This is a genomic window from Pseudomonas sp. 22515, assembly GCF_052044625.1.
Taxonomy (GTDB): Bacteria; Pseudomonadota; Gammaproteobacteria; order Pseudomonadales; family Pseudomonadaceae; genus Aquipseudomonas; species Aquipseudomonas alloputida.
Map to the genome: position 1 here is coordinate 1 of NZ_JBQENN010000024.1, position 57,671 is coordinate 57,671.

The window sequence follows — 57,671 nt, forward strand, 5'->3', positions numbered from 1 at the left end:
GGGCTTTGCCCGTGTTCGCGGGCAAGCCCGCTCCCACAGGCGCCAGCTTTTAGAAATTGAGCAAGACAGTTGCTCCCACATTTGTTTCTGGCCAGTCATGCCTGTGCCATTGGCGCGCGTCCCCCTGGGTGCACGACGCGATATCGAAGGGGGACAAGCAAGGGACCGTGCGCCAATGAATCAGGATTGATTGGCCCGAAACAAATGTGGGAGCGGCCTTGCGTCGCGATGCGCCGCGCGGGCGGCGCTCGATCTCACGAGTGCCACTAGAACAACGACATACACCCACAAACCTAAAGGTTATCTCTCATTACAGACCAAGGGGTAAAAACCACCCCCGCGAATGCAGTACAATCGCCCCCTTTTTCTTGGCAACGAGTCGAAGCCAATGATCGAACCCAAGCGCGTCCTGCGCGCCCTAGCCGAACACTGGGCCCTGATCGAGCCGCTGTGCGAGCGTTTCGACCAGGGCACCCTGAGCCTGGTCGAACTGCGCCAGCATGTGGCCCGCCAGCAGCTCGAAAGCACCCCGCAGGACATCACCCAGCTACTCGACGTGTGGATCCGCCTGGATATCCTGGTCCCGGTGGCCAAGAGCCCGAACCGTTTCGAGCTCAACGCGCAGATCCACGACTTCCTCGCCTACCTGCGCCGCGAACACCGGCTGGGCCTGTGCCTGGAGATCGAAGCCTACTTGCGCCACCTGGAGCGCCTGGCCGGGCACATCCAGGATGCCTTCGACAACCGCGACAGCGACGACCTGGCACGCCAGCTGCGCCTGCTCGACATGCGTGTGCGCGATGTGCTGAAAAAGCTCGACAACGACGAGCAGGCACTGGTGGCCGTGGCCGAACGGGCCAAGACCAGCAACCGCCAGATTCCGCTGCGCCAGCGTTATGCCGAAGTGCTGGCCACCTGGGACGAATACGTCGAGCCGATGATCCAGCTGGTCAACGCCGACGGCGCCTTCGAGCAGGGTGTACGCAAGGTCGAGACCGTGCTGCTGAAACTGCTGGGCGAACAGGCGCGCCTGGGCCACCTGGTCGACGACGACATGCTGCTGCGCACCCACGCGCGCATTCTGGAAATGCAGACCAGCGCCCAGTTGACCCTGCGCCACGCCCGCGAACTGCTGCTGCCGCTGCGCGAAGAAGCCCGCCGCCACAACGCCGTGACCCGCGGCGCCGCACTGGCCCTGTCGGTGATCCGGCGCAAGGGCATCGATGCCGTGCCGCAGGCGGCCATGCCGATGTTCACCCGCCCGCAAAGCACCTTCCTTGGCAGTGCCAGCCAGGTCGAGGCCTACGTTTACGCACTGGCCCGCTTCGAGCCCAAACCGGCGCGCTTCCCCAAAGCCCACAAGACCCAGTCCGGCGCCCTGCCCCGTGCCCCGCGCACGGTCAAGGAAATGGCCGAACGCTGCGAACAGGCCCTGCCACTGCCCGACTTGATGGTCTGGCTGCTGGAGCAGGAGCCCGAAGGCGCCACCGACGAGCTGCTGTACTGGTTCTCGCGCCTGTCGCGGGAAAAGCGCTTCAAGCGCGAACGCCTCGACCGCCGCGAATACACCACTCAGGAACATTTGGTCAGCCTGCATTCGTTCGCCCTGACCTCCAGCCGCGAAGACGCCCCTAGCGCGCCTACCGAACCCAACGCGAGCCCAGCCCATGCATCTTGATCTTTCCGAACTGTCCCAGCTCGCGCCGATCTTCCGCGAGCTGTTCAAAGGCTTCCACGTCAGCCGGCGCGACCCTGAGCTGTACGCCCAGCTGTCGAACTTCCAGGACCAGTACCGCACCCTGTTCAAGGCCTTGGGCTTCGAACTGGTGTGCGATACCCGTGGTTTCTACTACTTCGTACCGGACATGACCGCCGCGCAGGTCAACAAGACCGCGCAGCGCCTGTCGCTGTTCACCTTCATCCTGGTCGAGCACCTTGCTGACCAGGGCCGCGACCCGATGGCCGTGCTCGATGGCGGCAGCATCGGTCGCGACGAACTGCCCTCGCTGCTGGACAAGTACCGCGACCTGTTCCTGCAGGCCGAAGTGCAGACCGTGGACGAGCTGGAAGAAAAAATCCTGCGGCGCATGACCCAGCTCGGCTTCGCCCATGAGGAAGGCGGCATCTACCGCTTCCTGCCGCCCATGCACCGCTTCCTCGATGTGTGCCTGTCGGTGCAGCAGGACCGCGACCTGGCCGCCACCCTGCACAGCGCCCTGCCGCTGCCGACCCCGGTACTGGTCGAGGAAGAAAGCGCCGAAGAACTCAACCGTACCGACGACCCGCTCGACCTCACGCCTTTCCAGGGCGAGGAAAGCGAAGAGGACGCCTTGGCCCGGGCCATCCGCGAAGAGCAACAGGAGATTGACGCATGAGCCAGGAACGCTACGGCATCCGCCGCTTCGCATTGCTCAACACCGCCGGCTACAGCCTTGGCCTGTTCCCGCTGGAGCACCCGCTGTCGGTATACGGCGCCAACAACCTGGGTAAATCGGCTTCGATCAATGCCCTGCAGTTCCCGATCCTGGCACGTATGTCGGACATGAGTTTCGGCAAGTACAGCCTTGAGCAATCGCGCCGCTTCTACTTCGCCAGCGACACGTCGTACATTCTTTGCGAACTGAGCCTGCCCCACGGCACGCACGTGATTGGTGTGGTAGGGCGCGGCCCGGGTGGCGGTTTCGGCCACCAGTTCTTCGCCTACAAGGGCGAACTGGACCTGGCCCACTACCAGAAGAACGACACCTGCCTGCGTCAGAAAGAGCTGTTCACCAACCTTGAACGCCTGGGGATCAAGGCTTACGAACTGAAGCCGGACGAACTGCGCCGGCTGCTGGTGGGCGGACACACTTCGGTGCCGCTGGACCTGACCATGATCCCGCTGCGCTCCACCAGCGAGCAAAGCCTGAAAACCTTCCGCGCGCTGTTCATCAACCTGCTGCACATGCGTGAGATCACCGCCGCCAAGCTCAAGCAGCTGTTCCTCGACGCCTTCGAGCACAGCCTGCGCTCGGGCAGCGTCGACTACATCGCTGCGTGCGAGGAAGCCTTCCGCGACGTACGCCGCATGGAGCAGGACTACAACGCCCTGGTGGCTGCCGGCCCGTTGGTCGAGGCCCTGGCCGGTGGCGTGGCCCAGCGCGACATCCTGCGTGGCAAGCTGCACCGCATTTCGCCTGTGCTCGACACCCTGCTGGGCACTTGGCAGGAATACGCCATGGCGCGCAAGGAAGAGCTGGTCATCCAGTCCGAGCACTACCGTGGCGAGCAGGACCGCCTGCAGAACGACCAGCGTGGCGGCACCCAGGAGCTGATGCGCCTGGAGCGTGAAATTACCGGTATCCAGCGCTGGCTAGGCGAGCTGTCGGTGCTCAAGCACCGCTTTGCGCTGGTCGATGACGTCAAGGTACTGGAGCAGCAACTGCTGGCAGCCAAAGACGCCCACGACGAGCTGGCCGGCGCCCTGGCCCAGTCACGGCAGTTCAGTGCCGAAGACCTCGACGAGCGCGTACGCGACCTGGAAAAACGCCTGAAGCAGGTCAAGCAGCAGCTGGACCACGCTGACAACAACAGCTATGCCCGCCTGCGCGAAGAGTTCTCGCAGCAGGACGTCGACCGCCTGATGCGCCTGTTCAACGGCGCGCTGTTCAGCCTGCCGCTGGGCGACCGCGGCATCGAGCTGGACGACAGTGACCTGTGGGTAAAATCGCTGGAAGCGGTACTGGACGGCTTCAAGGGCGAGCGCTTCGAGGCCCCGGGCCTGGCCATCGACCTGACCCACATCGACCCACCGGCCCTGCAGGCCCTGGCCGACCGCGCCGCCCTGCGCGACCAGAAAGAGCGCCTGGAAAAAGAACTCAAGCAGCTCAAGACCCAGCAGGCCGTGGCCGCCGACCGCTCCGCGTCCAAAGCGCAGACCGAAACCCTGTACCAGGAAGTGCTGGACGCGCAGAAGGCGTTGGAAGACTTCCGCCGTAGCCAAACCCTCACCGCCGAAGAGCCCGAGAAGCTGGAACAGCTCTCGCAGCTGGAAGCGGCCCAGGACGAACTCAAGCGCTCCAGCGACGCCTTCACCGAGCGCGTCCAGCAGCTGTCAGCCAAGTTGCAACTGGTCGGCCGTCAGCTCGGCGACCTCGAGTCCAAGCAGCGCACGTTGGAAGACGCCTTGCGCCGTCGCCAGCTGCTGCCGGCCGACCTGCCCTACGGCACGCCATACATGGAAGCCATCGACGACTCGATGGACAACCTGCTGCCGCTGCTCAATGACTACCAGGACAGCTGGCAAGGCCTGCAGCGTGTGGACAACCAGATCGAGGCGCTGTACGCCCAGGTGCGCCTGAAAGGCGTTGCCAAGTTTGACAGCGAAGACGACATGGAACGCCGCCTGCAACTGCTGGTGAACGCCTACGCGCACCGTACCGACGAAGCCCTGACCTTGGCCAAGGCACGCCGCGCTGCGGTCACCGACATCGCCCGAACCCTGCGCAACATCCGCAGCGACTACGACAGCCTTGAGCACCAGCTGGCCCTGTTCAACCGCGAGATCAACAAGCGCCAGGTGTCCAACCTGGAAAGCTTCCGTGTGGTACTGGCGCCGAACAAGGAAGCGCTCAAGCACATCGACCAGATTATCCACAGTGCCGGCCAGTACGAAGAAGGCGAAACCCTGTCGGTCTTCGACCTGACCCAGAGTGCAGACCAGGACAACAAAAACGAAGAGGCCAAGGAGTACCTGGCACGGCTGGTGGCGGCCAACCACAACCAGCTGGGCCTGAAGGACCTGTTCGAACTGGCGTTCGAGATCACCAAGGTCAATGGCCAGCCGATCATCCACGCCGACATCGACGGTGCGGCGTCCAACGGCACCACCATGACCATCAAGGCGCTGACCAACATGTACCTGTTGCTGCACCTGATGGACCGTGACCTGGCTGGGCGCATTCGCCTGCCGTACTACCTGGACGAAGCGGCAGACATCGACGAACGCAACCAGGCGGCACTGCTGGAAACCAGCCAGCAACTGGGCTTCGTACCGATCCTGGCGAGTGTGAAACCACAGGTCTCGGCGCACGTTGCGATCGACCTGGAAGGTGGCAGCGGGCCGAACGGCATCTACATCGACGAGGCGGACTGGAAGTTCATCAGCCGGCTGGATGAAGTGAAGGCGGTTGTGCGTGAGGATCAGGCCGAGGAGCTGGCCTGAGATAGCCGGGGCCGCGTTGCGGCCCATTCGCAGGTAAACCCGCTCCTACGGCGGCCTGTGTCCAATCACCGAGGCGTACGACGGCCTGTGTCCAACCACCGAGCGTATGTAGGCGCGGGTTTACCCGCGAATACGGTGGCGGCGGCAACGGTGAACGGCGGGTGGAAATTGGCCAGCAGGCCCGGCCCTTTCGCGGGTGAACCCGCTCCTACGGCGGCCTGCGCCCAACCACCGATGCGTACGACGGCCTGTGTCCAACCACCGAGCGTATGTAGGCGCGGGCTATCAATGAGCCCAAGGCAGGATCGGAATGGCAGTCACCGCATTCTGCGGGCTGCCTTCGATCATGCGGTCGCTGTACACCAGGTACACCAGCGTGTTGCGCTTCTTGTCGAGAAAGCGCACCACCTGCATGGTCTTGAACACCAGCGAGGTGCGCTCCTTGAACACTTCCTCGCCATCTTTGAGCTCACCCTTGAAGTTGATCGGCCCGACCTGACGACAGGCAATCGATGCCTCCGCCCGGTCCTCGGCCAGCCCCAAGCCCCCCTTCACGCCGCCAGTCTTGGCACGTGACAGGTAGCACGTCACGCCCTCAACCTTAGGGTCATCGAACGCCTCGACCACAATGCGGTCGTTCGGCCCGAGGAACTTGAACACGGTGGACACCTGGCCGACCTCTTCGGCGCCAGCCAACAACGGCAGCACGCACGCAGCCACCGCGATTACGCTCTTCAGCAGGCTCATACCAGCACCAGGTTGTCGCGGTGTACAAGTTCCGGCTCGGCGCTGTAGCCAAGGATCGACTCGATGGCTTCGGACGACTGACCAATGATCTTCTGCGCCTCCAGGGCGCTGTAGTTGGCCAGGCCGCGAGCCACTTCAACACCGTCCGGGCCGACGCACACCACCATCTCGCCACGACGGAAGCTGCCCTGCACAGTCTTCACGCCAACCGGCAGCAAGCTCTTGTTGGCCTGACGCAGCGCTTGCACGGCACCAGCATCCAGCACCAGGGTGCCACGGGTTTGCAGGTGACCGGCCAACCACTGCTTGCGCGCCGCGAGCATGCCGCGCTCAGGGGACAGCAAGGTGCCCAGGCGCTCGCCCGCCTTCAGACGGTCCAGCACACGCTCGATGCGGCCACCGATAATGATGGTGTGGGCACCGGAACGGGCAGCCAGGCGCGCCGCACGCAGCTTGGTCTGCATGCCGCCACGGCCCAGGGCACCACCGGTACCACCGGCCACGGCATCCAGCGAGGGATCGTCGGCACGGGCTTCGTAGATCAACTGCGCCTCGGGGTTGTTGCGCGGGTCGGCATCGAACATACCATCGCGGTCGGTGAGGATCACCAGCAGGTCGGCCTCGACCAGGTTGGCCACCAGCGCCGCCAGGGTGTCGTTGTCGCCAAAGCGGATCTCGTCGGTGACCACGGTGTCGTTTTCGTTGATCACCGGCACCACACCCAGATCGACCAAGGTGCGCAGGGTGCTGCGGGCATTCAGGTAACGCTTGCGGTCGGACAGGTCGTCATGGGTCAGCAGGATCTGCGCGGTGTGCTTCCCGTGCTCCCCGAAGCTCGACTCCCAGGCCTGCACCAGGCGCATCTGGCCGAGCGAGGCAGCCGCCTGCAGCTCGTTCATCGCACTCGGTCGCTTGGTCCAGCCCAGCTGGCTCATGCCGGCAGCCACGGCCCCGGAGGAGACCAGTACCAACTCCACGCCTGCCTCACGCAGCGCGACCATCTGCTCGACCCAAACGGCCATTGCACCGCGGTCGAGGCCCTTGCCATCGGCGGTCAGCAGAGCACTGCCAATCTTAACGACCCAGCGCTTGGCGCCCGTCACCTTGCTTCGCATCTTCTTCCAACCTATGTCGAATCTGTAGATACCGTGGATACAAAAACGCCGCTCCAGAGAGCGGCGTTTAGTGTACTGCAACCGATCAGTCGCGCACGTAAATGATTTCCGGACCGTCTTCGTCGTCCTCGAAATCATCGTCCCAACCGTCATCGTCGCCAATGTCGTGCACGCTCTTGACGCCGGTACGGCGCAGGGTACGGGCGTCGTCCAGGGCCTGCAGCTGGGCACGGGCTTCGTCTTCGATACGCTGGTCGAGGTCGGCCAGCTCTTCGGCGTAGGCCGGGTCGTTGGCCAGGCGGTCGGCGCGGTCTTCGAGGTAGCGCATCAGGTCGTGGCTGAGCTTGTCGGTGCCCTGCTTGGAAATAGCCGAGATCACGTAGACCGGGCCTTCCCACTCCAGACGATCGATCACTTCCTGCACACGCTCGTCACGCTCGTCGTCCATGACCATATCGGCCTTGTTCAGCACCAGCCAGCGCTCACGCTCGGCCAGCGACGGGCTGAAGCGGGTCAGCTCGTTGACGATGACTTCGGCGGCATCGGCCGGGCTGCTTTCGTCCAGCGGCGCGATGTCCACCAGGTGCAGCAGCACGCGAGTACGCGCCAGGTGCTTGAGGAAGCGAATACCCAGACCGGCACCTTCAGAGGCGCCTTCGATCAGGCCGGGGATGTCGGCGATGACGAAGCTCTTCCAGCGGTCGACGCTGACCACGCCCAGGTTTGGCACCAGGGTAGTGAACGGGTAGTCGGCGACTTTCGGCTTGGCGGCCGAGACCGAACGGATGAAGGTACTCTTGCCAGCGTTCGGCAAGCCCAGCAGGCCGACGTCGGCCAACACCTTCATTTCCATCTTCAGGTCACGCTGCTCACCCGGTTTGCCTGGGGTGGTCTGGCGCGGTGCACGGTTGGTGCTCGACTTGAAACGGGTGTTGCCCAGCCCGTGCCAGCCACCTTGCGCGACCATCAGCTTCTGGCCGGGGGTAACCAGGTCACCGATCACTTCCTGTGTGGAAGCATCGATCACGGTGGTGCCGACCGGCACGCGCAGGAACAGGTCTTCACCCTTCTTGCCGGTGCAGTCGGTGCTACCGCCGTTGGAGCCACGCTGGGCTTCATGGTGACGGGTGTAGCGGTAGTCGACCAGGGTGTTCAGGTTTTCGTCGGCAATCATGTACACCGAGCCACCGTCACCGCCGTCACCGCCGTTAGGGCCGCCGTTCTCGATGAACTTCTCGCGACGGAAGCTCATGCAACCGTTGCCACCGTCACCGGCCTTGACCCGAATGGATACTTCGTCAACAAACTTCATTAAAACCGCCTCTCGTCGGTAGACGAGCTGAATGACTCAAAAACATGAGGCTCTTGCAAAAATGAGCGCGGCGGCCCCGTACGACCGTAGAAACCAACGCCGGCAACCCAGACAAACAGCTTTGCAAGAGGCTCACCACAAACGAAAAAGCCCCGTCGCATGACGGGGCTTCTGGAGCGACGTCGCGATTAAGCGGCGACGATGCTCACGTAACGGCGCATGAACTCGCCTTTCTTCTCGAACTTGATCACGCCTTCGATCTTGGCGAACAAGGTGTGGTCCTTGCCCATGCCAACGCCGTAGCCAGCGTGGAATTCGGTACCGCGCTGACGGACGATGATGTTGCCTGGCTTGATAACCTGGCCGCCATACATCTTCACGCCAAGGCGTTTAGATTCTGAGTCGCGACCGTTACGAGTACTACCACCAGCCTTCTTGTGAGCCATGGTTCAATTCTCCAAATAAATTCAGGGGATCTAGGGGATTAAGCCTGGATGCCGGTGATTTTGATCTCGGTGAACCACTGGCGGTGGCCCATACGCTTCATGTGGTGCTTACGACGACGGAACTTGATGATGCGAACCTTGTCGTGGCGGCCTTGCGAAACGACTTCGGCCACTACTTTAGCGCCAGCAACAACTGGAGCACCGATGGTGACTTCTTCACCGTTGGCGACCAGCAGAACGCGATCGAAGGTCACGGATTCGCCAGTGGCGACTTCCAGTTTTTCGATCTTGAGGAATTCACCTTCAGCGACTTTGTACTGCTTGCCGCCGGTAACGATTACTGCGTAAGACATGGTATTTCTCCGATAATCCTGCTCACCCAGCGCTTTATATGATGAGTATTGGCTGGCATGGCTGCACAGGGCTGGAACGGCCCGGCGCAATTGCGTAAGGCAGGTGCTGCCCAGGAAGTTAGGGTGCGCGATTGTACGCAACCGCGGTTTTGCTTGCAAGTGCCGCCCCCGGCCAGCGGGCACCGCGCCTTGACACACCGGGACCTGCGACCTAGCATGCCGCGCAACCTCACTGGAGCAGCCGATGCAACCCCAAACCTTCTACCGCGCGGTGGCTGATGATTTCAGCGCCGTCGACGAGATCATCAAGAAGCAGCTGACCTCGCGCGTGCCGCTGGTATCGAAGATCGGCGACTATATCACGTCCGCCGGTGGCAAGCGCCTGCGTCCCCTGCTGGTACTGCTGTGTGGCAAGGCCCTGGGCCGCGAAGGCGACGACCTGCGCCTGCTGGCCGCCACCATCGAGTTCCTGCACACCGCCACCCTGCTGCACGACGACGTGGTCGACATGTCCGGCATGCGCCGTGGCCGCTCTACCGCCAATGCCCTGTGGGGCAACGCGCCGAGCGTGCTGGTGGGCGACTTCCTTTATTCGCGCTCGTTCGAAATGATGGTCGAACTGGGCTCGATGCCGGTCATGCAGATTCTGTCCAAGGCCACCCGGGTGATTGCCGAAGGTGAAGTGCTGCAACTGTCGCGCGTACGCGACGCCAGCACCACCGAGGAAGTCTACATGGAGGTCATTCGCGGCAAGACGGCGATGCTGTTCGAAGCGTCTACCCACAGTGCTGCGGCACTGGCCCAGGCCACCGACGAGCAGCGCGAAGCCCTGCGTACCTTTGGCGACCATCTGGGCGTGGCCTTCCAACTGGTCGACGACCTGCTGGACTACAAGGGTGACTCGCAGACCCTGGGCAAGAACGTCGGTGACGACCTGGCCGAGGGCAAACCTACCCTGCCACTGATCTACACCATGCGCGAAGGCACTGCCGAGCAGGCGGCGCTGGTACGCCAGGCGATCCAGAAGGGCGGCCTGGAAGATCTGGAACAGATTCGCGTCGCGGTCGAAGAGTCGGGCGCGCTGCAGTACACCGCCGAGCTGGCGCGCGATTACGTGAAGCGTGCCATCGCCTGCCTCGAAGTGCTGCCTGCCAGTGAATACCGGGATGCGCTGGTTGAACTGAGCGAGTTTGCGGTCGCGCGTACGCACTGACAGACCGAGTCGCCTTCATTCGCGGGCAAGCCCGCTCCTACACCATTTGTGGGAGCCGGCTTGCCCGCGATGCTTTTTGTCCGGACATAATCACTTCCGGGAAATTACCTTTTACAATGTGGGCTTTTAACCGCCCGTCTGTTTGTTTGAGGAACCGAAGTGAGCACTCTGCCACCCTGCCCAAAATGCAACTCCGAATACACCTATGAGGATGGCACTCAGCTGATCTGCCCTGAATGCGCCCACGAGTGGTCGGCCGGCGGCGATGCCGAGGCGGCCAGTGACGAGGTGGTGAAAAAGGATTCGGTCGGCAACATCCTGCAAGACGGTGACACCGTCACCGTGATCAAGGACCTCAAGGTCAAGGGTTCGTCCCTGGTGGTCAAGGTTGGCACCAAGGTCAAGAACATCCGCCTGTGCGACGGCGACCACGACATCGACTGCAAAATCGACGGCATCGGTGCCATGAAACTGAAGTCCGAGTTCGTCCGCAAAGTCTGATTACACAAAAATCCGGCAATTGGCGCTTGCCATTTACGTAATAAGAATTATTCTCATTGGAATTGCTGTCCAAGGAGAATTGCCATGACTTATCTGATCGACGCCTGGCTGGAACGCCCTCACCCCTACCTGCGCATTCTTCATCGGGAAACCGGCGAAGTGTGCGCGGTGCTTGAAGAAGAAGCCCTCGACGAACTGCGTGACCAGGGTGACCTGGACATGAGCGGGCTGAATTCGAGTGAGCCGGGGGTGCTCAAGGAACTGGTACGGAATCTGTTTCTGTTCTGCTATGCGCGGGCATTGCGCCCTGGGGGGACAGACTGGAATTGAGGCCGGCAGGGCCGGCCTCTAGGGCATTACAGAACGTCGAGCAGCTCGACGTCGAACACCAGTACGCTGTGCGGCGGGATGCTGCCAACGCCTTGGGCGCCGTAAGCCAGCTCGCTTGGCACGTACAGGCGCCATTTGCTGCCAGCGTTCATCAGCTGCAGGGCTTCGGTCCAGCCAGCGATCACGCCGCCGACCGGGAATTCAGCCGGCTGGCCACGCTCGTAGGAGCTGTCGAACACGGTGCCGTCGATCAGGGTGCCGTGGTAGTGCGTACGCACGTTGTCTTCGCGGGTCGGCTTGGCGCCTTCGCCAGCGGTCAGCACTTCGAACTGCAGGCCCGAAGCCAGCGTGGTGATGCCTTCACGCTTGGCGTTCTCGACCAGGAACTCCTTGCCAGCAGCAGCGGCGGCTTCGGCCTTGGCTGCAGCTTCGGCTTGCATCACCTCACGGATGACCTTGAAGCTGGCCGACAGGTCGGCTTCGCTGACGCGGCTGTCGGCACCGTTGAAGGCGTCGGTCAGGCCGGCCAGGATGGCTTCCAGGCTAACGCCTGGTGGCGGGTTGTCGCGCAGCTGGCCGCCCAGCTGACGGCCGATACCGTAGCTGACGCGCGTTTCGTCGGTAGACAGGTTGAGTTCGGACATTGTCGTGCTCCACTGCAGGGCGCAATGCAGCCGCGCCCTTGATAAAAAGGGCGAGCAGCCTAGCACACTGGGGCGCTGCGAGCAGCTACCAGGCCGAACGCTGGGAAATCGGCACCTTCAGGTCTTCTTCCGGGTGCGTACCCATGCCGCACATTTCGTCCTGCACCGACCAGTGCACCAGGTTCATCGAGACCATGGGGATGGTTAGCAGCAACTTGCGCGCATCCTCCACCGAGTGCACGCGCAAGCGTTCACCGCGGGTATCGGACAGGGGGTGAGCATGGCCTTTGACCCGGGCCTCGAGCAGGTAGTCACCGCCCTCGATGGCGATCAGGTTCAGTTCTTCGACATGGCCAGCCCTGGCCTCGGTATTGAGCTGATGCAGGTTCATGAGAGCACCTCGCAATAGGAACCACGCATGAGAGCTCATTTTTTGTACAGGAAGGGAGAATGCGCAAGGCATGACTGACGCCACTCGTCAGTTGAGCCTCGATCTCTGTGGGAGCGGGCGTGCCCGCGAAGCAGGCCACGCGGTGGCTGGCACCGGCTTTGCCGGTGTTCGCGGGCATGCCCGCCCCCCCAGGAATTGCAGTGAGGCCTGGCGGGACTCAGTGCTTGGTCAGCTTGTCCAGGTAGCCCATGCAGAACGCCGAGACCACGAAGGTCATGTGGATGATCACGTACCACATCAGGTAATCGGTGGAGATGTTCTGCGCATCCATGAACACCCGCAGCAGGTGAATGGACGAAATCGCCACGATCGACGCGGCAACCTTCATCTTCAGCGACGAGGAGTCCATCTTGCCCAGCCAGTTGAGCTTTTCCTTGCTTTCATCGATGTCCAGCTGCGAGACGAAGTTCTCGTAACCGGAAATCATCACCATCACCAGCAGGCCACCGACCAGCGACATGTCAATCAGCGACAGGATCACCAGGATCAGGTCGGCTTCGCTGAGGGCAAAGACGTTGGGCAGGACGTGGACCACTTCCTGGAAGAATTTCAGCGCCAGGGCCAGCAGGCCGAGGGACAAGCCGAAGTAGATCGGTGCGAGCAGCCAGCGCGAGGCATACATCGCGTTTTCGAGGATACGTTCCATGAAGTTCAGGACTCATCAGGTGACTAAAAAAGCGACGGCGAGTATAGCCAGCCACCTGTTACAGCAAAAGCCCGGGGGCTGTTCCGCAGCCTGATCGCGACACAAGGCCACACTCCCACAGCAAGGCGATGCTGTACCNTGTGTCGCGATGGGCCGCAAAGCGGCCCCGGCATTCTTCAGGTCTCAGGATGAAACTGGTAATCCCCCAGATTGCGACACCGCTCACCATTGATCCGCCGCAACTGCGCCTGCAAATGCAAACACCAGATCTGCGGGTCCTCGGCCACCTGGTACCCATGCAGGGTCAGGCTGTCGACAATGGCATTGAGCACCGATTCGGCCACCAGTGGCCCATGGAACGGGCCCTGCGCCTTGATCGCGGAGGGTTGTTCACCGGCCATGCCGGCGGCGAACAGCAACGTCCACATGCCGTTGTCACCGGCCAGCGGGCGGATGCTGCATTCGATACGGGTCACCAGGCCCAGGCACTGGCGTGTGAGGCTGAGGTTGCGCATGGCCGCGTCCCCTCCAATGAGCCTTGTTCAGCCCGAAACCCTCAGGCTGTTTCCATCCTGAACGCTGTACCGTCCTTAAGTTCCAGCATAGAGGAACAGTACAGAAAGATGGAAAACTGGCGCTGAACGGTAGCACATCGCCGCCAGCGCCGGTTTATTGACTCAGGCCGGCTTGGCCTGGGCAATCACCTCTTCCAGGCGTTCCTTTTCTGCCTTCTCGATGTCTTCCTCGCTGATCATCTCGGCAATTTCACGCAGGCGTTCCACCACCCGAGCATTGACGCTGCCCTCGGTGAACAGCCCCTTGTCGTCGAGTACCCCGGCCTCCTCGCCCACCAGCAGGCTCAGCGCCTCATCAGCCTGGCTGACCGCGTAGACGTGGAACATGCCGTTCTCCACCGCCTGCAACACGCGCTCGTCAAGCATCAGGGTGGCGACGTTGGCACGCGGAATGATCACCCCCTGCTCGCCGGTCAGGCCACGCGCCTCGCAGAGGCGGAAGAAGCCCTCGATCTTCTCGTTCACCCCACCCACCGCCTGCACTTCACCGAACTGGTTGATGGAACCTGTGATGGCGAAGCACTGCTTGAGCGGCGTGCGCGACAAGGCCGAGATCAGCGTGCAGGCTTCGCCCAGCGAGGCGCTGTCGCCGTCCACGTAGCCGTAGGACTGCTCCAGGGCGATGCTCGCGGAGATCGCCAGCGGGAACTCCTGGGCATAGCGGCTGCCCAGGTAACCGGTGAGGATCATCACCCCTTTGGAGTGGATCGGCTGGCCAAGGTTGACCTCACGCTCGATATCGACAATACCGCTGCCGCCGGGGTAGACGGTGGCCGAAATACGCGCGGGCATGCCGAACGCCGAGTCACCCACTTCCAGCACGGTCAGGCCGTTGCACTTGCCGATGGCCGCGCCTTCTGTGTCGATCAGGATGATGCCGGCGAGCATGTCGTCCAGCACCCGTTGCGACACACGGCCGGTACGGGTGGCCTTGGCCTTGAGTGCACGCTCGATGTGGCCTGCGTCGGTCATTTCGTCACTGGCCAGCTGGCGAATGAAATCAGCCTCGCTGACCAGCTGGAACAGGTCGCCGATACGCGCCGACAGGCGCGACTGGTTTTCAGCCAGACGCGCACTGTAGGTGGCCAGACGCGCCACCGCGTCACTGGTCAGCGGCGCCATGCCCTCTTCGTTGGTGCGGGTGCGCAACAGCTGGGCGAACTGCTCCAGGTTCTCGTCGACCATCGGCATGTCTTCATCGAAGTCCACCAGCACGCGGAACATCTCCTGGAAGTCCGGGTCGTGGTCCTGCAGCGCGTAGTACAGCTGGCGCGAGCCGATGATCACCAGTTTGACGTTCAGCGGAATCACCTGCGGCTGCAGGCTGACAGTGGCAACACGGCCCAGCTCACCGATCGGCGACTCCATCTTCAGCTTGCGCGACTGCAGCGCACGCTTGAGCGCGTCCCATACGAACGGCTCGCCCAGCATTTTCTCGGCTTCCAGAATCAGGAAGCCGCCGTTGGCCCGGTGCAGCGCGCCTGGGCGCAGTTGGCGATAGGAGGTATACAGCGCACCTTGGTCGGTGCTGTATTCGATACGGCCAAACAAATTGTCGTAGGTCGGGTGCGGCTCGAACACCACCGGCGCACCACCGTCAGCGTGATGGCCCACCACCAGGCTGGGCGCGTACTGCTCTTCGAGCAGCTTGCGGGCCACGGCGTCGGACTTGCTGTCATCGACCAGTTGCTCGACCAACGTACGCAACAGGTTCAATTGCACCGATTGCAAGTAGGCGCACACCGCCGCGTTTTCGGCGTACTTTTCCGACAGCGGCGCCAGCAACGGCTGCAGTGCCAGGGTGATGGTTTCTTCGTTGAGCTGGCGCAGCTGGTTGTTCGATTCGCGCTTCCATTGCGGCAGGCTGGCCAGCTCCTCGTTGAGGCGCTCCTCAAGCAGGGCAATGTCCTCGTGGAACTGCTCGCGCACCTCCTCCGGCAATTGGGCAAATTCAGCTTCATCCAGCGCCTTGCCATCAGCCATCGGCGTGAAGGCGACGTTGCTGGCATCGCGGTACAAGGCCACGTCCTTTTCCAGCGACGCGCGCTCGATCACATCCAGAGCACGGTCATAACGCTGGTTGAAAGCGCGGTCGATGGCGCCCTTCTTCTGCTGGTAGGACGGGTGTTCGAACACCGCCGGGAACGTCGACAGCAGGTTGTCGATCAATCCGCCCATGTCGCTGATGAACTCGGCGGCGCTTCCGGACGGCAGCTCCAGTGCGCGTGGTTCACGGGTGTCGTCGAAGTGGTTGACGTAGACCCAGTCAGCCGGGGTCTGCTGGCGCTTGCCCTCGGCCTTGAGGTAGCGCTTGACGAACGAGAAGCGCCCGGTGCCGGGCTCGCCCATCACATACACATTGTAACCAGGACGCGGCATGGCCACGCCAAACTGCAGGGCCTCGACAGCACGTTCCTGGCCCAGAACTCCGCGAAACGGCTCCAGATCGTCGGTATGGGTAAAAGCAAACTGCTCGGGTGAGAAACGCCGGGTCAGGGCTTCAGGCGCAAGACGCAGGCGCGCAGCGACAGGATCGGGCATTGGGTTTCCTTACTTCGGCGGGCAGATACGCAGCATTCTGGCGCTGCCCGCGCGCGCCTTGCAAGGCTCCACGGGACTTTATGTCGCAGCCGGTGCAGTCTTGTGACAGCAAATTTTTCGCAATCAACAACGCAACCTTTAGATCGTGCCTAAACTCCAAGCTGCGCGGGTGGGTGAAAAGCTTTCCCGACCTGGCAACCGAGTTGCCAGAAACCCTGACCCTTGGTTAAGACAAAGAGAACAAATGCTATGAAACGGATTCTTCTGGGTACTCTGTTCACCGTGGTCTCGCTGAACGCCATGGCCGAAGCGCCTGGCGGCCCGAACTGCGGCTGGGGCAACATGCTGTTCGAAGGCCAGCGCGGCACGCCGGCACACTTCCTGGCTTCTACCACCAACGGCACCTCCGGTAACGCCACCTTCGGCATGACCTCCGGCACCAACGGCTGCTCGACCAAGGCTTCGCTGACCTACGGCGGCAAGTCCTGGTTCGCCATGAACGGCATGATGAACGAGCTTTCCGAAGACATGGCCATGGGCCAGGGCGAAGCACTGACCACCTATGCCGTCGTTCTCGGCGTAGCACCGGAGGACCGCAGCTACTTCAACTCGGTCACCCACCAGCACTTCAACCAGATCTTCAGCAGCGCCGACGTCACTGCCGAAACTGTCCACAGCAACACCCTGGCCGTTCTGAAGAGCGACCCACGCCTGGCCAAATACGCTACCGAGGCCTAAGCACAGCTGCTCCCGCCCCACCCGGGGCGGGTTTCGCCTTTTTCGGCATCGTCAAGAAGTAGTTGCCCGATATGCTCAAACGCCTCGCTGCCCTGGCGCTGTGTGCCTGCGCCCCTGTTCATGCCGCCCCCCTGCTGGATCCAGGCCGTCTCCAGCAATTGGCCAATACCCCTTTCTGGCTCGCCATTGGACATTACGAAACCGCCAAGCTCGGCGGCTGGCGCAGCTATGTGGATGATGATGCGTTCTTCCTCGCCGAAGATGGCGCGCACCATCCGGACCAGGAACTCAAGGCTACGGTCGATGCGCTGTATGCCCCGGCCAGTCTCGGTGACAAGCACGCCCAGTGCGTATTCCCCGCGCGCACCCGCTGGCTGCGCGAACAGCTCGAACTGCAAGACTTGCCACAACCGGACTGCCAGGAATTCAAGACCTGGTACCAGTCGATCGACCCGCACAGCGCCGCGTTGATCTTCCCGGCAGCCTACCTGAACAGCCCATCGTCGATGTTCGGGCACACCCTGCTGCGCATCGACCAGTCCAACACCCGCAGCGACGACACCACGCTGCTGAGCTACGCCATCAACTTCGGTGCCTATATCGAAGGCAGCGACAACAGCATCCTGTACGCCTGGAAAGGCCTGATGGGTGGCTACCCGGGGCTGTTCGCGCTGATGCCCTACCAGGAAAAACTGTCCGAATACCGCAGCCTGGAAAACCGCGACCTGTGGGAATACCAGCTGGACCTGACCCCCGAAGAAACCGGACGTATGGTCGAGCATGTGTGGGAGCTGAAGCAGATCCAGTTCGACTACTTCTTCTTCGACGAAAACTGCTCGTATCGCCTGCTGGAGCTGCTGCAAGTGGCCCGGCCAAGCCTGGACCTGACGCCTCAGTTCCCGCTGACCGCCATTCCCACCGACACGGTGAAAGCCGTGAAGCAGTCCGGCCTGGTCGCCAGCGAAACCTACCGCCCCTCTCGCGAACGTGAATTGCTGGCCAGGGCCGAGCCACTCGACCCCAACGAAAAGCGCCAGGTGCTGGCTGTAAGCGCCGACACTGCGCAATTGCAAAGCCCTGAATTCCAGGCCCTGCCTCGCGAACGCCAAGCGTTGGTGCAAGATGCCGCGTATCGCCTTGAGCGGTATCGGGCCAATGGCCAGGAACGCGACCCAGGGCAGGCCAAACGCAGCTTCGAGTTGCTGCGGGCGATCAACGGCAACCCGCCGCCGCCCCTGCAGATCGAGCGCCCCGGCCTGCCCGAGGATGGCCATGACTCGCGCACCTGGCAACTGGGCGTGGGCACCCGTGAAGACCGCGCCTACGCCGAATATGGCCTGCGCATGGCCTACCACGACCTGAATGACAACGCCTATGGCTTCCCGCTGGGCGCACAGATCGAAATCCTGCAATTGAAGCTGCGCCAGTACGAAGGCAACGATTGGCAGGTGCAGCGCCTGGACCTGGCCACCATCCGTTCACTGACACCCCGTAACGAGCTGCTCAAGCCTTGGTCATGGCAAGTGGCTGGGGGGCTGGAGCGGGTGCCGGGCAAGCATGATGACGAAGTGCTGGTGAGCCATGTGAATGGTGGCGCTGGCGGCACCTGGCAGCTGGCCGACGGTTTGCTGGGATTTGCCTTGGGCACGGTGCGGGTCGAGCATCACAACGACTTCGCTCAGTTCATTGCCCCGGCGGCTGGCTTCAATGGCGGGCTGCTGTGGCGAAACGGACTGGGCAACATGACGCTGGAGGCCAAGGGCGATTACTTCACCAACGGCGAAGTGCGACGCAGTGTAAGCCTGAACCAGCAGTGGGAAATCAGCCAGAACCTTGGTCTTCGGTTGAGCGCCTCGCGTGAGTTCAGCCACCTGGCTACGGCGCAAAACGAGGTGATGCTGGAGCTGAAGTGGTATCACTACTGAGGCCGCTTTGCGGCCTTTCGCGGGCACGCCCGCTTCCACAGGGCCCCACAAGATTCGAGGCCTGTGCAAGTACCTGTGGGAGCGGGCTTGCCCGCGAATTGGCCAGTTAGGCTAGTAAAGCAGTGTGACTGAACCAACTCTTTGACACTGTTTTGACACCTACCCGACAAACCGCCACCTAGACTTCCCATCATCAACTGGAGGGCTTTGTGGCTATGTCGCGGTACTGGTTCGGCGTGTGCATTGCGGTGTTGCTGTCAGGTTGCGAAACCACCCACGAGCAGATGGTCAACCACGGTTACCCGCCCGCCTATGCGGATGGCTTCCAGGACGGCTGCAGCAGTGGCCGCCAGGCGGCCGGGCTGATGGTGGGCAACTTTCGCAAAAACGTACCGCGCTACCTGCACGAGCGTCAGTACGAAACCGGCTGGGACGATGGCTTCCGCCAGTGTCACGCCATGCAGAACAGCGAAGAACAGCGCCAATACCACGAGCGCTTCTGGGACCAGCGCGACCGCGAGTGGGAGCAGGAAAAGGACCGCGGCGCTGCCAAGGCCTATCGCCACAATTGAGTCGCAAACGGACATTCCTTTAAACCGGCGGCCTGCCATGATGGTCTCATGCACAAGGAGGCCCTACATGAGCCGAGCATTCGTCAACGAAGACCAAGCCGCCGACCAGGCCGACCAGCCGGTCGAGCGGCGCATCAGCGAACAGCCCAACTATGTGACGGCCAGCGGCCTGCGCCAGCTGCAGACGCGGGTGGCCGAGCTGAATGCCTTGCGCAGCGAACTGCAGGCGCAGGGCGAACAGGGCGACAAGCAACGGCTGGCCGATACCGAGCGGGATCTGCGCTACTTCAGCGCGCGGGTGCAAAGCGCACAGGTGGTACCGGCGGCGACTTCGCATAGCAAGGTACAGATTGGTAGCCGGGTGCGGTTTGTCGACACGCATGACCAGGAGCAGGTGGTGCGGCTGGTAGGCGAGGATGAGGCGGATGCCGGGCACGGGTTGATCAACTGGGGTTCGCCACTGGGGCGGGCTTTGCTCGGGGCTGGGCCGGGTGATGAGGTGGTCTGGCGGCGGCCGGTGGGGGAACAGGTGATAGAGGTGGTTGAGATTCTGGGCGAGGGTTGAGGGCCCTGGGGCTGCTTTGCAGCCCATCGCGACGCAAGGCCGCTCCCACAGGGCCTTGACTGCCTGGTTGTCCAACTTCTCGGGTGCAGTCCAGCCTGTGGAAGCAACTGTCTTGCTCAATTTCTAAAAGCTGGCGCCATCCCTGTGGGAGCGGCCTTGCGTCGCGATGGGCCGCAAAGCGGCCCCTACGGCCTCAGATCAGACCACGCCCTGAGCCAGCATCGCATCGGCCACTTTCACGAAGCCCGCAATGTTCGCCCCCTTGACGTAGTTGATACGGCCATCAGCCTCTTCACCGTAGTGCACGCATGCATGGTGAATCGACTGCATGATGTTGTGCAGCTTGCTGTCCACTTCACCGGCCGTCCACAGCAGGCGCATGGCGTTCTGCGACATTTCCAGGCCCGACACGGCTACGCCGCCCGCATTGGAGGCCTTGCCCGGGGCGTACAGAATGCCGGCGTCCAGGAAGATATCCACAGCCTCGAGGGTAGTCGGCATGTTGGCGCCTTCGGCCACACAGATACAGCCGTTACGCAGCAAGGTGCGGGCATCTTCGGCGCCCAGCTCGTTCTGCGTGGCGCATGGCAGGGCGATGTCGCACGGCAGGCTCCACGGGGTCTGGCCCTTGCGGAACTCCAGGCCGAATTGCCCGGCCAGCTCGCTGATACGTCCACGCTTGACGTTTTTCAGCTCCATCAAGGCGTCCCACTGAGCGTCGGTCAGGCCGGCTTCTGCATACAAGGTACCTTCAGAGTCAGACAGCGAGATCACCTTGCCGCCCAGGTCCATGACCTTACGCGCAGCATACTGGGCGACGTTGCCCGAACCGGACACCGCCACGCGGCGGCCGTCGATACGCTTGTCCTGACGCTTGAGCATTTCTTCGGCGAAGTAAACGCAGCCATAGCCGGTGGCTTCCGGGCGGATCAGGCTGCCGCCATAGGTCATGCCCTTGCCGGTCAACACCGAGGTGAACTGGTTGGCCAGGCGCTTGTACTGGCCGAACATGAAGCCGATTTCGCGGGCACCCACGCCGATGTCACCGGCCGGTACGTCGCAGTCAGCGCCAATGTGGCGATACAGCTCGCTCATGAACGCCTGGCAGAAGCGCATCACTTCGGCGTCGCTCTTACCTTTCGGGTCAAAGTCCGAGCCGCCCTTGCCGCCGCCCATGGGCAGCGAGGTCAGCGAGTTCTTGAACACCTGCTCGAACGCCAGGAACTTCAGCACGCTGAGGTTCACCGAGGGGTGGAAGCGCAGCCCGCCCTTGTACGGGCCAATGGCACTGCTCATCTGAATGCGGTAACCGCGGTTGACCTGCACCTTGCCCTGGTCGTCGACCCAGGAGACGCGGAACAGTACGGCGCGCTCGGGCTCGACCATGCGCTCGAGGATGCCGGACTGCAGGTAGTGGGGGTTGGCTTCAAGGAATGGCCACAGGGTGCGCAGCACCTCTTCCACCGCTTGGTGGAATTCCGGCTGGCCTGGGTCACGCTGCTTTAGGCGTGCAAGGAAATTGTCGACAGATTCGATCATGGTAGACATCTCACCAAGAGGATTGGACTTATTGGTTTTTTTCAGAAATGTACCAAGAAGCAATCGCACCGGAATAGGGCGAAATGTCGTTTTTTTGAAATTATTTGGTGCGTTTTATGTAAGTGTATACAAAATACACCTTCGCCTCGCCCTTTATAGCGGTCCGCCAGGCACAAAAATGGGGCCCATTGGGGCCCCATTCTTGTGCATCAGAAAACCGGCTTACTATGCCAGTTTCTTGTGCCGTACACGGTGCGGCTGGGCTGCAGCATCACCCAGACGCTTCTTGCGGTCGGCTTCGTACTCGGTGTAGTTACCTTCGAAGAACACCACGTTCGAGTCATCTTCGTACGCCAGGATGTGAGTAGCCACACGGTCCAGGAACCAACGGTCGTGGGAAATCACGATCGCGGCGCCCGGGAAGTCCAGCAGGGCTTCTTCCAGCGAACGCAGGGTTTCGACGTCGAGGTCGTTGGACGGTTCGTCGAGCAGCAGAACGTTACCGCCTTCCTTCAGGGTCAGGGCCAGGTGCAGGCGGCCACGCTCACCACCGGACAGGTCCTTGACGAACTTCTGCTGATCGCCACCTTTGAAGTTGAAGCGGCCAACGTAGGTACGCGAAGGGATCTCGTAGTTGCCGATGCGGATCTGGTCGGAACCGTCGGAGATCTGCTGGAACACGGTCTTGGCGCCGTCCAGGTCCTCGCGGCTCTGGTCCACACAGGCCAACTGCACGGTTTCACCGATCTCGATGCTGCCCGAGTCCGGCTGCTCCTTGCCCATCAACATGCGGAACAGGGTCGACTTACCGGCACCGTTACCACCGATAACGCCCACGATGGCACCTTTGGGCATGGCGAACGACAGGTTGTCGATCAGCACACGGTCGCCGTAGCCCTTGGTGACGTTCTTGAACTCGATGACCTTGTCACCCAGGCGCGGACCGGCCGGGATGTAGATTTCGTTGGTTTCGCTGCGCTTCTGGAATTCCTGCGACTGCATTTCCTCAAAGCGCTGCAGACGGGCCTTGGACTTGGACTGGCGGGCTTTGGCGCCTTTGCGCACCCATTCCAGTTCCTCTTTCATGGCCTTCTCGTGGGCGCTCTGCTGCTTGGATTCCTGCGCCAGACGCTCCGACTTGGCTTCCAGCCAGCCCGAGTAGTTGCCTTCGTACGGGATGCCGGCGCCGCGGTCCAGCTCCAGGATCCAGCCGGCGACGTTGTCGAGGAAGTAACGGTCGTGGGTAATGGCTACCACGGTGCCCGGGAAGTCGTGCAGGAAGCGCTCCAGCCAGGCCACCGAATCGGCGTCCAGGTGGTTGGTCGGTTCGTCGAGCAGCAGCATGTCGGGTGCCGACAGCAGCAGGCGGCACAGGGCCACACGGCGCTTCTCACCACCGGACAGGTGTTCGATGCGCGCATCCCAGGCGGGCAGGCGCAGGGCGTCGGCAGCGACGTCCAGCTGGCGCTCCAGGTTGTGGCCATCAGCGGCCTGCAGGATGGCTTCCAGCTTGGCCTGCTCGGCGGCCAGCTTGTCGAAGTCGGCATCCGGCTCGGCGTAGGCCGCGTAGACCTCGTCCAGGCGGGCCTGGGCGTCCTTGATTACGCTGACCGCTTCCTCGACCACTTCACGCACGGTCTTGGTTGGGTCCAGTTGCGGTTCCTGTGGCAGGTAACCCACGTTGATGTCGGGCATCGGACGGGCTTCGCCGTCGAATTCCTTGTCGACGCCCGCCATGATCCGCAGCAGGGTCGATTTACCGGCGCCGTTCAGGCCAAGTACGCCAATCTTGGCGCCTGGGAAGAACGATAGGGAAATGTTCTTGAGAATTTCCCGCTTCGGCGGCACGACCTTGCTCAGCCGATGCATGGTGTAGACGTATTGAGCCAAAACCAAGCCCTCTAATCAGATAGGTAAAGACATCGCCGATCGCCCCGGCAGCATGGCCAGGGAGATGTGTATTGGGGGTGTCATTGAACAAAGTCGACCATTCTACGCCAACGCGCGGCGTTGCATAGGAGGGGCCGATGGTGGGGTGTGACCAGTGCGGTCCCTGGGATGAATTCATTGCCTGTGCCGGCCTCTTCGCGGGCATACCCACCCTCCGGAGTCACCACAGAGTCTGAAGAATCCACGATTCCTGTGGGAGCGGGCGAGCCCGCGAAAGGGCCGGCACAGCAGCCGAAGAGGCTCAGACGTGACGCTGCTTGGCCTTGCCCCGCGGCAAGCGGCAACGGTCGCCCTGCTCGGCCAGGCGTGCGGCCCAGGCGGACTTCACGCTGAAGCCGCCGCTGCGGGCAGGGTGCTGCTCGGCCGCATTGGCCGGTTTGCCAGGTGCAGGCGCAGTGCTGACCACCTTGGCTGCCGGCTTGACCGCCGGTACTGCAACAGCCGGCTCTGCTGCCACCTTGGCGGTCTTGCGCAGTTCAGCCAGCGATGGGGCCTTGCTTTTGGCGGCAGCGGCTGCCTCGGGTTTGCCCAGCGAGCGCTGGCAAGACTTGCAGGATACGTCCTCGGTCACGGCAGTGCTGACAAGGGTCTGACTGCTGCGCCCGCAGGCGGAATCGAGGCCATTGGAGGAAAAGTGAGTAACCAAAACCGAACATCTCCGATGCGTTGTCATGTATAGCGGGCGCTATTCTCGCACAGGTTACAGGGGCTTGCCGAACCACCCGGCAGCCACCATCGGTCAGCATGGCTGGCACTTTGCCATAATCCGAGGCATGCTAGCCGGTTTCGGGTATCCGGCCTTATAGTGCGCCACCGCGGTGCGCAAGCCCGGCGCCGGCACGCTCCGTGCACGATCATTCCCTGCCATCGCCAGCCCAATCGCAGGATCAACGCTTGACCAACCTTACTCATCCGTCGTCATTGCGTTCCGCCCCACAAGCACCCGCAACTATCCTGCGCGGGTCGATCAAGGGTGCGCTGGCGCTGCTGGCCCTGATCCTGCTGGGCCTGCTGCTGTGGCAGCTGTTCGCCCAGTTCAATCATACCCAGGCCGAATTGCGCAAACAGAGCCTGGACGCCTCAGCGGAACTGGCCGACCACCTGAGCCTGAACATGGCGCTCAAGGCGCAACAGGCCGTTAACGTGGTGCAACCCTACCTTGATGCACCAACACCTGCCGCCCTGCCCAGCCTGCTCGGTACCCTGCGCGAGCGCCTCCCCGCCCTGCAGAGCGTGGCCTGGCTGGACAACACCGGGCAGCTACGCGCCGACAGCCTGGCCGGCAGCCCTGACCGCCAGTCGCTTGACGAGTTGCTCGTGCTGAGCCAGGGACGCCCGTACTTCTTCACCAATTCGGCCGACAACCACCTCCTGTACCTGTTGCTGCGCCAGGATGCCGCACAGGGTAGCGGCTACTGGCTACTGCGCCTGTCACCGGACTATTACCGCGAGCTCACCCTCCACCTCGAGGGCAGTGGCCACCCGCAGTGGCTGCTGGAAAACAGCCGCAGCGGCGAGGTGCTGCAGCGCCATGCCGCAGCCGACACCAGCGACGAGCCGCTGCAAAGCGTGATGCTGGCCTTCATCGAAAACAGCACCTGGCAGCTACGCGGTCTGTTCGACGCCAAACTGGCCCGGCAAAAACTATTGCCGGCGCTGTTCGGCAAGTGCCTGCTGGTGCTGTTCTGCGCCCTACTGCCGGTGCTGGCGCTGATCAACATGCGTCGCCGCCAGCGGGCGCTGCAGGAAGACCGCCGGCGTTATCAGGAAATTTTTGAAGGCACCGGCGTTGCCCTGTGCGTGCTCGACCTGTCCAGCCTGCCCGGCCAGCTCGATCGCTACCACCTGCGCAACCGGGCCGCACTCAAGCACAGCCTGGCGCTGGACCCGAACCTGCGCCGCTCGCTGCTGCTGGAGCTGAAGATCACCGAGGTCAACCAAGTGGCGCGCCAGCTGCTGAACATCGACTGCCACGAAGGTGCCTGGCAGCGGCTGATCAATGGCACTGGCGACAGCCGAGACAGCGTCGGCATGCAACTGATCGACGCACTGATCGAACAACGCCCGCTGCTGGAGCTGGAAGTGCGCTTGCCGACACCGCAAGGCGACGAGCTGCACCTGTGGCTGATGGCTCGCATGCCGCTGCAGCGTCGTGATTATCAGGCGGTTATCCTCAGCATCAGCGATATCACCAGCCGCAAACAGGTGGAGCTGTCGCTACTGGAGCGCGAAAGCTTCTGGTCGGACGTGGTACGCACCGTACCCGACCAGTTGTATGTGCAGGATGTGCCCAGCCAACGGATGATCTTCAGCAACCGCCACCTCGGCCAGACCCTGGGCTACGACCGCACCGAGCTGGCACAGATGGGCGACCGCTTCTGGGAGCTGCTGCTGCACCCCGAGGACGCCGCACACTACCAGGCACTGCGCCAACAACAGCGCGACAGCGGTCATGACCAACCGCTGCACTGCCAGCTGCGCTTCCGCCACCGCGACGGAAGCTGGCGCTGCTACGACATCCGCGAGCAAGTGCTGACCCGCAACGCCGAAGGCCTGGTGACGCGCATCATCGGTGTGGGCAAGGATGTGACCGTTCAGATCGAGGCCAGCCAGTCGCTACGTGACAGCGAGCAACGCTACCGCATGCTCGCCGAAAGCATCAGTGACGTGATCTTTTCCACCGACAACCAGCTCAAGCTCAACTATGTCAGCCCCTCGGTACAGAGCGTGCTGGGCTACCAGGCCGACTGGATCTTCGCCAACGGCTGGCAGTCGATCGTCGCCAACCCGGCCCAGCTCACCGGCATTTACAGCCTGATGGAGCGTGTCAGCAAGGCCATGGGCGATCCGGCGCAGATGGCGCAACTGTGCAGCCAGTTACCCACCCAACTGTTCCTGTTCGACTGCCTGCGTGCCGATGGCCGCAAGATCCCGATCGAGCTGCGCCTGGTGCTGGTGTGGGACGATGACCAGCGCTTCGAAGGCGTACTCGGGGTGGGCCGCGACATCAGCCAGCAACGTCGTGCCGAAAAAGACCTGCGCATGGCCGCGACCGTATTCGAACATTCCACGTCGGCGATCCTCATCACCGACCCGGCCGGCTATATCGTCCAGGCCAACGAGGCGTTCAGCCGCGTCAGCGGTTACGCCGTCAGTGAAGTGCTCGACCAATTGCCGGGCATGCTCACTGTCGACGAACAGCAGGAAGGCCACCTGCGCTATGTGGTCAAGCAACTGCACCAGCGCGGCAGCTGGGAAGGTGAAGTGTGGCTCAAGCGCCGTGACGGCGACCACTACCCGGCCTGGGTCGGCATCACTGCGGTACTGGACGACGAAGGCGACCTGGCCAGCTACGTGTGCTTCTTCACCGACATCAGCGAACGCAAGGCCAGCGAACAGCGCATCCACCGCCTGGCCTACTACGACGCCCTTACCCACCTGCCCAACCGCACACTGTTCCAGGACCGTTTGTACAATGCCCTGCAGCAGGCCGAGCGGCAGAAGGCCTGGGTGGTGCTGATGTTCCTCGACCTCGACCGCTTCAAACCGATCAACGACTCCCTCGGCCATGCGGCCGGCGACCGCATGCTCAAGGACATGGCCCTGCGCCTGCTGGCCTGCGTGGATGACGACGACACGGTGGCACGCATGGGCGGCGACGAGTTCACCCTGCTGCTGCAGCCGCGCCCCACCCGCGAAATGGCCCTGAACCGCGCCATCCACGTGGCCGAGAACATCCTCGGCAGCCTGGTGCGGCCGTTCGTGCTGGAAAACCGCGAGTTCTTCGTCACCGCCAGCATCGGCATCGCCCTCAGTCCGCAGGATGGCAGTGAGCTGAGCCAACTGATGAAGAACGCCGACACCGCCATGTACCACGCCAAGGAGCGCGGCAAGAACAACTTCCAATTCTACCAGGCCGAAATGAACGCCAGCGCCCTGGAGCGCCTGGAGCTGGAAAGCGACCTGCGCCATGCCATGGAGCAGAACGAGTTCATCCTCTACTACCAGCCGCAGTTCAGCGGCGACGGCAAGCGCCTGACGGGCGCCGAAGCGCTGCTGCGCTGGCGTCACCCGACCCGTGGCCTGGTGCCGCCGGGTGACTTCATCCCGGTGATCGAAGAACTGGGCCTGGTGGTGGACGTGGGCGACTGGGTGCTGCGCGAGGCCAGCCGCCAGCTCAAGGCCTGGCACAAGGCCAAGGTGCGGGTGCCGAAAGTGTCGGTGAATATTTCGGCGCGGCAGTTCTCCGACGGCCAGCTGGGCACGCGGATTGCCAACATTCTGGAAGAAAGCGGCCTGCCGCCGGCATGCCTGGAACTGGAGTTGACCGAAAGTATCCTGATGCGTGAGGTGAACGAGGCGCTGCAGATTCTTGCCAGCCTGAAGAACCTCGGCCTGAGCATTGCGGTAGACGACTTCGGCACCGGCTACTCGTCGCTCAACTACCTCAAGCAGTTCCCCATCGACGTGCTGAAGATCGACCGTACCTTCGTCGACGGCCTGCCCGAAGGCGAGCAGGACGCGCAGATTGCCCGGGCGATCATCGCCATGGCCCACAGCCTCAACCTGGCAGTCATCGCCGAGGGCGTGGAAACCCACGAACAGCTGGAGTTTCTGCGCGAGCATGGTTGCGACGAGGTGCAGGGCTATCTGTTCGGGCGGCCGATGCCGGCGCATCAGTTCGAGGCGCAATTCTCCAACGAGACCTTGTTCATGTTCCATTGACCCGCACGCTGCCTGCTCGCAAGGTCCCGGTAGGACCGGGTTTACCCGCGAACACCGGCGAAGCCGGTGCCATCTACCGCGCCGGCTTCTTCGCAGGTAAACCCGCTCCTACACGTACGGTGTCGCGACACAATCCTGCATAAAAAGCGGACTTCCAGGTCAACTCCTGCCCCCGCCCAGCCCAGAAACGGCGCGGGATGCAAGATGAAGCCCATTGGTCTGCGACTTGACGCCACTTCATATGCCAGCCGCGAATCAATCGGTTAGAATGCACACCCAAATTACCCCGATCCTTGAGGACCGCCATGTTCAGCCGTGATTTGACCATTGCCAAGTACGACGCCGAGCTCTTCGAAGCCATGCAGCAAGAAGCTCTGCGCCAGGAAGAGCATATCGAGCTGATCGCTTCGGAAAACTACACCAGCCCGGCAGTCATGGAAGCCCAGGGCTCGGTCCTGACCAACAAGTACGCCGAAGGCTACCCAGGCAAGCGCTACTACGGCGGTTGCGAGTACGTCGACGTCGTCGAGCAACTGGCCATCGACCGTGCCAAGGAGCTGTTCGGCGCCGACTACGCCAACGTACAGCCGCACGCTGGCTCCCAGGCCAACGCTGCCGTCTACCTGGCCCTGCTGTCGGCCGGTGACACCATTCTGGGCATGAGCCTGGCCCACGGTGGCCACCTGACCCACGGTGCTTCGGTAAGCTCCTCGGGCAAGCTGTACAACGCCATCCAGTACGGCATCGACGGCAATGGCCTGATCGACTACGACGAAGTCGAGCGCCTGGCTGTCGAGCACAAGCCCAAGATGATCGTTGCCGGCTTCTCGGCCTACTCGCAGGTTCTGGACTTCGCCCGCTTCCGCGCCATCGCCGACAAGGTCGGTGCCTACCTGTTCGTCGACATGGCCCACGTTGCCGGCCTGGTTGCCGCTGGCGTGTACCCGAACCCTGTTCCGTTCGCCGACGTGGTCACCACCACCACCCACAAGACCCTGCGCGGCCCGCGCGGCGGCCTGATCCTGGCCCGTGCCAACGCCGACATCGAGAAGAAGCTGAACTCCGCCGTCTTCCCGGGCGCCCAGGGCGGCCCGCTGGAGCACGTCATCGCGGCCAAGGCCATCTGCTTCAAGGAAGCCCTGCAGCCAGAGTTCAAGGCTTACCAGCAGCAGGTCGTGAAGAACGCCCAGGCCATGGCCAGCGTGTTCATCGAGCGCGGTTTCGACGTGGTTTCCGGTGGCACCCAGAACCACCTGTTCCTGCTGTCGCTGATCAAGCAGGAAATCTCCGGTAAGGATGCTGACGCCGCACTGGGCAAAGCTTTCATCACCGTCAACAAGAACTCGGTACCGAACGACCCGCGTTCGCCGTTCGTCACCTCGGGCCTGCGTTTCGGCACCCCAGCCGTGACCACCCGTGGTTTCAAGGAAGCCGAGTGCAAGGAACTGGCCGGCTGGATCTGCGACATCCTGGCCGACCTGAACAACGAAGCGGTGATCGACGCCGTCCGTGAGAAGGTCAAGGCCATCTGCAAGAAGCTGCCGGTTTACGGCAACTGATTGACGCTTGCCTGAAGTGAAAAAGCCCGGCCCAGTGCCGGGCTTTTTCGTTTGATTTCGTTTGTTTCACACACACTGCTGCTCTTTGGAGGAGCAACTGTCTTGCTCAATTTGTAAAAGCTGGCGCGATCCCTGTGGGAGCGGNCTGCAGGGGCCGCTTTGCGGCCCTATCGCGACACAAGGCCGCTCCCAGAAAGACCGCGTTCCCAGTTGATCACCGCACAGGCCACACCTTGACCAGAGAACAACTCGAGACCCACCAGATCCCGATCTACTTCGCTGCCGTGCTCGCAGCCGTTGCCTTCGGCTTGATGGCCAGCCACAGCGCACGGCATCTGGAAGCCCTGATCACTCCCGCCATCGCCGTGTTGATGTACGCGATGTTCCTGCAAATACCCTTCCTCGACCTGCGCCAGGGCCTGGGTAACCGCCGCTTCATCACGGCCCTGCTACTGGCCAATTTCATGCTCGTTCCGCTGCTTGTCTGGGCCATCACCCGCGGGCTGGTGGAACACCCGGCGATCCTTGTCGGGGCCCTGCTTGTGCTGCTTACGCCCTGCATCGACTACGTGGTGGTGTTCACCCACATTGGCAAAGGCGACTCACGCCTGACACTGGCCGCAACCCCCGTGTTATTGCTGGCGCAACTGGTGCTGCTGCCGGTGTACCTGGCCCTGATGCTGGGTGGCAGCCGCCAGGTGGCAATTTCCATCACCCCGTTCGTGGAAGCCTTCGCGCTGTTGATCGTGTTGCCGATGGCCCTCGCGGTGCTCACCAGCGCCGGTGCCCGGCGCTCGCGCGCAATCGCGACGTGGAACGACGCCTGGGCGTGGTTGCCGGTGCCGGCGATGGCCTTGGTGCTGATGGTGGTGATCGCTTCGCAGATTGTCGTGGTACTGCGTGATTTCGACCGTTTGCTGCCGGTGGTTCCGGTATACATCGGCTTCATGCTGCTGGCGCCGGTGCTCGGCTTCATCTGTGCGCGCCTGCTGCGCCTGCCGGCCAGCGAGGCACGCTCGGTGACCTTCAGCGCAGCCACGCGCAACTCGCTGGTGGTGCTGCCGCTGGCGCTGGCGCTGCCAGAAGAGATGCGCGGGTTGGCGGCGGCAGCCGTGATCACGCAAACCCTGGTAGAGCTGGTGAGCGAACTGATCTATGTACGGGCGGTACCACGGTTTGTGCGTTGACCCGTGGTACTCGTCATAGAGAAAAGGACTATTCGGGGCACACAGCGAACACCTGCACCTCTACCAGGTAGCCAGCCCCCAGGGCGGCGCCCACGCAGGCCCGCACCGGTTTTGCACAGCCTTGCAACCAGGCGTCGTACACTTCGTTGACCAGGTCGAAGTGGCGGTAGTCGGCCAGCCACATCTGAACCCGCGTCAGCTGCGCCTTGCCGACGTTGGCTTGCACCATCAGGCCGTCGATCACGCTCAGCGCCTGACGCAACTGCCCCTGCACATCCTGTTGCAGGTCATCGGCCACGATGCCTGCCGTTTCGAAAAGGCCCCTGTAACTGACCGCCAGTGACATCCGCGCGCTTGATCCGTAGCGAGTGATCATCGAGGTGCCCCCCCCTCAACCCATCTGGTTGAAGCAGACGACTTTGGGTTGGGTCATGTCCTCGTAGGCGAACCGCACCCCCTCACGCCCAAGACTCCCATACTTGGCCCCACCAAATGGCATGGCATCGAAGCGGTAGTCGGAAGAGTCGTTGATCATTACACCGCCGGCCTCGATACGCCGGGCCAGGCTCAACGCCAGCGACAGGTCACGGGTGAACACACCGGCATGCAAGCTGTACTCCGGGGCATTGGCCAGCGCTATCGCCTGCTCGACAGTCTCGAAGGGCGCCAGCATCACCACCGGCGCAAAAACCTCTTCGAGCCACAGCCGGCTGACGGGATCAACGCTTTCGAGCACTGTCGGCGCATAGACCGCCCCCTGACGCTGGTGGCCGCAGAGCAGGCGGGCACCGCCCTCAAGCGCCTGGTTGACGCGTGCTTCGATCTGCCGTGCAGCCGCTTCGGTGATCATCGGCCCCATATCGGTTTCGCGCCGGCCCGGATCGCCCCAGACCATCGCCTGGGTCAATGCCACAAAGCGAGCACGAAACGCCTCGTAGATCGAGGCATCCACGAGAATGCGCTGGGTGCCGATGCAGTTCTGCCCTGCGGCCCAGAACGCGCCCGACACACACGACTCGACCGTGGCTTCAAGGTCGCAGTCCTTGAGCACCAGCACCGGGGCATTGCCGCCAAGGTCCATGGCAAGCTTTTTCAAGCCAGCCCCGTGCGCAATCTGTTCGCCCGTCGCGAAACCGCCCGTAAAGGAAACCATGCGCACCTCACGCACAGCCACCAGCGCCTTGCCCAGTTCGGCGCCCCCTGTGGCTACGGTGACGACGGCCTCCGGCAACCCTGCCTCCACCAGGTACTGCACCAGTTTCAGGGCAGAAAGAGGGGCCAGGTCCGAGGGTTTCAGAATGACCGCATTGCCCCCTGCAAGTGCTGGCCCCAGCTTGTGCGCCACCAGGTTGAGCGGGTCGTTGTACGGGGTAATGGCCAGGATCAACCCCAACGGCTCACGGGTGAACCAGCCCTGACGCGATTCGGAGCCTTCATAGGCATCGAAAGGCACCACCTCACCGGCGTTGCGCCGCGCCTCTTCGGCAGACAGCTTGAGCGTGTTGATGCAGCGTTTGACCTCTTTTTCGGCCTGGCGCAGGGTCTTGCCCGCTTCATCGACGATCAGGCCGGCAAAGTCTGCCGCATCCCGTTCAATGAGCTGAGCGGCGTGCTCCAGAATAGCGGCCCGGCGGTGCCGGGGCAGCGCCGCACTTTCACGCACACCCTGACGGGCACGGGCGAGCAAGGCAGGCACCGCTTCTGCGCCGAGGTTGTCGACGCTGCCAACCAGGCTGCCATCGAAGGGGTTGTACACATCGATCAAGGCGGGTTGCTGAACAAGCGCCCGCGATACGGAAGTCAGGCTCATGAACGTTGCTCCTCAGGCCGAATGGCCGGCGGTGTGAATGGCGACAATGTCCGACAGCAGGGCAAAAGCCGTTTCGATGCGCCCCGCCCCCGGGCCGGACACGGTTACAGCCCCCAGCAACTCGGTGTCGAACGCCAGCGCATTGGTGGCGCCCGAAATACCCGCCAAAGGGTGATGGCCAGGCAACAGCTTCGCTTCGACGCTGGCTCGCACCGAACCATCGGCTTCACGGTGGGCGCTGCCGATCAGCTTCCAGCGCTCGGCCGCCGCCTGTGCCCGCTCGATAGCTGCGCTGTCGATGGCACTGATACCGCTGCAGGCCACATCACCCACCTGCAGACAGGCGCCGAGCAACTCATTGGCGAGGATCACCACCTTCAGGCGTACGTCATGGCCTTCCACATCGGCGGTCGGGTCAGCCTCGGCAAAGCCAAGCGCTTGTGCCTGGGCCACCGCCTCGTTGAAGCCAAGCCCTTCCTCCATGCGCGTGAGCACATAGTTAGAGGTACCGTTGAGAATGCCCTCGAAACCTACCAAGCCCGCGCCCGCCAGGGTCTGGCGCGCCATGCGCAGCACCGGTGTGCCGCTCATTACGGCGCCTTCGTATTCGAACGACACATCGTTGGCCTTGGCCAAGGCCTTGAGCGCCTGGGCATGCAAGGCAATCGGCCCCTTGTTGGTGGTGACCACGTGCTTGCCCGCCTCCAGCGCCCAGCGGCAGAAGGTTGCCGCCGGCTCACCGTCCTTGGGGTTGGTGAATGTGGCCTCGGCGATGATGTCGGCGCCTGATTGCTTGATCACCGCCTCATTGAACGCCTCGGCCGAACCTTGAGGGATTTGCGCCAGTGCGCCCTTCTGAGCCGGCAGCGCGGCCAGCATGGCGGCATCCAGGCCGTCGCGGTCGATCACCGACCCCAGGAACAAGTCGGTGACACCAACGATTTTCAGGCCAAAGCCCAACTCGTGCTGCCAGCGCGCATTGCGTTCGGCGATCAGTTGGGCAAGCGCGCGGTTAACGCCACCAAAGCCAACGAGTGCAATTTTGTATTCGGTCATGGTTTGCTGTCCTGTCCAGGCAGTGGGTCGATGAGGACTAGCGTAAGAGCCGTGCACTGCCAGTTGAATATGGCAATCCGCTGTATTTATTGGCCAATCTGGCCAGTGCAAAGCGCGCACCTGCGCCAGGGCAAAACGCACAACGCCGCCTGGGCGCGAACCCAGGCGGCGTTGTGCTAGCCGATGCAAAGACGCGCTTCAGACCACCGCGGCCAGGACGAACGAAGTCACCGTGTTCTCCACCCCGGGCATGGCAGCGATTTCCTTCCACACATGGTGAACTCGCTCCGGGCTGGAGGCCTCGACGCGCAACATCAGGTCGAACTCGCCGCTGAGCACTTCACACTGGATCACCTCGGGGATCTGGCGCAGCGCATCGAGTACCGCCTCACCGCGCATGCGGTCATAGCGGTAGACGAAGATCACCGCGTTGATCAACGACGCCGGCCGTCTGCCCTCACCGATGCGCAGGGTATAACCCTGAATGGCGCCGTCGCGCTCCAGGCGCTCGATGCGCTGGCGTACCGCATTGCGCGACAGGTTCACCTTCAACCCCAACTCGGCGTGGGCAATACGCGCATTGGCGGTGAGCTCGGCGAGAATGCGCTCGTCCAGGGGGTCGAGGATGCGCTTCATCGCCCAGCCTGCAACCGGGCCAACAAGGCATGAACACCGGCCAGGTCGTCAGCTGCCAACAGCGGCCCATCGCCCGCTGTGCCGACCGCACCGGCGGGCACCTCGCCGTGCCAGGCCCCCAGCTCCGCCAGCAGCCCGGCAGACTTTTCGGGGGCAAACTGCCCCAGCGTGACGATGGGCGCACCGATGTTGCGCCGGTGCAGGCGCCCGGCGAATACCCCTGTCGCGGCATGAGGGTCTACTGCGCTGCCCGTTTCGTGGAACAGCGTGACAATTTCTTCGCGAATCAGCACGTCGTCCACGGCATAGGAGTCGAACAGCATGCGCGCATGCAACCACTGGCGGTTGCCGATGCTCAGCTCACCACACGCCTCGAAGTGCTCCATCAGTGCCCGGGTCGCCCCGCCATCGCGGTCATACAGTTCCCAGACGAAGCGCTCCAGGTTGGAGAACAGCGAAAAGTCCATGACCGGTGACAAGGTCTGGCTGGTTGAACCACGGCTGTAGCGGTTGCAGTGGATGAACCGGTGCAGGGCATCGTTGCGGTTGGTGGAGACGATGATCTGGTTGATCGGCAGGCCCATTTTCTGGGCAATGAACCCCGCGTAGATCTCGGCAAAACTGGCCGTGGGGATGCTGAACCCGACCGGGCGTATCCCGCCACCGAGCTGCAGCGCCGCATGGAAATAGAACACGATCTGCGCCAGCACACCGACCCAGTTGGTGGAGTTGAAGCTGACCGGAATCAGCCCGGGGCATGGCCAGTCACGCAGCAGCGCCGACACCAGCGACTGGCAATCGTCAAAGCTGCCATCCACGGCCACGCAGCTCACGCTGTCGGACGCGGCACTGCGCATCACTGCCGCGCGGTCAGCGGGCGTGCCTGCGCTGGGGTATAGCGCCAGCAAGCCTGCTGCAGGGCAATGCCGAAGCGCTTCGATAGCCGCTACTGCGGTATCGCCGTTGCTGGCACCGACCAGCATGACCCGCTCGCACTCCGCCCCCAGAAAGTGCCGGACAAAGCGCGCCTGCAACTGCGCGGCAAAGTCCTTGGAGGACCGGGTAGGGCCATGAAAAAGCTGCAGGATCCATTCGTTATGGCCAAGCTGCTGCAACGGCGCAATGCCGCGGTGGCGGAACCCGCGATAGCTGTCGCTGACCAGCGCCCTGAGGGTAGGCTCGTCGAGGGTATCGCCGACAAACGGTGCCATCACCCGCCAGGCCAGTTCGTCGAAGGGCAACCACGACCAGCTGGCAATTTCCTGTGGGCTGAACACCGGCACCGAGATGGGCACATAAAGCCCGCCATCGTCGGCCAGGCCAGAAAGCAATGCCGTGCGGAAATCGACCCGTGTCTCGTTGCCGCGCGTGGATGTGTACTGCATCGGTGCTCCAGATAGCTACGTAAATTAACGATGCGCCATGGCCACCAGCCAATGGCTGAACGCCTGGGCATCGGGGGACAACGCTTCACCCAGGCCGCGTACCAGGAAAAACGACTCGCTTGCCTCGATACGCTGGGCAAAGGGAGCGACCAGCCGCCCCTCCTGCAGCAGGTCCTCGACCAGCGACGAGCGTGCCAGCGCCACCCCGAGCCCCAGCTCCGCCATGCGCAGGGTCGACACCAGCGTGTCGAACTGCAGGCCACTGGAAGAGTCGACCTGATCGGCGCCGACCCGCTCCAGCCAGTAGCCCCACCCCTCCTCGTAACCCAGCACATGCAGCAACGGCACACGGGCCAGGTCGCGCGGGTCGCGCAGCGGGCAACCGGCCAGCAGCGCGGGTGCGCACACCGGCACCAGCATGTCGCGGGTCAGGCGCTGCGCCTCTACCCCGGCCCACTGCCCGCTACCCCAGCGGATTTCCAGATCATCTTCGGCATCCAGCTCCTTGACCCACAGGTTGCTGATGTAGCGGATGTCCACCTGCGGGTGCGAACGCCGAAAGTCGGCCAGCCGCGGGGCCAGCCAGAAGTGCAGGAACGACAGGCTGCCCCGTACCTTCAGCGGCCGACGTTGGCGTTGCCCGAAGATTTCATTGGTGCCGACCGCAAGGCGGCTGATGGCGTCCTGCACCACCGGCAGGTAGGACTGCCCTTCTTCGGTCAGCCCCAACCCGCGTGGCAGGCGCTTGAACAGCGCCACACCCAATTGGCTTTCCAGGTGACGAATCTGTTGGCTCACGGCCCCTTGGGTAAGGTGCAGCTCTTCTGCCGCATGGGTGAAGTTCAAGTAACGCGCCGACACTTCGAAGGCTCTCAGCCAGTTCAGGGGGGGCAAGGTTTTCTGGGTCATCGGCGGCTTCTCGTGGCTAGGTTCCGGTGGCCTAGTATCACCTGCTCAGGCGGCCTCGGAACCTGGGGCGACGATTTCCAGCGGGGCCGTACGGCGGCTGCGGTACTTGCACGTCAGCCAATAGGCCAGGTAGCACCAGGCAATGAAGGGCAAGCCGAAGTACAGGGCAACCCGCTGAGCAGGGTCGAAGGCAATGCCGACGCAGGCCAGTACGCAGCAGAAAATGGCCCCCAGTGGTACGAACGGGTAGCCACGCACCCGGAACTTGAGGTCCTCGAGCTTGCCGCCGCTGGCGATGTAATGACGGCGGAATGCGATCTGGCTGGCCGCGATGCTGATCCACACCACCACCACGGCCAACCCTGAAATCGACACCAGCGCCAGGTAGATGGTGTCGGGGGCAAACACACTGCTCAACAGCGAAGCCATGCCGCCAGCCATGCTCAGCACGATTGCATTGAAGGGTGTGCCGCGGCGCGACAGCGTGGCGTAACGGCGGGGCATGTTGCCTTGGTCGCTGAGGGTCCAGAGCATGCGCGAAGCGGCGTAGAGGCCGGAGTTGGCGGCAGACAGCAGCGCGGTGATGATGACGAAGTTCATGATATCGGCCGCATACGGGATACCAATCATCGCAAAGACCATCACGAACGGGCTTTCAATAACCCCGGCCTGTTCACGCGGCAGCAAGGTGGCCAGTACAAAGATGGTGCCGATGAAGAACAGCGCCAGGCGAAGGACCGTGGTGCGAATGGCCTTGGGGACGTTCTTTTCCGGGTCTTTGGTTTCGCCGGCAGCGATGCCGATCAGCTCGGTACCCGAGAACGCGAAGGCCACTGCCAGCAGGGTCATGGCAATTGACCAGAAACCGGTGGGGAACAACCCTTCACGGGTGAAATTGCCCAGCCCTGCACTGTGCGCCTGCTGGATCTCGAAGCCACCCAGAATGGCCCCGCCGCCCACCACCAGAAAGGCGATGACGGCCAACACCTTGACCAGTGACAACCAGAATTCGGTTTCGGCGAACGATCGCACCGAAATGATATTGCTGATGAACACCGCAGCGCCGAACAGCGCACTCCACATCCATACCGGCGTGTCGGGGAACCAGCGCACCATCAGGATGCCCGCGGCGGTGAATTCGGAGCCGATGGCCACCGTCCAGGTCAGCCAGTACATCCAGGCCACCATGTAACCGGTGCCCGGGCCGAGGTAACGCGTGGCGTAACTGCTGAACGAGCCGACTTCCGGCATGTGTACCGCCAGCTCGCCCAGGCACATCATGACCAGGTACACCATGATTGCGCCGAGTATGTAGGCGATGACCGCGCCCAACGGGCCGGCCTGGTTAACGGTGTAGCCTGACGTGAGAAACAGGCCGGTGCCTATCACACCGCCCAGTGCCAGCATGACGATGTGGCGGGTTTGCATATCCTGCTTGAAGGTATGCGCCGAGGCATTTCTAGTTGTGGTTGTCTGCACGGACATTGTGGGTTACTCATGAAAGTTGGCGGGCAAGGACGTAGCAACGACCTCGTCTTGGCAGAGCGAATCGAGTTGCCTTGCATATTGTTTTTGTTCGACTTCATGAAGTGGCACCCACCGCACGGGTGAGTGCTACGCGCCAGCCTCAGGCCTGCACCGGGCGCTGGCAGGCGTCTGCGTCAGCGTGCAATTCCTTTGCGACGGCCAGTTCCTCACGCACCGATGCACAGGCCTGTGCCAGGTCCGCCAGCAGGTCATCGGTTTCCTCGATGCCCACTGAAATGCGCACCAGCCCTTCGGAAATGCCCAGCGCCAGGCGCTCTTCCAAAGTGTTCTCGACATGGCTGGTGGTGCGCGCCGGGCCATAGATGGTTTCTACCGCGCCAAGGTTGCCGGCCCGGTGGGCATACTTCAGCCGCGGCAGCAAACGGGCCACGGTCGGCATGCCGCCTTTCAGCACGAAGCTGACAATGGCGCCAAACCCGCGCATTTGCGCCTTGGCAATGGCATGCCCGGCATGCGCCGGCAAACCTGGGTAGTTCACCGCCTCAACCAACGGCTCAGTGCTCAGGTAAAGGGCCAACGCCATGGCACTGGCTTGCTGCTGGCGCAGGCGCACTGCCAGGGTCTTGATACCGCGGATGATCAGGTAGGCCGAGAACGGGTCCAGCGCCGCACCGTTGATTTCCCGGTAGTGCCGCACCTGGGCCATCAGCACCTCCGCGCCGCACACCACCCCACCCAGCACGTCACCATGCCCGGACAGAAACTTGGTTGCGCTGTGCACCACCACATCCACGCCCAGCGCCAGCGGGTTCTGGTTCAGTGGCGTGGCAAAGGTGTTGTCGGCCACCACCAGCGCCCCCACCTTGTGCGCAGCGGCGCTCAGCCGACGAATGTCCAGCACCTTCAGCGTCGGGTTGGTGGGGGTTTCCAGGTAAAGCAGGTCGCAACCGGCGGCAATCTCGCGCTCCAGCGCTTCAGTGTCCAGGGTATCGCACAGGCACACTTGCACGCCCATGCGCGGCAGGAACTCTTCGAAGATCTTGTTGGTGCCGCCATAGCTGTCGCGGGTCGACACCACGCGTTTGCCGTTGGACAGGAAGGTGTGCAGCACAGCACTAATGGCCGCCATGCCGCTGCTGAACGCGACTGCCGACTCGGCTTGCTCCAGCTCGGCCAGTTTTGCTTCCAGCGTGGCGACCGTTGGGTTGCTCATGCGGCTGTAGATGAAGCCCGGCTGCTTGCCCTGCGCCACGTCGTACCAGGCATCGATATCGTTATAGCCATAAGCGGCGCTGACCACGATCGGGGTCTGCGTGGCGTTGTACGGGTGCTGTACCTGTTCCCCGCTCCACACAACCCGCGTCCCCACACCGGCCGCAGCATTGCCCTCGAATTTTTCGTTGTTGTTCATATCCGCTTCCCGCCCAGCTGAGTTGTGTACACCGATGCAGCATCGGCCTTGAGCGGACTATAGGGAGATGACGGAGGCCTGAAAAACGATGGAATCCGGGTCTGACTGGCGTTTTTTTTAATGGCTGCGGGCCGGGCGCTGCAAAAGCCGCCCGGCCACGTGGGCGCTTAGGCCAGGTTGCGTTTCAGCTCGGCGATGTGCTCCGGGCCGATGCCACAGCAACCGCCGACCATGCTGGCACCCCGCGCACGCCAGCCCTTGGCCCATGCCAGGTAACCCGGCGGATCGAGGTCTTCGCGCAGTTCGTCCAGGCCATCGTTGGCAGTGGCTTCTTTGGGCTGCGGCGGGAAGGCGTTGGCATAGGCACCGATGGCAATCTCGGCGTTGTGCCGCTCGATGACGGAGCGCGCGACATCAATGGCGGCGCCGATCACCTCAGGCTGGCTGCAGTTGAACAACACCGCAGCCACCCCCAGGCTGACTGCAGCTTCGATGGCGTCGGCCACCGGTTCACCGGAGCGCAGGCGCGGAACATCGTCGACGTCCTCGTCCTGCAGGGTGAAGGACACCCAGAACGGCCTGCCGTCTGCCGGCAAATGGCTATGAATGGCCCGCACTTCGGCCACGGAACTCTGGGTTTCGGCCAGCCACAGGTCAACATGCGGGGCCAGGCCCTGGAGCAACGGGGTCAGCACCTCTGCCACACGCTCGGGCTGGAACAGGTCGGGGCGGTAGGACCCGAACAGCGGCGGCAGCGAACCGGCCACCCTGACCGGGTGCGCGCCGCTATCTGCCGCGTGCCGCGCAAGCTGGCCTGCGATATGGGCCAGCTGTCGCCCTTCGGCGGCAAAGCGTTCTTCACCGATGTGGAACGGCACTACTGCATAGCTGTTGCTGGTGATGACCTGCGCACCCGCCTCGATGAAGGCTGCATGCACGCCCACGACCGCCTCCGGCGCCTCGCTCAGCGCCAGCGCCGACCACTCGGGCTGGCGAAACGGTGCACCACTGCGCTGCAGCTCTCGGCCCATGCCACCGTCCAGAATTACCATCGTTCGCTCTGCCATATAACTTCTCTGAAGGTTCTTATGAATAAAATTCATTATGGGGATTAGGGTTATAACTATTAAATACCCTATCACCCATTTGCCCAACATATCAGGTATGTACATGCGATTTTCTTCTCTGCTGGGTGCGGGCCTTGTACTGCTCGCAACTGCCACCCAAGCCTTTGCTGGCGCCACGTTGGAGCGAGTTGAATCGCGCAAGGAAATGGTTAACGTGCTGATGGAAAGCTACCCGCCGTTTTCCTTCCTCAATGACCACAACCAGCTCGACGGTTACGACGTGGACGTGGCCAAGGCAGTGGCCGACAAGCTCGGCGTCAAACTGCGCCTGGAAACACCGTCCTGGGACGTGATTGCCGCTGGCCGCTGGAGCGGGCGCTACGACATCTGCATTTGCTCGATGACCCCGAGCAAGGCGCGCGCCGAGGTATTTGACTTCCCCGTGGAGTACTACGCATCGCCCGCCGTGATCGTGGTCAATGCCTCGGATGAGCGCATCCATGGCGCCAAAGACCTGGAAGGCCGCAAGGTGGGTTCGATCAGTGCATCGAGCTACGAAAGCTACCTGAACAAGAACCTGGTCATTGAAGGCAAGGAAGACCAGAAGATCGATTACCCGTTCGACTTCGTGCAGGCTGCGCCCTACGACACTGAAAACGTCGCCTTCCAGGACTTGGGCCTGGGCACTGGCGTGCGCCTGGACGCCATCATTACCAACCTGGTGACCGCGCAGCCGCGCCTGCAGCAGGACAAGCGCTTCAAGCTGGCCGGTGCGCCGCTGTATGAAGAGCCCAACGCGGTAGCCATCGAAAAAGGCGACCCTGAGTGGGATGCCAAGGTACGCCAGGTGTTCGCCGAGCTGAAGGCTGATGGCACCCTGGCCAAGCTGTCGCAGAAATGGATTGGCGCCGACATCAGCAAATGAGCACCTTCCCCCCCTCCCCCAAGCCCGTGGTAAAGCCTGCGGGCGCCGGCCTGTTCGGCTTTCGCACCCGGTTACTGCTGACCTGGCTGGCGCTGTTCGGGCTGTTTGTCGCCTTCTTCCTCAGCTTTGACCTGAAGTTCGCCATCATTCTGGAGAAGTTTCCCAACCTGGCCGGTTTCAAGCTGGGGCCCAATGGTTTTCTGCAAGGCGCCGCTCTGACCCTGTTCCTGTGCCTGTGCTCGATGGTGGTATCCGTGCTGCTCGGCTTTGCCGCCGCGCTGGCACGGTTATCCAACAGCGCGGTGCTGGTGGGTGTGGCCAGCTTCTACACCTCGTTCTTCCGTGGCACGCCGCTGCTGATCCAGATTCTGCTGATCTACCTGGGGCTGCCGCAGGTGGGCCTGGTACCCGGCGCCATCAGCGCCGGCATCATTGCCTTGTCGCTGAACTACGGGGCCTACCTGAGCGAGATTTTCCGCGCCGGCATCCTCGGCGTGGCCCGTGGGCAACGTGAAGCAGCATTGGCGCTGGGCATGCGCACGCCGCAGATCTTCTGCCACATCATCCTGCCCCAAGCCATGCGGGTGATCATTCCGCCCACCGCCAACCAGTTCATTTCGATGCTCAAGGACTCGTCGCTGATTTCCGTGATGGGGGTTTGGGAGGTGATGTTTCTGGCGCAGTCGTATGGGCGTTCGAGCTATCGCTACCTGGAAATGCTGACCACCGCAGCCGTGATCTACTGGGTGCTGTCGATACTGCTGGAACTGCTGCAGGCGCGGCTGGAACGGCATTTTGGCAAGGCTTATCAGCGCTGAGGGCTGCCACACGGCCCTTGCAAAATCATCTACGCAGGCACGACGTGCAGGAGCGCCACCAGGGCGCTCCTGCATCGACCGCGTCAACTGAAGCCGCTTTGCTGCTCACAAAGCTTTCATCTCGGCAATATCCCGCGCCACCTGGTCTGCCGAGTGGTCGAACATCGCCTGTTCCTGCGCATCCAGCGGCAACTCGATAATCCGCCCAAGCCCCTTCTCTGCCAGTACGCAGGGCACACCCATGGCGATATCCGTTCGCCCATACTCGCCCTCAAGAATCGCCACCGCCGGCAAAATACGGTTCCGCCCATTGGCGATCGCATCGACCATCTGCGCAATGGCCACGCCCGGTGCATCGCAGGCGCTCCCCATCTTCTTCAACCCCAGAATCTCGCCGCCGCCCTTACGTGTGCGTTCGACAATCTGCTCGATCTGCTCATCGGACAAGAAGTGCGACAACGGCACCGAGCCAATCTGGCAGTAGCGCATCAGCGGCACCATGCTGTCGCCATGCCCGCCCAACACCAGCGCCGTGATATCCCGTGCAGAAAACCCGGTTTGCTCAGCGATAAAACACTTCATGCGGGCGGTATCCAGCACCCCCGCCTGCCCGAACACCTTGTCGCGCCCCTGCCCGCTGACGCTCCAGGCGCGATAGGTGAGCACATCGACCGGGTTGGACACCACCAGCACCGTCGCTGTCGGCGCGTGGTGCTTGATATCCGCCATGATGCTGTCGAGGATTGGCAGGTTGGTACTCAATACATCCTGACGCGACTGGCCGGGCTTGCGCGGCACGCCCGCCGTGATCACCACCAGCTCGGAACCCTCCAGCATCTCGGCTTTGGCCCCGCCGTGAACATGGGTATCGGAACCTGAATCCACCGCCGCCTGCCAAACGTCCAGCGCCTTGCCCTGCGCCAGTTCACCCTGCACGTCCATCAACACCAGCTCACGGCACAGCTCATCCCGGGCGATGATCTGCGCCGCCGCCTCGCCGACCAGGCCGGCACCCACGATCGTTAATTTGTTCACCAGACACCTCCCAGCGGCGCGCGCCACCAGGAACACGCCTGCGTATAGAGAGAAGTATTGCCTGCCGGGGCTAAATGGCCACCCAAGACGATGCGACGACCTTCACTTGACAGTATTCCATGGCAGCGCGAATATTTTGGCCCGATTCATATAGATGACCATACAACAAGGTGAATCAACCGATGACTATGCTGCCCAAGTGCCCCGTCGCCACACCGCCGCCCACCGGCCTCAGCGCCACGCCTCCCTGCTGCCCATCTTCCGTTACCAGGCGCCCGCCTGTGAGCGGCAGCTAGCGCAACGCCGCGTTCCCTTCCTCGAAACCGTAGCAGCAGCCCCCACGGCAGCCACCTGGGCATGCCCCGTGGAGACGCCCGTCACGCCTTCAAACCCTGAGTGCAGCCCGAGCGCCAGCCCAACCGAGACTCCTTGAATGACCCCCTTAGATATACAGCTATTACTGACGGCACTGGCCAGTGTTCTGGTGCTGGTGGCGCTCATCGTTTCGCGCCTGAAAATGCACCCGCTGCTGGCCTTGCTGGTGGTGTCCATTGGCGTGGGCTTCGCGACGCATATGGCGCCAGGCAGCATCGTCTCCCACCTGCTCACCGGCGCCGGCAAGACACTGGGCGCAGTGGGGGTGGTGATTGCGCTGGGTGCGATGCTTGGCAAGATCCTGGCTGACGCAGGCGTCACGGAGCAGGTCGCGGATGTCATCCTCAAGCGCACCTCCGACCGCATGATCCCTTGGGCCATGATGCTGGTTGCCTTCGTCATTGGCATCCCCATGTTTTTCGAAGTCGGCCTGGTGATCATGCTGCCGCTGATATTCAGCGTGGCGCGCAAATTGGAAAGCAAGGCGCGCTTCAAAGGCTCGGCGTATGTGTATGTAGGTGTGCCGGTCATTTCGGCGCTTGCCGCCATGCACGGCATGGTACCGCCGCACCCAGGCCCCCTGACCGCCATCGCTGTGCTCAAGACCTCGGTCGGGCCCACCATGCTCTATGGCTTCCTTGCCGCCATTCCGGCAATGATCCTGGGCGGCCCGCTGTACGGCATGTTCATTTCACCGCGCATGAACACGCGGCCCGATCAGGCATTGCTGGACCAGTTCACACTGGCTGAAAAAGCCGATGGCCAACCCCGCCCCGGGGTAATGGTCGGCATGCTGGCCGCATTGCTGCCGGCCATCCTGATGCTGGTGCATGCCGTCGCCGAGATGCTGCTGCCCAAAGGCAATGCGCTGCTGGAGATGGCCAGTTTCCTGGGCAATCCGCTGATCGCCATGCTGCTGGGCGTGCTGTTCGCCGGCGCCAGCCTGGTGCTTGCGCGCGGCGGCGACGCCGAACAGCTGCGCGATGCACTGGGCAAAAGCCTCAAGCCGATCGCCTCGATCATCATGATCATTGCCGGTGGCGGTGCCTTTCAGGAAATGCTGACCAGCGCCAAGGTTGGCGATGCCATTGTGCACCTGACCCAGCAATCTGCCTTCCCTCCCCTGATTCTGGGGTGGCTGATCGCGATGTTGCTCTCGGTGTCTACCGGCTCTGCCACCGTCGGCATCGTGGGTGCTGCCGGCTTGCTGGCACCGCTGGCAGGTGCAGACCCCAGCCTCAACCTGCCTTTGCTGGCCTTGTCCATCGGCTGCGGTTCGCTGTTCTTCAACTATGCGAACCATGCAGGCTTCTGGATGGTGAAAGAATCCTTTGGCATGACCATGGGCGAAGCCACCAAGACCATCTCGGTGGTGCAGTCCATCGTGGCGGTGGTCGGGCTGATTGTGGTGTTGATGTTGAATGCGGCCATCACCATAGGTTGAACTTGAGTCAACGGGGGCTGCACAGCAGCCCCAATCTGGCCCCACCCTCGAGCAACGATCTGGCCTAACGCTGCAGATCCTGCTCGCTTCGTTCCATTACCTTCCCACACTGCTCACTGGCCAACCGGCTGATGATCCGGATCGCCTGATGGATACCGGCCGTGTTGCGAAAGCTCAGACGCGGGTTGTGTTCGCACTCGAGCATTTCGTCGTGCTGGACCAGGGCCTCGCCTAGCAGTTCGAGGGTCCAGGCGTAGCTTTGGATGGTGGAGAGGCGTTCTTGGTCAGACATGGCGGGCCTCCGGTTGGGTGGAGACGAAGCGGGGCTTGCTGAAGGTGAAGTAGCGCAGGGCCGTTGCGGAACGGCGGAGGAGAACGGATGCGAGGATCCTGGATGGACTTGAGATGAGCATGCATGCGGTCCTTTTCGATTGAAGCACCACGCTGACCGTCGCCAAACGATTAGGGTGGCAGCTGTACGCAGGTTGGCGAACCGAGGAAAAGGAACTCGGCAGACCCGAAGGTCTCCCACGCACAGCCGCCATTACACGAAACTGCGGACGCAAAAAAAGCGCCTGCAATCGTGGTCGGGGGCGCCGATGCGCCTTTTCGTTCGGGTCGCCAAACCCGGTCGCGGAGTTGGCCGCGACTGGAGCACGGTAGCGTCGTGGGGGCTGCAATGCAAGGTTTGGGGGGATGTGAATGGACGCTGGGAGTTGTAGGAAACGTCGGCTAAAACGGATTGGTATCAAGGTCTACTTGACGGTTGGATGGGGCGGGAATGGGGGGAGACAGGAATCGAATAATGCACCTGTACCACAACGTTTTCAGTCATCTAATGCAGATCACAGCCGAAGCGTATCCCTAATCCCTAAAACCAGATCCACTGGTCAATGGCGCTGGGACGTTTGAAGCAAGAGACACGCCTGGTGCTACTGCCCCCGCTACCTCACAGCGGTTTCGGAGCCAACCTCAGCATCGACAGGACTGGCAACAGCATCGAATTGATCAATCCCCTCGATTTCAGAAAACCAGATGCTTCCGAATTTCGACCAGTCGAAAACGTAGCAACGTTTCAATGCCAGAGAGACGGGTTTTCCACCAATCGGAACGTTGATTGTCCCACCTGGGAAAGTGGTCCCATGGGAAATATCGTACGCCCAATATTTGCCATTTTTCACTTTAGGTGTGGTGATAGACGGCAGGTCGTTCATGACTAGCGCAATCCCGCGGCTTGCGATACCAGCCTCTACGTACTGCTCTAGCACCTGTAGGTCTTCATAAACATCCTTCTGGAATATGTCTTGCGCGCCACGAGGCCCACCAGAGGAGGTAATGTTCCGGTAGCACTTCATCTCAATAGCGATTCTTGTACTGCTTTTCGCGGATGTGCCAGTAACCAATATGTCGATGTTATGCGAGCCTGTAGGTAGCTTTACTCCCGTCTCCAGCTCGATGTCGGCTGACTCATCAGGGTTATGCAGAGTCAGCGGGAGTAGCTGTTTTAGTAGGTAGGCGTACTGAAGCTGCATGGATGCTTCTTTGTTCACTGGGATGAGGCCACCACCGACCTTTCTAGCGAACACCTTCCAGGCGACTGAAATCGCATGGCGCAGACGCGTTTCAAATGACTCTTCGACTATAAATGTGGGCAAGCTGACAGCCTCAAAAATACTGGCGGAAGGCCAGTATAAGCTGCCTATTCAAAAGTGATCAGCCTAAGTACACAAACCGTATGATTCGCGAGACCTCACAGGCACGGTAGGAAACTCGCAGCTTACCAATGGTTATCGTTACACGCATGAAGCCATCGTGGTTCGGAACCACTGCGAGAAACCAGACTTAATGCCGCAACCCATCAGTTAGAGAAAAATGGGATGAGGCTTTATTTGCATCCCACATCAATCTCACTGTTCCTGACTGCTTCTCCCTGCCCGTGACGATGCCGGCCTCGACACTGCCTTCTTCGCTTTGGCTGCCGCAGGGCTTTTCCCTCGTTTCGGTCCGGCCACCACGCAGGAACTGGCCAGCGGCGCGGCCACAGCGATTGGCCCACCAGCCTTCAACTGGCCGACAGTGTTGCCGACGAGCGTTGCAGTGGACTTATCTTTGGCAGTCATCACCATCCCCATCCGCACACCAAAGAGACGCAGTACGGCCTCCAAAGTGCTGAGCTTCGGATTCGACTTCCCGCTTTCCAGTTCGTACAGGCTTTTCGTGGACATCTTGCACATGGCCGCGAAGGTCTCTTGGTCGAGCCCGGTGACTTCGAGCCGCAGACGGCGGATGGACGTGCCAATTGGATCGAGCCCCGCCGCGTTGCGCTTGACGATATCCTCTACAAGCTGGGCGCGCTCTTCAGGCTGTAGTTTTTTCATCGCAGTCCCCACTCCACGAGTCGCTTGTCCAGGTTATTCACGGGTAGAGAGGCTGCATTGCGCATCGATTCGGGCGCATCGGTCAGCAGATCGGGCAACGCCCTGAATGCCTCAGCCGCATTCATCAACCGTTGCAGCAGGACATCGGGATCAGTGTAACCAACAAGCTCAGCGCAGTTGTCGCGCCAATTAGAAGACCCCTTGCGCTCTGCTGCCCACTTCGTCGTCCGTGTGATGCCCTCTTCATCGAGGATCATTGGCGCGAGGTCATAGATTGGCGCCAAACAAAACCTCCCACCCACACGCATGATGGAAGTGTTGCGGCCGTGGTTATCGGTGTTCCCTAGAATGCGGTTCAGCAGATCGCGGCGCACATACTCGAACACCAGGTCGTCCACCTCATCCTGCTGGCCGTTATCGATCCATAGACCTACCAGGCGGTGAACCACTTCGGCATGCGCCATCGGATGCGCGTAGCCGGTAATACCGCAGATCGAGTACACCGACTCCAGCGGTATCCGCTCCACCACGCCATCCACTACTCGGCGATCAAATCGTGGCATCCAGAGGCTTGGCTTCACTGCCTCTTCAAGCGCCAAACCATCAGTGGGAACCGTATCAAGGCCGAGGGCAGCAACCGCCTTGTAGTAATGAAACTCTGTTCGCAGGATGTCTTGGTCGCGCTCGCCGCCTCGATTACGCGCGAACTTGATCAGCCAGTGACGGCACGCCTGGTCATCGGGGAGCATCGCATCAGCGTACAGAGCACCGCTGTGGGCTTCGGTCATGACCAGCTTGGGGGCTTGCCCGTTGGCACCGGTAGCACCGCCCAACGCCGCGCCGGTTTCATAGGCGTACTCAAGAAATTCGTTCGTCCTGTCCACGACCTCAGCACGCGCGAAAGCCTCGCTCCGATCCGGCTGAAGGCCTTCCACCGATTCCTTGATGCGCAGGTGCCCAATAGGCGCCGGGGTGAAGCGCTCCAGAAAGTACAGCCCCATTTCCACACCTTCGGGCTTAAGACGCCCATAGCGGGATTCAAGAGAGTCCTTGGCAGCACCAGAGGGAATGATGTCGTAGAGGAATGCTGGATACCCTTTGACGTCATGGTGGTCCCAGTTCAACGGAAGGTTAACGCTTAGGGCGAGTTCGCAACGATCTTCCATGCGATCAACGTTCGCGATGATGTAGTCGCCGTCGTAGGCGACAAGGCACCTTCCATCAGCAACACGCTCGGGGTTCTCAACCGTGAGTGTCGCTGCATCGCGCCATGCACCATCGGAGAAAGCCTGGATCGTGAGTCTGAGCGGCATCGGGACACCATTAATCAGTACTTTAATGCTGATTATCATAGTGCGCATGGCTGGAATCGGCAATATATTGCTGATTAAAAGCTTAAGCACGGATAAAACCGGCATCACACTACCGATTATGCATTCAGAGCGCGCGGGAGGGCGGGCTAGAGGTCGTTGCTGCGCCTGGAAGGCAGGAAGTGTGATTCAACCTTTGGGTTATAGGACCATGTTTAATTGCGTTGGGTAGGTGGTGGATGGCACGGGCTTCGCCCGCGTTCGCGGGTAAACCCGCTCCTACAGGGGGGGGTGGAACGGCTACGCCTTGATGAATCCATAGGTCACCCACATCCAAGCGAAGCCAAAGGCCGTCAGCCACGTGGATATCTGTAGAGCCAACTTAAGTTTTGCAGGGAAGTTTTCTAGTTCTTCGATGTCCAGATGCCCTCGGCGCATATGTACGCCAGGCCAAATGAGTATTCCACAAAGAAACGTTATCAGCAGCCACCGAGCGCCAAAGCGCCGCGTGCCCAAAAACAGTTTCATTTGCTCCAGGCCGGGATGACTTTGGATAGCCGAGGTTGCAACAGTGAAATTTCTTGTACCCGCGATGAATGCACTGACCGCACAACCGGCCAACGCGATCACGAACGGACACGCCAGCATTATCCACTTCAGCCACACGGGCCAACTCTCGAACTCAGTCATAATGTGATTCGTAGATCAGCTCGCCCATTTGCTCACCGCCCTCCGCACCGGCGATGCTCCCAGCAAAAGCCCCTCCCCCGACCAGCGCAATGCCACATACCGGCGCCCCGAAACCCGCGGTACCAGCAGAGAACACCCCACATACAGCGAGCGCAGTGATCCCAGCAATCTTGCCACCCACGATCCCTCCCGCCAGCCCCCCAGCGAAAGCACCTGCCTCAGACAAACGAATTTTTTTGCAGGCTTCGGTTTCCCCTGCACGGCAGGCCTCTTGGACTTTCAGATAGGAAGATGTACCACCTAAGCCAATTCCGACATGCCCACCATACCGAAGGTACTTACTAAGCTTCGCCACTTTGTCCAAGTATGTGGCGTACCCAGGAATCTGCCCTGGCCCACCGGCTTTCGACCAATGATGCACAAGACTCTTGGTCGAGATATTCAAGCTTTTCTTCAGCCGCTCGTAGGCCCCTAGATTCAGATGTTTATTTAGAAAAGTCGCCTTCAGCTGACCATCTAGCTGCTCCAATAACAGCCGTCGTTCGGCGAAGAACGATGGACTATTCAGATGGCCATGGCGCAGAAATTCTTGCTGATGCAAACGCTCGATGTTGCCAAGTGTGCTGCGAAGCTGCCGGAGGCCGTGGTCCATCATGTCCTTACCCACACCCATGGAGAGACTGGCGTCACTAAGCAGTCCGGCAATTTCAGCCTGATACTCCATCATGAAATCTGACTCGGCAAAATCGAGTACAGCCAAGGAACGTCGTGCGCGCTCGGCGGCCGCCATGAGTTGGCCCTCCTCCTGGGTGCAGGCATAACCGTTATCCGGATCGCCGATGACGAAGATTTCCCCTGCCTTGAACCCCTGCTCGAAAGTCGGGTTCAGGCGTTGCAGGTACGAAATGGGCAAGGTCGAATCATGGCTAGTCAGCTCCAACAGAATCTGCGGGAACGACATGCTCCGCGGCACCACATAGAATCCCGGCTGCATCTGCCCAGGCAACCCGCCAACCATGGCGGGCGAAGCCCCTGCCGAAGCGCTAGAGCTCCCAGGGCCAGCGGGTGTGAGGCTAGTGCGTACGGCAACCGGCAGCCGCGGCGGGGGCATTTCCCCTAAAGGCGCCACCACCCGGTTGCTACCCTCTGGGCAACCGCAATCAACTAAGGCGCCATCCATCGCGACTGGCTGGCCATCCGAGATGAAGTGCCACACCCCTTCGACGACCTTTCCTTCCAGCCCGCAAAGTGGACAAGGTGTGGTGGGATCCCCCATCCTCAGGACCATTCGTCCCTCGTCGAGGTAACCTTCCCCGGTAGCGATGCAAATCGCACCTGTGGTGGTCACATCACCGTCTACTGCTTGGCCAAGCCCATCCAGACTGACGCGCATTTCAGGGTCCCTTTCGAACTTTAGGAGCGAAAGAACCTAACAGCTAAGAAGGGGCAAATGAGGCCTCGAGCAGCTAACGAGACGATTCCTACGAGCAACGCGGATTTAGGACTAGGCACGACCTAGCGGTTTGAGAACTAGACTCTGTCTGAAAAAAGCCGTCGTCCCCTTCCAGCCTCAGCCTGCGCAGAAATTCGAGCTCGGCCAGAGCGTCAACCAGCGGCGAGTCGACGGATGGGTTCAGTAGCTGCAGGTCGTGGTGAGAAAACTGGGGCATCTCAAAATTATCTCTAAACGGGAAAATCATTATCTAGAAAAATTTCGGTTCTCACCCCGTAAACACTGGCCAAAACCTGATCGACAGCTAACCATTATCTAAGAATACGTCCAACCCTAAGTGGAAAACTGCGAACCATAAAGTCAAAAACACGCAGATCCGTGGGGAAAAAAGCGGGAACAAAAAAACCCGCACAAGGCGGGCTTCTATTGGTGCCAGGTAGCGATAAATCGCCATAGGCCAACTGATTCTGGTGCGGAGACAGGAGTCGAATAAGGCACCCATAGACCCCGTATTTATTGACCTCTGTCCTCTATATTTCCAAACCGTATACCTAACCATATACCTAAAACCCAATTCACCCTCCCCTGCCTCGGCGGCATGGCAAGACACAACCCGCCGAGCAGTAACTCTGCCTGCCTGTCTTCTGACCGCTTAGCTGGCCGACCGGCTAACAGCTGAGATGCGACCGCGCTCTGGCAACAAGCGTCAAGTCAAGCTTTCGGAATCGTTTGGGCCTCAGCCGAATGAAACAGAAGACGGACATCCCAAGGAAAATCTCAGCTGCAGGGAAACCGCGAGTCCCCGTACCCGTGTAGGGAGGGGGTATGGGGAGGACCCAAAAACGGCAAATGCACGGCGCCCCACCCTGGTATCTAGTCAGTGAGGGGGGCAACGATGAGCTACAGACTTCATGGTCCCTAACCCGGCAAAGCGGCCAGCTCGGGAAGTCCAGGGGGTTGCCTCGCTGCTGGCTTCAGCCCTTTTCGGGGCGTGGGGAGTGTAACCATTAAGAACTGGTGTTCTTGGTGTTCTTGGTGTTCCAAAAGCGCTGGAAGCCAGCAAACAAGGGACCTATAGCTAGGGAACACCATTGAGAAATATGTGGAACACGAAGGCTCAGTAACACAAAAGGTGTTCCGTACCTCCAAGACTCGAGTGGAGCAATCTAGATGGGGCTTGAGGTAGATCTAGGGCGTGCCAGAGTGGAACACCACGACGGTGCAAAGCCCGATGAGCAGGTGAAGGGCTGGAATTCTTCCCCCTAGGGAAAAGTAAAAAACGGCTTTAGACCATAGATTTTGCTGATGGTTCAACGAGGCATTGCATTTAATTTTTGGCGTATGTAGATTAGCGTTGCGTAAGCGTACCGCTTATGTGCTGCAATCGATTGCTTATAGATCCTGGGTTTTGCTCGTACGAGCGTCTGAAGTTTTTGACTTTGGACTTGTCCGGAGGCTCGCACCTCCGATCCCCTCCGAGAAACGTGGAGGAGACAGGGACGGTAGGTTTGGCCATGTGAAGGATGGCAGCTGCCAGCGATCTGATCGATGAATGCATCATCCTTCACTGCACCCTTGAGTATGGGTTGGTCAAACCTATTTTTAATAGGATTTAAAAATGGCGCTACTCAATCCTAGAAAAGTTTCAACGGGCTCGATTTCAAGTATTGAGAATCTTTGTAGCGCGCTTTCTGTATCGCTCGACGAAATTTACGCGGCGCTGTCTCTTCCTGATGAGGAAAAATACGCTGTTTCCCAAGCGTTCAAGAGTGATGGCAGCGTTCGACTGGTCCACAATCCGCATTTCTTGCTCAGGAAAATTCAGCGAAGAATAAACAAGCGTATATTTTCCAGGCTCAGCATTATTGAGTGGCCAGACCATCTTTATGGCTCCGTACCAAATCAACGAGAGCAAGATACTCAACGCCTGATCAACAAAGACTATGTGTCGTGTGCCGCCAAACACTGTGGCGCGAAGAGCTTATTGAAAGTCGATGTCAAAGATTTCTTTGATAACATACACAAAGACTTAGTGCTCGATATATTTAGCAATTTCATGAAATTTGACAGCGAAGTTTCTGAATTGCTTGCAGAGATTTGCTGTTTTAGGTCTCATGTAATCCAGGGAGCCCTAACCTCAAGCTATCTGGCCAGTTTGTGCCTCCATGATATTGAGGGCGCCGTGGTTCATAGATTATCGCGAAAAGGTCTTGTATATACGCGCCTCGTAGATGACATAACGGTTTCGTCAAAGATATCAAACTACGACTTCAGTTATGCTCTGGACATTATTAGGGTGATGCTTACTAGTAAGGACCTCCCGCTTAACGTTGTTAAAACTCGATCTATTTATGTTTCCAGCGAACCGTTGACTGTCCATGGTCTAAGGGTCGCATTTCCTCAGCCTCGCCTTCCATCTGGAGAGATCGCTAGGATCAGGGCAGCCGTAAAAAATATAGAAAATTTAGCATCCGAGCGTGGCTATAGAACAACTCACGCTTACCGACACGATTTCAATCGCTGTATGGGGCGAGTAAACAAATTAGTTAGGGTGGGTCATGATCGATACGACTCGCTGCTCGCTCGACTTAAGAAAATATTTCCTTTGCCTTCTAAAAAAGATATCGAGCGTGCGCGTGCAATGCTGGACCGCCTGGCTCGTGACTGTGCGACTAAACGTAGCACCTATTGGTACGCAAAGCGATATTATAAGCTTCAAGAAAGATTAATCATCCTAAAACGTTCATTTCCAGCTGTCACGAAAGAAATCAGAAAGTCGTTAAAGGGTTTGAAGCCTGATTATGAATAAAAAACTTGGCGAAATTTGGCGTGATTACCCATATCTAAACTATCTTGTCGCCGGACTATTATTGGTCGCCGCAACAGGCATAATGCTGAGCACTATAACCATAGTTATCACCGGCATTGACGGAGAGTTTGCCAGGCCTCTTTGCTTTAACAACGAATGCATTAAGAAGTTTTTACAAATATATGACCAATCTTTTTTGATACTCATAGCAACTCTGAATTTGCTTGTAGGGCTTGCGACGATTGGGGGGATAATAGTTGCGCTCATGAGTTTTCTAAATAGCGCAAACGCCACAGCACTATCAAACCATATCTCACATTTTTCCATATTTCAAAACTACGTAGCATTAGAGATCTCCAAGCGCAACCGTATATCTCCTTCATCGGTAGACACATTTGTTTGGTATAACTTAATTTTCTCTAATTCGCGAAATGGGAAAACTTCAATTTCTGATGATTACTGCGCCGTCATCTCAGCTTTAAATAGTGAAATACTTTTTTCTAATGAACAAGCAAGAACTGCGCTTCAAGGCTCATTTCGATACATGCCACATCAGAAAAGAATCATCGATGCTCTAGACTGTATGGGGGTCGCGTTAGGCCATCAGCCTAGAAATGAATTTTACGAGATTGAAGATCAAATTTTTTCTTTGATATCTAGCCTAAATAAATCTTTTTGTTTCTCGGACAAAGTACCTGAGCTAGTGAAGAGGCAATACGTTTAATTTATCGAAATGCAGTATTTAATCTTTCGCGCTTCCATGGCAATTTCAGCGGAATTTCTACGTTCACTATGCCTCAGAGAAAACATTTCAATATGTCCGCTGCTGGGGGTACCGGGTTATCTCGAATGACAGATATTGGCGGTTAACTTCCCTCCGCCAAGGGCCGCTCTGGGTCGAAAGCCCCATGGTGATCGTCCGTAACCCCAAAGCAGCCCTTGGCGGAGGATAGCTAACGGCCAAAAGTAGATATTCAATCCATCTGCAAAACTAGAGACAACTCAATTAACTTTCATCCAACTTCAGCTCAAATGCTATAGGAGCACTTCTTATCAACTGACCTGGCCCTGGACCAAAGCGTCTGGGTACTGTCTCTTGTTCCAATGATGTCGCCCAAATATCGCAAACTTTGGCAGAATCAAGTTGCTGAGTGTTTTCGGCAATCGTGATAAATCTTTTGATCAATGCTGCGATTATTGCATACGAAAGCGATATGACGTGCGGAAGCACTCTGAAACCGGTCTCAGAAAATCCATCATAGGCAATTTTGTTATCCCTACCCAGCAGGTAGCTTTTGGTTATCGCACTATATGTCCGATGTGTATACTTGCTGAGATCACTATAAAGATTGCTTAAGTTTTTGGCTTTATCTTGGCACTCAAATTTTCTTATGAATTCTCTAAAAACCCTATGCGGAATGACTTCGTTATTATACCACTTTGCTAGATCTTTCCTTGCCCCATCACCAGCCAAATAAAAGTATGCCGAAATATCCATTGTTTCAACCGCATCACGAAATAAGCGCGAGGCAATTCGATGCCTCTTTTCCTCTGTTAATTTCAAGGCATCTATTAGCGCCTCTAAGGCATCTATCTGTATTAGCCAGATCGCCTTGTCGAGAGTTCGTTCATCTCGATCAAAGTGCATATCCTTTTCTGCATAGTGAAGCTTTATTGACGATAGAACCTTATAAGCTTCTCGATGAAACTGCTCTTGCCCACCATACTCATACGGCTCATTCCACGCATCTTCTGTGTCTCTATCCCATACAAAACTTGGCATAAGTCTCGCCTATAAATTCAACTGTCATTGATACGTCGTGTCGCAATTTCCATTGCGATGGCGTGCCGCATAATGGTCTTGTCGATATCTTACTCGTCTTGACCATCAGGCTCGCCGAACAAGTACTTACCTGTATACCAAATTGACCGCCCAACGTTGTGGATTAGCTGCTCTCCTTGCCGTAAGGGCGAGTAATCTTCACTGACGCCCGCGAGGTTGATCGCATCTGTAACCTTTGAACCTGTAGGATGCGCATCTCCCAATCGCATGTCATAAGCACCGGCAATTTCAGCAAACACCCGTTGGGCGCCGTCGACTCCAATACTCTGAGCCAGGATACTTTGTAGCAATTTATTTGAGCCAAGCTTATCCTTCTCCGCGTGAGTAGAAAGCTTGCGTAGTTCGCGCACGTTGAGTCTGTCCGAAAACACTCGAATAATATCTTTTGCCAATCTGAGTAGAGTTGGTCTATCCTTGCTCGAAAATCTAGATATTTGTTGCCCTGCCTCGGCGTCATCAATGTCATGGGTGAATAAGGATATATTGTATTTTTTCCGAAACCCATCTTCTAGAAGCCTCATGCTTCCAAAGAATAGTTCTTCAACTGCATATGTAGATGCTGGTTTTGCCTTAACCTGCGATTCTAGCAACTCGCTTGAAACTTTACCTTCTGGAGCAGTGTTATGTGCGGCCCAAACATGTTGTTCCCAGGAGGCCAAGCGTGCGACGTCATAGGCGTAGACAGTAATCAGGTCAGAGCTATTGATTCCAAAGTGAGTTTTATACCCTGATGTGGACTGAATGGCCCCAGTTTCGCCAGTGTACCAGGTCAACTTAAAGCCGCGATTATTCAGAAGCTCAGTGACAACGCTTGCCCGAAACCATAACCAACGACCGATGTCCTCGTTCCTAAGTGCCCGTGATGGCATTCGAGTCCCATCAGTTTCCACGATGAATTGAGGGAGGTTCTGATCAGTATCTCCACGAACCCGCTGGCTTTTTGATTGGTGGTCGACCCACTCCTCCCGCCAAAACTCACCCTCGACCCGAACACCTGCATAGCCTCCTCGTTGCCCACTGGAGCTTTCATGGCCTGTGTTGGTATCATTTTCAGGCCCCATGACCGGAGCGTCTTCTTCCTCATCGACGTCCGTCCTCCAAGCACGAAACATCGCCCAGCTTCCTCCGAACACGTCATTGAGATCCCTAACGATTAGCTCGAACCTGCCGTTATCTCTTTCCTCACTTCGTGTTTGCAAATTTGAATAAGCACTATTCTGCAAAGCGGCAACATTTTCCACTCTCTGTCGATAATACGATAGACGAAGCGACAAATTTCTAGCTGCCAAATAATCTATTAGAAACTCCCTTTTTATTTCAATAAGACGATGTTCGCCGTTCGCGTCGAAGGTTTCGCGAGCTACTACTACGAAGTTTTCTTCAGGTCTAACCCAGTTATCACCTTCTTTGATGAGACCCAGCGCCACGATGAGGTCCGGACTCAATATCCATTTGTTGCCACCTATGACGGGCTGCGGCTGCACATAAACTAAGTTAAAGCCTATTGGCTCTTTATCGTTATATTGATATTGATCGATTGACGAATAATATCCATCTTCGTACGCATACGGGGCGACCGTATGCCCTATTCCTATGTCGCTCCACCCAAGGCGTTCTTCGACAAAGACTCGATGTTCTGGCGGGAATGCAACGGAGCCACATCCAAAATACTCACTAACATGACCTATCTCTTTCAAATCTCCTTTCTTGTCTTCTACAGACGCTCTCAAAGGAATCCATGCCGCGTTAGAAAATACTCTGCGAGTTTCCTTGGTTTGGAGAATCCACTCTTCATTCATGGTTGAACTTCCGGTATTCATGATAGCGCTTGGTAATAAAGGACTGCCCTTCGTCCTGTTTACTATATTAGCTCGCGATTGGGTGGCGTCGGTGCACAGGCTACTCAGGATGCCAGTGCTGAGGATAGCGTAGCAACGCGCCTAGCCTTCGAGGGCTAACGGCTGTATGCATCTGCTGGTGCTCAAACGGGGG

The 57,671-nt window shown here is 60.1% G+C and carries 49 protein-coding genes and 1 pseudogene; 18 read left to right on the forward strand and 32 right to left on the reverse strand.

All coding sequences use genetic code 11. The features are described 5' to 3' along the window. Positions 1-388: 388 nt before the first annotated feature. The 3 genes from mksB to mksF are packed head-to-tail and all read left to right on the forward strand — an operon-like array spanning position 389 to position 5,203. Complete coding sequence (gene mksB / locus ACTJJN_RS20495) at positions 389-1,678, forward strand: Mks condensin complex protein MksB (protein WP_003247449.1); 1,290 nt, start codon at positions 389-391, stop codon at positions 1,676-1,678. Then, the gene (gene mksE, locus ACTJJN_RS20500; protein WP_003247452.1) at positions 1,668-2,375 is read left to right on the forward strand and encodes an Mks condensin complex protein MksE; all 708 of its coding nucleotides are present in this window, start codon (positions 1,668-1,670) and stop codon (positions 2,373-2,375) included. Before mksB ends, mksE begins: the two co-directional genes overlap by 11 nt. Beyond that, entirely contained in the window at positions 2,372-5,203 is a 2,832-nt protein-coding gene (gene mksF / locus ACTJJN_RS20505) for an Mks condensin complex protein MksF (protein ID WP_003247454.1), read from the forward strand. The genes mksE and mksF overlap by 4 nt, the downstream gene beginning before the upstream one ends. Before the next feature lie 285 nt (positions 5,204-5,488). Here the strand turns inward: mksF and ACTJJN_RS20510 are convergent, their stop codons facing one another. From ACTJJN_RS20510 to rplU, 5 genes are all read right to left on the reverse strand, one after another. Continuing rightward, positions 5,489-5,950: a CreA family protein gene (locus tag ACTJJN_RS20510; RefSeq protein ID WP_012051156.1), complete on the reverse strand. Its 462-nt coding sequence runs from the start codon at positions 5,948-5,950 to the stop codon at positions 5,489-5,491. Then, positions 5,947-7,065 (reverse strand): glutamate 5-kinase, encoded by a 1,119-nt coding sequence (gene proB / locus ACTJJN_RS20515; RefSeq protein WP_003247458.1) that lies wholly within the window; start codon positions 7,063-7,065, stop codon positions 5,947-5,949. Before proB ends, ACTJJN_RS20510 begins: the two co-directional genes overlap by 4 nt. Before the next feature lie 85 nt (positions 7,066-7,150). Further along, positions 7,151-8,377: an Obg family GTPase CgtA gene (gene cgtA / locus ACTJJN_RS20520; RefSeq protein WP_003247460.1), complete on the reverse strand. Its 1,227-nt coding sequence runs from the start codon at positions 8,375-8,377 to the stop codon at positions 7,151-7,153. A 188-nt stretch (positions 8,378-8,565) separates the two neighbouring features. Then, a complete protein-coding gene (rpmA, locus tag ACTJJN_RS20525) occupies positions 8,566-8,823 on the reverse strand; it encodes a 50S ribosomal protein L27 (RefSeq protein WP_003247464.1) in 258 nt (85 codons plus the stop codon). A 38-nt stretch (positions 8,824-8,861) separates the two neighbouring features. Further along, positions 8,862-9,176 (reverse strand): 50S ribosomal protein L21, encoded by a 315-nt coding sequence (gene rplU, locus ACTJJN_RS20530; protein ID WP_003247466.1) that lies wholly within the window; start codon positions 9,174-9,176, stop codon positions 8,862-8,864. Between the two features lie 244 nt (positions 9,177-9,420). Here rplU and ACTJJN_RS20535 point away from each other — a divergent pair, with 244 nt between their 5' ends. The 3 genes from ACTJJN_RS20535 (at position 9,421) to ACTJJN_RS20545 (ending at position 11,220) form a co-directional block, all read left to right on the forward strand. Beyond that, a complete protein-coding gene (locus ACTJJN_RS20535) occupies positions 9,421-10,389 on the forward strand; it encodes a polyprenyl synthetase family protein (RefSeq protein ID WP_003247469.1) in 969 nt (322 codons plus the stop codon). 159 nt (positions 10,390-10,548) lie between these two features. Continuing rightward, complete coding sequence (locus ACTJJN_RS20540; RefSeq protein WP_003247477.1) at positions 10,549-10,890, forward strand: zinc ribbon domain-containing protein YjdM; 342 nt, start codon at positions 10,549-10,551, stop codon at positions 10,888-10,890. Between the two features lie 84 nt (positions 10,891-10,974). Next, positions 10,975-11,220, forward strand: a complete 246-nt coding sequence (locus ACTJJN_RS20545) for a PA4570 family protein (protein WP_010951938.1) — start codon at positions 10,975-10,977, stop codon at positions 11,218-11,220. Positions 11,221-11,246: 26 nt separating this feature from the next. On the opposite strand, the gene ACTJJN_RS20550 is transcribed toward ACTJJN_RS20545, so the two are convergent. The 5 genes from ACTJJN_RS20550 to ACTJJN_RS20570 form a co-directional block, all read right to left on the reverse strand. Beyond that, the gene (locus tag ACTJJN_RS20550) at positions 11,247-11,864 is read right to left on the reverse strand and encodes an FKBP-type peptidyl-prolyl cis-trans isomerase (protein ID WP_003247482.1); all 618 of its coding nucleotides are present in this window, start codon (positions 11,862-11,864) and stop codon (positions 11,247-11,249) included. An 85-nt stretch (positions 11,865-11,949) separates the two neighbouring features. Continuing rightward, complete coding sequence (locus ACTJJN_RS20555; RefSeq protein ID WP_012051153.1) at positions 11,950-12,255, reverse strand: DUF6482 family protein; 306 nt, start codon at positions 12,253-12,255, stop codon at positions 11,950-11,952. 217 nt (positions 12,256-12,472) lie between these two features. Then, positions 12,473-12,961 carry a TIGR00645 family protein gene (locus ACTJJN_RS20560; RefSeq protein WP_003247486.1) on the reverse strand — a complete coding sequence of 163 codons (489 nt, stop codon included), beginning with the start codon at positions 12,959-12,961 and terminating at the stop codon, positions 12,473-12,475. Positions 12,962-13,137: 176 nt separating this feature from the next. Continuing rightward, positions 13,138-13,476, reverse strand: a complete 339-nt coding sequence (locus ACTJJN_RS20565; RefSeq protein ID WP_003247487.1) for a PA4575 family protein — start codon at positions 13,474-13,476, stop codon at positions 13,138-13,140. Between the two features lie 162 nt (positions 13,477-13,638). Next, a complete protein-coding gene (locus tag ACTJJN_RS20570) occupies positions 13,639-16,077 on the reverse strand; it encodes a Lon protease family protein (RefSeq protein WP_004575710.1) in 2,439 nt (812 codons plus the stop codon). A gap of 249 nt (positions 16,078-16,326) precedes the next feature. Here ACTJJN_RS20570 and ACTJJN_RS20575 point away from each other — a divergent pair, with 249 nt between their 5' ends. From ACTJJN_RS20575 to ACTJJN_RS20590, 4 genes are all read left to right on the forward strand, one after another. Further along, a complete protein-coding gene (locus ACTJJN_RS20575) occupies positions 16,327-16,815 on the forward strand; it encodes a DUF3015 domain-containing protein (protein WP_003247492.1) in 489 nt (162 codons plus the stop codon). A 71-nt stretch (positions 16,816-16,886) separates the two neighbouring features. After that, on the forward strand, positions 16,887-18,740 hold the full coding sequence (locus ACTJJN_RS20580; RefSeq protein WP_440781566.1) for an Lnb N-terminal periplasmic domain-containing protein: 1,854 nt from the start codon (positions 16,887-16,889) through the stop codon (positions 18,738-18,740). A 215-nt stretch (positions 18,741-18,955) separates the two neighbouring features. Next, positions 18,956-19,312 (forward strand): hypothetical protein, encoded by a 357-nt coding sequence (locus tag ACTJJN_RS20585; RefSeq protein WP_004575712.1) that lies wholly within the window; start codon positions 18,956-18,958, stop codon positions 19,310-19,312. 67 nt (positions 19,313-19,379) lie between these two features. Further along, positions 19,380-19,877 carry a GreA/GreB family elongation factor gene (locus tag ACTJJN_RS20590; RefSeq protein WP_012051151.1) on the forward strand — a complete coding sequence of 166 codons (498 nt, stop codon included), beginning with the start codon at positions 19,380-19,382 and terminating at the stop codon, positions 19,875-19,877. Between the two features lie 198 nt (positions 19,878-20,075). Here ACTJJN_RS20590 and gdhA read toward each other — a convergent pair whose 3' ends face one another. The 3 genes from gdhA to ACTJJN_RS20605 form a co-directional block, all read right to left on the reverse strand. Further along, positions 20,076-21,416 (reverse strand): NADP-specific glutamate dehydrogenase, encoded by a 1,341-nt coding sequence (gene gdhA, locus ACTJJN_RS20595; protein ID WP_003247498.1) that lies wholly within the window; start codon positions 21,414-21,416, stop codon positions 20,076-20,078. A 225-nt stretch (positions 21,417-21,641) separates the two neighbouring features. After that, positions 21,642-23,306: an energy-dependent translational throttle protein EttA gene (ettA, locus tag ACTJJN_RS20600; RefSeq protein ID WP_440781567.1), complete on the reverse strand. Its 1,665-nt coding sequence runs from the start codon at positions 23,304-23,306 to the stop codon at positions 21,642-21,644. 301 nt (positions 23,307-23,607) lie between these two features. Then, positions 23,608-24,012 (reverse strand): hypothetical protein, encoded by a 405-nt coding sequence (locus tag ACTJJN_RS20605; RefSeq protein WP_440781568.1) that lies wholly within the window; start codon positions 24,010-24,012, stop codon positions 23,608-23,610. Positions 24,013-24,260: 248 nt separating this feature from the next. Between ACTJJN_RS20605 and ACTJJN_RS20610 the strand changes: the two genes are divergently transcribed. The 3 genes from ACTJJN_RS20610 to ACTJJN_RS20620 all read left to right on the forward strand — a co-directional run bounded on the left by ACTJJN_RS20610 (position 24,261) and on the right by ACTJJN_RS20620 (position 30,837). Continuing rightward, on the forward strand, positions 24,261-28,091 hold the full coding sequence (locus ACTJJN_RS20610) for a sensor domain-containing protein (RefSeq protein WP_221100759.1): 3,831 nt from the start codon (positions 24,261-24,263) through the stop codon (positions 28,089-28,091). A gap of 305 nt (positions 28,092-28,396) precedes the next feature. Next, the gene (glyA, locus tag ACTJJN_RS20615; protein WP_003247505.1) at positions 28,397-29,650 is read left to right on the forward strand and encodes a serine hydroxymethyltransferase; all 1,254 of its coding nucleotides are present in this window, start codon (positions 28,397-28,399) and stop codon (positions 29,648-29,650) included. 233 nt (positions 29,651-29,883) lie between these two features. Further along, a complete protein-coding gene (locus ACTJJN_RS20620; protein WP_221100758.1) occupies positions 29,884-30,837 on the forward strand; it encodes an arsenic resistance protein in 954 nt (317 codons plus the stop codon). Between the two features lie 28 nt (positions 30,838-30,865). Here ACTJJN_RS20620 and ACTJJN_RS20625 read toward each other — a convergent pair whose 3' ends face one another. From ACTJJN_RS20625 to ACTJJN_RS20665, 9 genes are all read right to left on the reverse strand, one after another. Continuing rightward, positions 30,866-31,213, reverse strand: a complete 348-nt coding sequence (locus ACTJJN_RS20625; RefSeq protein ID WP_256596083.1) for a RidA family protein — start codon at positions 31,211-31,213, stop codon at positions 30,866-30,868. Between the two features lie 15 nt (positions 31,214-31,228). Next, positions 31,229-32,647, reverse strand: a complete 1,419-nt coding sequence (locus ACTJJN_RS20630) for an aldehyde dehydrogenase family protein (RefSeq protein ID WP_221100757.1) — start codon at positions 32,645-32,647, stop codon at positions 31,229-31,231. 12 nt (positions 32,648-32,659) lie between these two features. Beyond that, positions 32,660-33,703, reverse strand: coding sequence for a homoserine dehydrogenase (locus ACTJJN_RS20635; RefSeq protein ID WP_221100756.1), 1,044 nt, complete (start codon positions 33,701-33,703; stop codon positions 32,660-32,662). Between the two features lie 198 nt (positions 33,704-33,901). Then, a complete protein-coding gene (locus ACTJJN_RS20640; RefSeq protein WP_010951921.1) occupies positions 33,902-34,339 on the reverse strand; it encodes an Lrp/AsnC family transcriptional regulator in 438 nt (145 codons plus the stop codon). After that, on the reverse strand, positions 34,336-35,724 hold the full coding sequence (locus tag ACTJJN_RS20645) for a threonine synthase (protein WP_070096318.1): 1,389 nt from the start codon (positions 35,722-35,724) through the stop codon (positions 34,336-34,338). The genes ACTJJN_RS20640 and ACTJJN_RS20645 overlap by 4 nt, the downstream gene beginning before the upstream one ends. 24 nt (positions 35,725-35,748) lie before the next feature. Next, positions 35,749-36,633, reverse strand: coding sequence for a LysR substrate-binding domain-containing protein (locus ACTJJN_RS20650; RefSeq protein WP_014859427.1), 885 nt, complete (start codon positions 36,631-36,633; stop codon positions 35,749-35,751). A gap of 45 nt (positions 36,634-36,678) precedes the next feature. Then, positions 36,679-38,118 (reverse strand): amino acid permease, encoded by a 1,440-nt coding sequence (locus ACTJJN_RS20655; RefSeq protein WP_010951918.1) that lies wholly within the window; start codon positions 38,116-38,118, stop codon positions 36,679-36,681. A 142-nt stretch (positions 38,119-38,260) separates the two neighbouring features. After that, positions 38,261-39,532, reverse strand: a complete 1,272-nt coding sequence (locus ACTJJN_RS20660) for a cystathionine gamma-synthase family protein (protein ID WP_019750413.1) — start codon at positions 39,530-39,532, stop codon at positions 38,261-38,263. A gap of 167 nt (positions 39,533-39,699) precedes the next feature. Then, positions 39,700-40,584: a homocysteine S-methyltransferase family protein gene (locus tag ACTJJN_RS20665; RefSeq protein WP_195743554.1), complete on the reverse strand. Its 885-nt coding sequence runs from the start codon at positions 40,582-40,584 to the stop codon at positions 39,700-39,702. Between the two features lie 118 nt (positions 40,585-40,702). On the opposite strand from ACTJJN_RS20665, the gene ACTJJN_RS20670 reads away from it, so the two are divergent. Both ACTJJN_RS20670 and ACTJJN_RS20675 read left to right on the forward strand, forming a co-directional pair. Further along, positions 40,703-41,524, forward strand: coding sequence for an ABC transporter substrate-binding protein (locus ACTJJN_RS20670; protein WP_003247511.1), 822 nt, complete (start codon positions 40,703-40,705; stop codon positions 41,522-41,524). After that, positions 41,521-42,342, forward strand: coding sequence for an amino acid ABC transporter permease (locus tag ACTJJN_RS20675; protein ID WP_017148086.1), 822 nt, complete (start codon positions 41,521-41,523; stop codon positions 42,340-42,342). The genes ACTJJN_RS20670 and ACTJJN_RS20675 overlap by 4 nt, the downstream gene beginning before the upstream one ends. 105 nt (positions 42,343-42,447) lie before the next feature. Here ACTJJN_RS20675 and ACTJJN_RS20680 read toward each other — a convergent pair whose 3' ends face one another. Continuing rightward, positions 42,448-43,377, reverse strand: coding sequence for a malate dehydrogenase (locus tag ACTJJN_RS20680; RefSeq protein ID WP_014755273.1), 930 nt, complete (start codon positions 43,375-43,377; stop codon positions 42,448-42,450). Between the two features lie 433 nt (positions 43,378-43,810). Between ACTJJN_RS20680 and ACTJJN_RS20685 the strand changes: the two genes are divergently transcribed. After that, positions 43,811-45,196, forward strand: coding sequence for a GntP family permease (locus ACTJJN_RS20685; protein ID WP_014755272.1), 1,386 nt, complete (start codon positions 43,811-43,813; stop codon positions 45,194-45,196). Between the two features lie 64 nt (positions 45,197-45,260). On the opposite strand, the gene ACTJJN_RS20690 is transcribed toward ACTJJN_RS20685, so the two are convergent. The 7 genes and pseudogenes from ACTJJN_RS20690 to ACTJJN_RS20720 all read right to left on the reverse strand — a co-directional run. After that, entirely contained in the window at positions 45,261-45,488 is a 228-nt protein-coding gene (locus ACTJJN_RS20690) for a hypothetical protein (RefSeq protein ID WP_014755271.1), read from the reverse strand. Between the two features lie 652 nt (positions 45,489-46,140). Beyond that, positions 46,141-46,851 (reverse strand): hypothetical protein, encoded by a 711-nt coding sequence (locus tag ACTJJN_RS20695; protein ID WP_319006635.1) that lies wholly within the window; start codon positions 46,849-46,851, stop codon positions 46,141-46,143. Positions 46,852-47,103: 252 nt separating this feature from the next. After that, positions 47,104-47,574, reverse strand: coding sequence for a helix-turn-helix domain-containing protein (locus ACTJJN_RS20700; RefSeq protein ID WP_440781569.1), 471 nt, complete (start codon positions 47,572-47,574; stop codon positions 47,104-47,106). Beyond that, a complete protein-coding gene (locus tag ACTJJN_RS20705; protein WP_440781570.1) occupies positions 47,571-48,992 on the reverse strand; it encodes a type II toxin-antitoxin system HipA family toxin in 1,422 nt (473 codons plus the stop codon). Before ACTJJN_RS20705 ends, ACTJJN_RS20700 begins: the two co-directional genes overlap by 4 nt. 192 nt (positions 48,993-49,184) lie before the next feature. Beyond that, positions 49,185-49,574 carry a hypothetical protein gene (locus ACTJJN_RS20710; protein WP_041167277.1) on the reverse strand — a complete coding sequence of 130 codons (390 nt, stop codon included), beginning with the start codon at positions 49,572-49,574 and terminating at the stop codon, positions 49,185-49,187. Beyond that, a complete protein-coding gene (locus ACTJJN_RS20715; protein WP_440781571.1) occupies positions 49,567-50,967 on the reverse strand; it encodes a PAAR domain-containing protein in 1,401 nt (466 codons plus the stop codon). Before ACTJJN_RS20715 ends, ACTJJN_RS20710 begins: the two co-directional genes overlap by 8 nt. A gap of 139 nt (positions 50,968-51,106) precedes the next feature. Then, positions 51,107-51,244 (reverse strand): annotated as a pseudogene (locus ACTJJN_RS20720) (Fic family protein); the annotation flags it as partial. Between the two features lie 1,401 nt (positions 51,245-52,645). Between ACTJJN_RS20720 and ACTJJN_RS20725 the strand changes: the two are divergent. After that, the gene (locus ACTJJN_RS20725) at positions 52,646-53,836 is read left to right on the forward strand and encodes a reverse transcriptase family protein (protein ID WP_440781572.1); all 1,191 of its coding nucleotides are present in this window, start codon (positions 52,646-52,648) and stop codon (positions 53,834-53,836) included. Further along, on the forward strand, positions 53,829-54,560 hold the full coding sequence (locus tag ACTJJN_RS20730) for a retron Ec48 family effector membrane protein (protein WP_440781573.1): 732 nt from the start codon (positions 53,829-53,831) through the stop codon (positions 54,558-54,560). Before ACTJJN_RS20725 ends, ACTJJN_RS20730 begins: the two co-directional genes overlap by 8 nt. 282 nt (positions 54,561-54,842) lie before the next feature. Here the strand turns inward: ACTJJN_RS20730 and ACTJJN_RS20735 are convergent, their stop codons facing one another. Together ACTJJN_RS20735 and ACTJJN_RS20740 are read right to left on the reverse strand one after the other, a co-directional pair. After that, a complete protein-coding gene (locus ACTJJN_RS20735; protein ID WP_440781574.1) occupies positions 54,843-55,619 on the reverse strand; it encodes a hypothetical protein in 777 nt (258 codons plus the stop codon). 89 nt (positions 55,620-55,708) lie between these two features. Continuing rightward, positions 55,709-57,478 (reverse strand): hypothetical protein, encoded by a 1,770-nt coding sequence (locus tag ACTJJN_RS20740; RefSeq protein ID WP_440781575.1) that lies wholly within the window; start codon positions 57,476-57,478, stop codon positions 55,709-55,711. Between the last annotated feature and the right edge of the window lie 193 nt (positions 57,479-57,671).

What these genes read in the sequence shown, in the direction of transcription:
- ACTJJN_RS20640 (WP_010951921.1), bottom strand. Translation starts at nt 34,339, where the DNA reads ATGAAGCGCATCCTCGACCCCCTGGACGAGCGCATTCTCGCCGAGCTC.
- rplU (WP_003247466.1), bottom strand. Translation starts at nt 9,176, where the DNA reads ATGTCTTACGCAGTAATCGTTACCGGCGGCAAGCAGTACAAAGTCGCT.
- ACTJJN_RS20590 (WP_012051151.1), top strand. Translation starts at nt 19,380, where the DNA reads ATGAGCCGAGCATTCGTCAACGAAGACCAAGCCGCCGACCAGGCCGAC.
- ACTJJN_RS20585 (WP_004575712.1), top strand. Translation starts at nt 18,956, where the DNA reads ATGTCGCGGTACTGGTTCGGCGTGTGCATTGCGGTGTTGCTGTCAGGT.
- ACTJJN_RS20685 (WP_014755272.1), top strand. Translation starts at nt 43,811, where the DNA reads ATGACCCCCTTAGATATACAGCTATTACTGACGGCACTGGCCAGTGTT.
- mksB (WP_003247449.1), top strand. Translation starts at nt 389, where the DNA reads ATGATCGAACCCAAGCGCGTCCTGCGCGCCCTAGCCGAACACTGGGCC.
- ACTJJN_RS20675 (WP_017148086.1), top strand. Translation starts at nt 41,521, where the DNA reads ATGAGCACCTTCCCCCCCTCCCCCAAGCCCGTGGTAAAGCCTGCGGGC.
- ACTJJN_RS20730 (WP_440781573.1), top strand. Translation starts at nt 53,829, where the DNA reads ATGAATAAAAAACTTGGCGAAATTTGGCGTGATTACCCATATCTAAAC.
- ACTJJN_RS20535 (WP_003247469.1), top strand. Translation starts at nt 9,421, where the DNA reads ATGCAACCCCAAACCTTCTACCGCGCGGTGGCTGATGATTTCAGCGCC.
- ACTJJN_RS20650 (WP_014859427.1), bottom strand. Translation starts at nt 36,633, where the DNA reads ATGACCCAGAAAACCTTGCCCCCCCTGAACTGGCTGAGAGCCTTCGAA.
- rpmA (WP_003247464.1), bottom strand. Translation starts at nt 8,823, where the DNA reads ATGGCTCACAAGAAGGCTGGTGGTAGTACTCGTAACGGTCGCGACTCA.
- ACTJJN_RS20570 (WP_004575710.1), bottom strand. Translation starts at nt 16,077, where the DNA reads ATGCCCGATCCTGTCGCTGCGCGCCTGCGTCTTGCGCCTGAAGCCCTG.
- ACTJJN_RS20550 (WP_003247482.1), bottom strand. Translation starts at nt 11,864, where the DNA reads ATGTCCGAACTCAACCTGTCTACCGACGAAACGCGCGTCAGCTACGGT.
- ACTJJN_RS20625 (WP_256596083.1), bottom strand. Translation starts at nt 31,213, where the DNA reads ATGATCACTCGCTACGGATCAAGCGCGCGGATGTCACTGGCGGTCAGT.
- ACTJJN_RS20555 (WP_012051153.1), bottom strand. Translation starts at nt 12,255, where the DNA reads ATGAACCTGCATCAGCTCAATACCGAGGCCAGGGCTGGCCATGTCGAA.
- ACTJJN_RS20705 (WP_440781570.1), bottom strand. Translation starts at nt 48,992, where the DNA reads ATGCCGGTTTTATCCGTGCTTAAGCTTTTAATCAGCAATATATTGCCG.
- cgtA (WP_003247460.1), bottom strand. Translation starts at nt 8,377, where the DNA reads ATGAAGTTTGTTGACGAAGTATCCATTCGGGTCAAGGCCGGTGACGGT.
- ACTJJN_RS20710 (WP_041167277.1), bottom strand. Translation starts at nt 49,574, where the DNA reads ATGACTGAGTTCGAGAGTTGGCCCGTGTGGCTGAAGTGGATAATGCTG.
- ACTJJN_RS20670 (WP_003247511.1), top strand. Translation starts at nt 40,703, where the DNA reads ATGCGATTTTCTTCTCTGCTGGGTGCGGGCCTTGTACTGCTCGCAACT.
- ACTJJN_RS20635 (WP_221100756.1), bottom strand. Translation starts at nt 33,703, where the DNA reads ATGACCGAATACAAAATTGCACTCGTTGGCTTTGGTGGCGTTAACCGC.
- ACTJJN_RS20655 (WP_010951918.1), bottom strand. Translation starts at nt 38,118, where the DNA reads ATGTCCGTGCAGACAACCACAACTAGAAATGCCTCGGCGCATACCTTC.
- proB (WP_003247458.1), bottom strand. Translation starts at nt 7,065, where the DNA reads ATGCGAAGCAAGGTGACGGGCGCCAAGCGCTGGGTCGTTAAGATTGGC.
- mksE (WP_003247452.1), top strand. Translation starts at nt 1,668, where the DNA reads ATGCATCTTGATCTTTCCGAACTGTCCCAGCTCGCGCCGATCTTCCGC.
- ACTJJN_RS20560 (WP_003247486.1), bottom strand. Translation starts at nt 12,961, where the DNA reads ATGGAACGTATCCTCGAAAACGCGATGTATGCCTCGCGCTGGCTGCTC.
- ACTJJN_RS20645 (WP_070096318.1), bottom strand. Translation starts at nt 35,724, where the DNA reads ATGCAGTACACATCCACGCGCGGCAACGAGACACGGGTCGATTTCCGC.
- ACTJJN_RS20545 (WP_010951938.1), top strand. Translation starts at nt 10,975, where the DNA reads ATGACTTATCTGATCGACGCCTGGCTGGAACGCCCTCACCCCTACCTG.
- ACTJJN_RS20575 (WP_003247492.1), top strand. Translation starts at nt 16,327, where the DNA reads ATGAAACGGATTCTTCTGGGTACTCTGTTCACCGTGGTCTCGCTGAAC.
- mksF (WP_003247454.1), top strand. Translation starts at nt 2,372, where the DNA reads ATGAGCCAGGAACGCTACGGCATCCGCCGCTTCGCATTGCTCAACACC.
- ACTJJN_RS20510 (WP_012051156.1), bottom strand. Translation starts at nt 5,950, where the DNA reads ATGAGCCTGCTGAAGAGCGTAATCGCGGTGGCTGCGTGCGTGCTGCCG.
- ACTJJN_RS20725 (WP_440781572.1), top strand. Translation starts at nt 52,646, where the DNA reads ATGGCGCTACTCAATCCTAGAAAAGTTTCAACGGGCTCGATTTCAAGT.
- ACTJJN_RS20700 (WP_440781569.1), bottom strand. Translation starts at nt 47,574, where the DNA reads ATGAAAAAACTACAGCCTGAAGAGCGCGCCCAGCTTGTAGAGGATATC.
- ACTJJN_RS20690 (WP_014755271.1), bottom strand. Translation starts at nt 45,488, where the DNA reads ATGTCTGACCAAGAACGCCTCTCCACCATCCAAAGCTACGCCTGGACC.
- ACTJJN_RS20735 (WP_440781574.1), bottom strand. Translation starts at nt 55,619, where the DNA reads ATGCCAAGTTTTGTATGGGATAGAGACACAGAAGATGCGTGGAATGAG.
- ACTJJN_RS20565 (WP_003247487.1), bottom strand. Translation starts at nt 13,476, where the DNA reads ATGCGCAACCTCAGCCTCACACGCCAGTGCCTGGGCCTGGTGACCCGT.
- ACTJJN_RS20660 (WP_019750413.1), bottom strand. Translation starts at nt 39,532, where the DNA reads ATGAACAACAACGAAAAATTCGAGGGCAATGCTGCGGCCGGTGTGGGG.
- ACTJJN_RS20665 (WP_195743554.1), bottom strand. Translation starts at nt 40,584, where the DNA reads ATGGTAATTCTGGACGGTGGCATGGGCCGAGAGCTGCAGCGCAGTGGT.
- ACTJJN_RS20715 (WP_440781571.1), bottom strand. Translation starts at nt 50,967, where the DNA reads ATGCGCGTCAGTCTGGATGGGCTTGGCCAAGCAGTAGACGGTGATGTG.
- ACTJJN_RS20580 (WP_440781566.1), top strand. Translation starts at nt 16,887, where the DNA reads ATGCTCAAACGCCTCGCTGCCCTGGCGCTGTGTGCCTGCGCCCCTGTT.
- ACTJJN_RS20740 (WP_440781575.1), bottom strand. Translation starts at nt 57,478, where the DNA reads ATGAATGAAGAGTGGATTCTCCAAACCAAGGAAACTCGCAGAGTATTT.
- glyA (WP_003247505.1), top strand. Translation starts at nt 28,397, where the DNA reads ATGTTCAGCCGTGATTTGACCATTGCCAAGTACGACGCCGAGCTCTTC.
- ACTJJN_RS20630 (WP_221100757.1), bottom strand. Translation starts at nt 32,647, where the DNA reads ATGAGCCTGACTTCCGTATCGCGGGCGCTTGTTCAGCAACCCGCCTTG.
- gdhA (WP_003247498.1), bottom strand. Translation starts at nt 21,416, where the DNA reads ATGATCGAATCTGTCGACAATTTCCTTGCACGCCTAAAGCAGCGTGAC.